This window comes from Paenibacillus sp. VCA1 (assembly GCF_031583795.1).
Classification (GTDB): domain Bacteria; phylum Bacillota; class Bacilli; order Paenibacillales; family Paenibacillaceae; genus Paenibacillus_AQ; species Paenibacillus_AQ albilobatus.
Genome location: NZ_JAVLSX010000009.1, coordinates 226,684 through 284,354 on the forward strand (window position 1 = coordinate 226,684; position 57,671 = coordinate 284,354).

General features: G+C 55.8%; 48 protein-coding genes and 1 riboswitch (2 of these 49 only partly in view). Of the genes, 38 read left to right on the forward strand and 10 right to left on the reverse strand.

Translation table 11 applies throughout. The features are described from left to right. The 5 genes from RJP21_RS21205 to RJP21_RS21225 form a co-directional block, all read left to right on the forward strand. On the forward strand, positions 1-535 hold the 3' portion of the coding sequence (locus RJP21_RS21205) for a TadE family protein (protein ID WP_310861066.1). Its footprint begins 155 nt before the window's first position; the window shows 535 of its 690 coding nt (coding positions 156-690); the start codon falls outside the window, past its left edge; its stop codon occupies positions 533-535. A 19-nt stretch (positions 536-554) separates the two neighbouring features. Beyond that, positions 555-2,786 (forward strand): hypothetical protein, encoded by a 2,232-nt coding sequence (locus RJP21_RS21210; RefSeq protein ID WP_310861067.1) that lies wholly within the window; start codon positions 555-557, stop codon positions 2,784-2,786. Beyond that, a complete protein-coding gene (locus RJP21_RS21215; RefSeq protein ID WP_310861068.1) occupies positions 2,755-3,759 on the forward strand; it encodes a TadE/TadG family type IV pilus assembly protein in 1,005 nt (334 codons plus the stop codon). Before RJP21_RS21210 ends, RJP21_RS21215 begins: the two co-directional genes overlap by 32 nt. A 66-nt stretch (positions 3,760-3,825) precedes the next feature. Next, positions 3,826-4,341 carry an A24 family peptidase gene (locus RJP21_RS21220; RefSeq protein WP_310861069.1) on the forward strand — a complete coding sequence of 172 codons (516 nt, stop codon included), beginning with the start codon at positions 3,826-3,828 and terminating at the stop codon, positions 4,339-4,341. 57 nt (positions 4,342-4,398) lie between these two features. After that, positions 4,399-6,354, forward strand: a complete 1,956-nt coding sequence (locus RJP21_RS21225; RefSeq protein WP_310861070.1) for a DUF6382 domain-containing protein — start codon at positions 4,399-4,401, stop codon at positions 6,352-6,354. Here the strand turns inward: RJP21_RS21225 and RJP21_RS21230 are convergent. Both RJP21_RS21230 and RJP21_RS21235 read right to left on the reverse strand, forming a co-directional pair. After that, a complete protein-coding gene (locus tag RJP21_RS21230) occupies positions 6,351-7,244 on the reverse strand; it encodes a TIGR01777 family oxidoreductase (protein ID WP_310861071.1) in 894 nt (297 codons plus the stop codon). The genes RJP21_RS21225 and RJP21_RS21230 overlap by 4 nt on opposite strands. Positions 7,245-7,409: 165 nt before the next feature. Continuing rightward, positions 7,410-7,880, reverse strand: a complete 471-nt coding sequence (locus RJP21_RS21235) for a DUF2621 family protein (RefSeq protein ID WP_160042743.1) — start codon at positions 7,878-7,880, stop codon at positions 7,410-7,412. Positions 7,881-8,002: 122 nt separating this feature from the next. Here RJP21_RS21235 and RJP21_RS21240 point away from each other — a divergent pair, with 122 nt between their 5' ends. From RJP21_RS21240 to ppnP, 12 genes are all read left to right on the forward strand, one after another. Continuing rightward, entirely contained in the window at positions 8,003-9,124 is a 1,122-nt protein-coding gene (locus RJP21_RS21240; RefSeq protein ID WP_160042742.1) for a deoxyribonuclease IV, read from the forward strand. Between the two features lie 40 nt (positions 9,125-9,164). Then, the gene (gene purU, locus RJP21_RS21245) at positions 9,165-10,067 is read left to right on the forward strand and encodes a formyltetrahydrofolate deformylase (protein WP_310861072.1); all 903 of its coding nucleotides are present in this window, start codon (positions 9,165-9,167) and stop codon (positions 10,065-10,067) included. A gap of 386 nt (positions 10,068-10,453) precedes the next feature. Then, complete coding sequence (locus tag RJP21_RS21250) at positions 10,454-12,865, forward strand: DUF7408 domain-containing protein (protein WP_310861073.1); 2,412 nt, start codon at positions 10,454-10,456, stop codon at positions 12,863-12,865. Then, positions 12,862-13,791, forward strand: a complete 930-nt coding sequence (locus tag RJP21_RS21255) for an ABC transporter ATP-binding protein (protein ID WP_310861074.1) — start codon at positions 12,862-12,864, stop codon at positions 13,789-13,791. Before RJP21_RS21250 ends, RJP21_RS21255 begins: the two co-directional genes overlap by 4 nt. Next, positions 13,788-14,732, forward strand: a complete 945-nt coding sequence (locus tag RJP21_RS21260) for an ABC transporter permease (RefSeq protein WP_310861075.1) — start codon at positions 13,788-13,790, stop codon at positions 14,730-14,732. Before RJP21_RS21255 ends, RJP21_RS21260 begins: the two co-directional genes overlap by 4 nt. Before the next feature lie 91 nt (positions 14,733-14,823). Next, positions 14,824-16,488: a phage tail tape measure protein gene (locus tag RJP21_RS21265; RefSeq protein ID WP_310861076.1), complete on the forward strand. Its 1,665-nt coding sequence runs from the start codon at positions 14,824-14,826 to the stop codon at positions 16,486-16,488. A gap of 173 nt (positions 16,489-16,661) precedes the next feature. After that, complete coding sequence (locus RJP21_RS21270) at positions 16,662-17,651, forward strand: AAA family ATPase (RefSeq protein ID WP_160042736.1); 990 nt, start codon at positions 16,662-16,664, stop codon at positions 17,649-17,651. Further along, positions 17,648-18,583, forward strand: a complete 936-nt coding sequence (locus RJP21_RS21275; RefSeq protein ID WP_310861077.1) for a DUF58 domain-containing protein — start codon at positions 17,648-17,650, stop codon at positions 18,581-18,583. Before RJP21_RS21270 ends, RJP21_RS21275 begins: the two co-directional genes overlap by 4 nt. A gap of 36 nt (positions 18,584-18,619) precedes the next feature. Continuing rightward, complete coding sequence (locus RJP21_RS21280) at positions 18,620-20,596, forward strand: vWA domain-containing protein (RefSeq protein WP_310861078.1); 1,977 nt, start codon at positions 18,620-18,622, stop codon at positions 20,594-20,596. Next, entirely contained in the window at positions 20,580-23,498 is a 2,919-nt protein-coding gene (locus RJP21_RS21285) for a VWA domain-containing protein (RefSeq protein ID WP_310861079.1), read from the forward strand. Before RJP21_RS21280 ends, RJP21_RS21285 begins: the two co-directional genes overlap by 17 nt. Before the next feature lie 1,272 nt (positions 23,499-24,770). Beyond that, the gene (gene tkt, locus RJP21_RS21290) at positions 24,771-26,789 is read left to right on the forward strand and encodes a transketolase (RefSeq protein ID WP_310861080.1); all 2,019 of its coding nucleotides are present in this window, start codon (positions 24,771-24,773) and stop codon (positions 26,787-26,789) included. Between the two features lie 56 nt (positions 26,790-26,845). Continuing rightward, positions 26,846-27,166: a pyrimidine/purine nucleoside phosphorylase gene (ppnP, locus tag RJP21_RS21295; RefSeq protein ID WP_310861081.1), complete on the forward strand. Its 321-nt coding sequence runs from the start codon at positions 26,846-26,848 to the stop codon at positions 27,164-27,166. 178 nt (positions 27,167-27,344) lie between these two features. Here the strand turns inward: ppnP and RJP21_RS21300 are convergent, their stop codons facing one another. Then, positions 27,345-28,244 carry an NAD(P)-dependent oxidoreductase gene (locus RJP21_RS21300; RefSeq protein WP_310861082.1) on the reverse strand — a complete coding sequence of 300 codons (900 nt, stop codon included), beginning with the start codon at positions 28,242-28,244 and terminating at the stop codon, positions 27,345-27,347. 240 nt (positions 28,245-28,484) lie between these two features. On the opposite strand from RJP21_RS21300, the gene RJP21_RS21305 reads away from it, so the two are divergent. The 3 genes from RJP21_RS21305 to RJP21_RS21315 all read left to right on the forward strand — a co-directional run bounded on the left by RJP21_RS21305 (position 28,485) and on the right by RJP21_RS21315 (position 31,167). Continuing rightward, positions 28,485-29,840 carry a glucose-6-phosphate isomerase gene (locus RJP21_RS21305; RefSeq protein WP_160042729.1) on the forward strand — a complete coding sequence of 452 codons (1,356 nt, stop codon included), beginning with the start codon at positions 28,485-28,487 and terminating at the stop codon, positions 29,838-29,840. A gap of 104 nt (positions 29,841-29,944) precedes the next feature. Then, on the forward strand, positions 29,945-30,577 hold the full coding sequence (locus tag RJP21_RS21310) for a YigZ family protein (RefSeq protein WP_160042728.1): 633 nt from the start codon (positions 29,945-29,947) through the stop codon (positions 30,575-30,577). 5 nt (positions 30,578-30,582) lie between these two features. Further along, positions 30,583-31,167: a TetR/AcrR family transcriptional regulator gene (locus tag RJP21_RS21315; protein ID WP_160042727.1), complete on the forward strand. Its 585-nt coding sequence runs from the start codon at positions 30,583-30,585 to the stop codon at positions 31,165-31,167. A 332-nt stretch (positions 31,168-31,499) separates the two neighbouring features. On the opposite strand, the gene RJP21_RS21320 is transcribed toward RJP21_RS21315, so the two are convergent. Then, positions 31,500-31,901 (reverse strand): secondary thiamine-phosphate synthase enzyme YjbQ, encoded by a 402-nt coding sequence (locus tag RJP21_RS21320; protein WP_160042726.1) that lies wholly within the window; start codon positions 31,899-31,901, stop codon positions 31,500-31,502. A gap of 300 nt (positions 31,902-32,201) precedes the next feature. Between RJP21_RS21320 and cysT the strand changes: the two genes are divergently transcribed. The 5 genes from cysT to RJP21_RS21345 all read left to right on the forward strand — a co-directional run bounded on the left by cysT (position 32,202) and on the right by RJP21_RS21345 (position 37,468). Further along, a complete protein-coding gene (cysT, locus tag RJP21_RS21325; protein ID WP_310861083.1) occupies positions 32,202-33,017 on the forward strand; it encodes a sulfate ABC transporter permease subunit CysT in 816 nt (271 codons plus the stop codon). Further along, entirely contained in the window at positions 33,014-33,811 is a 798-nt protein-coding gene (locus RJP21_RS21330; RefSeq protein WP_310861084.1) for a sulfate ABC transporter permease subunit, read from the forward strand. Before cysT ends, RJP21_RS21330 begins: the two co-directional genes overlap by 4 nt. Position 33,812: 1 nt before the next feature. Then, the gene (locus RJP21_RS21335) at positions 33,813-34,877 is read left to right on the forward strand and encodes a sulfate/molybdate ABC transporter ATP-binding protein (RefSeq protein WP_160042723.1); all 1,065 of its coding nucleotides are present in this window, start codon (positions 33,813-33,815) and stop codon (positions 34,875-34,877) included. A 512-nt stretch (positions 34,878-35,389) separates the two neighbouring features. Continuing rightward, the gene (locus RJP21_RS21340) at positions 35,390-36,457 is read left to right on the forward strand and encodes a sulfate ABC transporter substrate-binding protein (protein WP_310861085.1); all 1,068 of its coding nucleotides are present in this window, start codon (positions 35,390-35,392) and stop codon (positions 36,455-36,457) included. A 240-nt stretch (positions 36,458-36,697) separates the two neighbouring features. After that, complete coding sequence (locus RJP21_RS21345; protein ID WP_310861086.1) at positions 36,698-37,468, forward strand: MBL fold metallo-hydrolase; 771 nt, start codon at positions 36,698-36,700, stop codon at positions 37,466-37,468. Positions 37,469-37,598: 130 nt separating this feature from the next. Here RJP21_RS21345 and RJP21_RS21350 read toward each other — a convergent pair whose 3' ends face one another. Together RJP21_RS21350 and RJP21_RS21355 are read right to left on the reverse strand one after the other, a co-directional pair. Further along, positions 37,599-38,396: a Cof-type HAD-IIB family hydrolase gene (locus RJP21_RS21350; protein WP_310861087.1), complete on the reverse strand. Its 798-nt coding sequence runs from the start codon at positions 38,394-38,396 to the stop codon at positions 37,599-37,601. 39 nt (positions 38,397-38,435) lie between these two features. Next, positions 38,436-39,338 carry a DMT family transporter gene (locus RJP21_RS21355; protein WP_310861088.1) on the reverse strand — a complete coding sequence of 301 codons (903 nt, stop codon included), beginning with the start codon at positions 39,336-39,338 and terminating at the stop codon, positions 38,436-38,438. Positions 39,339-39,504: 166 nt separating this feature from the next. On the opposite strand from RJP21_RS21355, the gene RJP21_RS21360 reads away from it, so the two are divergent. Next, positions 39,505-39,765: a YqkE family protein gene (locus RJP21_RS21360; RefSeq protein WP_310861089.1), complete on the forward strand. Its 261-nt coding sequence runs from the start codon at positions 39,505-39,507 to the stop codon at positions 39,763-39,765. Between the two features lie 300 nt (positions 39,766-40,065). Here the strand turns inward: RJP21_RS21360 and RJP21_RS21365 are convergent, their stop codons facing one another. The 3 genes from RJP21_RS21365 to RJP21_RS21375 all read right to left on the reverse strand — a co-directional run bounded on the left by RJP21_RS21365 (position 40,066) and on the right by RJP21_RS21375 (position 42,976). Further along, positions 40,066-41,154, reverse strand: a complete 1,089-nt coding sequence (locus RJP21_RS21365) for a DUF1835 domain-containing protein (protein WP_310861090.1) — start codon at positions 41,152-41,154, stop codon at positions 40,066-40,068. Positions 41,155-41,184: 30 nt separating this feature from the next. Further along, positions 41,185-42,024, reverse strand: coding sequence for a transglutaminase domain-containing protein (locus tag RJP21_RS21370; protein WP_310861091.1), 840 nt, complete (start codon positions 42,022-42,024; stop codon positions 41,185-41,187). A 73-nt stretch (positions 42,025-42,097) separates the two neighbouring features. Further along, positions 42,098-42,976, reverse strand: coding sequence for an AraC family transcriptional regulator (locus RJP21_RS21375; RefSeq protein WP_310861092.1), 879 nt, complete (start codon positions 42,974-42,976; stop codon positions 42,098-42,100). Positions 42,977-43,108: 132 nt separating this feature from the next. Here RJP21_RS21375 and RJP21_RS21380 point away from each other — a divergent pair, with 132 nt between their 5' ends. After that, positions 43,109-45,850: a family 78 glycoside hydrolase catalytic domain gene (locus RJP21_RS21380; protein WP_310861093.1), complete on the forward strand. Its 2,742-nt coding sequence runs from the start codon at positions 43,109-43,111 to the stop codon at positions 45,848-45,850. 250 nt (positions 45,851-46,100) lie between these two features. Here RJP21_RS21380 and lplA read toward each other — a convergent pair whose 3' ends face one another. Further along, on the reverse strand, positions 46,101-47,105 hold the full coding sequence (lplA, locus tag RJP21_RS21385) for a lipoate--protein ligase (RefSeq protein ID WP_160042714.1): 1,005 nt from the start codon (positions 47,103-47,105) through the stop codon (positions 46,101-46,103). Positions 47,106-47,381: 276 nt separating this feature from the next. Here lplA and cobD point away from each other — a divergent pair, with 276 nt between their 5' ends. From cobD to RJP21_RS21440, 11 genes are all read left to right on the forward strand, one after another. Next, positions 47,382-48,476, forward strand: a complete 1,095-nt coding sequence (gene cobD / locus RJP21_RS21390) for a threonine-phosphate decarboxylase CobD (protein WP_310861094.1) — start codon at positions 47,382-47,384, stop codon at positions 48,474-48,476. Positions 48,477-48,750: 274 nt separating this feature from the next. Next, positions 48,751-49,473, forward strand: a complete 723-nt coding sequence (locus RJP21_RS21395; protein ID WP_160042712.1) for an adenosylcobinamide amidohydrolase — start codon at positions 48,751-48,753, stop codon at positions 49,471-49,473. Next, the gene (gene cbiB, locus RJP21_RS21400; RefSeq protein WP_397386258.1) at positions 49,470-50,435 is read left to right on the forward strand and encodes an adenosylcobinamide-phosphate synthase CbiB; all 966 of its coding nucleotides are present in this window, start codon (positions 49,470-49,472) and stop codon (positions 50,433-50,435) included. Before RJP21_RS21395 ends, cbiB begins: the two co-directional genes overlap by 4 nt. Continuing rightward, positions 50,426-51,112, forward strand: a complete 687-nt coding sequence (locus RJP21_RS21405; RefSeq protein WP_310861096.1) for a histidine phosphatase family protein — start codon at positions 50,426-50,428, stop codon at positions 51,110-51,112. The genes cbiB and RJP21_RS21405 overlap by 10 nt, the downstream gene beginning before the upstream one ends. A gap of 181 nt (positions 51,113-51,293) precedes the next feature. After that, a riboswitch (cobalamin riboswitch) is annotated at positions 51,294-51,503 on the forward strand. A gap of 310 nt (positions 51,504-51,813) precedes the next feature. Beyond that, on the forward strand, positions 51,814-52,821 hold the full coding sequence (locus RJP21_RS21410) for an ABC transporter substrate-binding protein (protein ID WP_310861097.1): 1,008 nt from the start codon (positions 51,814-51,816) through the stop codon (positions 52,819-52,821). Further along, entirely contained in the window at positions 52,821-53,867 is a 1,047-nt protein-coding gene (locus tag RJP21_RS21415; protein ID WP_310861098.1) for a FecCD family ABC transporter permease, read from the forward strand. Before RJP21_RS21410 ends, RJP21_RS21415 begins: the two co-directional genes overlap by 1 nt. Continuing rightward, a complete protein-coding gene (locus RJP21_RS21420; protein WP_310861099.1) occupies positions 53,864-54,670 on the forward strand; it encodes an ABC transporter ATP-binding protein in 807 nt (268 codons plus the stop codon). Before RJP21_RS21415 ends, RJP21_RS21420 begins: the two co-directional genes overlap by 4 nt. Continuing rightward, the gene (cobT, locus tag RJP21_RS21425) at positions 54,670-55,725 is read left to right on the forward strand and encodes a nicotinate-nucleotide--dimethylbenzimidazole phosphoribosyltransferase (protein WP_310861100.1); all 1,056 of its coding nucleotides are present in this window, start codon (positions 54,670-54,672) and stop codon (positions 55,723-55,725) included. Before RJP21_RS21420 ends, cobT begins: the two co-directional genes overlap by 1 nt. Before the next feature lie 5 nt (positions 55,726-55,730). Further along, positions 55,731-56,288: a bifunctional adenosylcobinamide kinase/adenosylcobinamide-phosphate guanylyltransferase gene (cobU, locus tag RJP21_RS21430; protein ID WP_310861101.1), complete on the forward strand. Its 558-nt coding sequence runs from the start codon at positions 55,731-55,733 to the stop codon at positions 56,286-56,288. Continuing rightward, a complete protein-coding gene (cobS, locus tag RJP21_RS21435) occupies positions 56,285-57,094 on the forward strand; it encodes an adenosylcobinamide-GDP ribazoletransferase (protein WP_310861102.1) in 810 nt (269 codons plus the stop codon). Before cobU ends, cobS begins: the two co-directional genes overlap by 4 nt. A 77-nt stretch (positions 57,095-57,171) precedes the next feature. After that, positions 57,172-57,671: the start of a cobyric acid synthase gene (locus RJP21_RS21440; protein ID WP_310861153.1), read on the forward strand. 1,045 nt of this gene lie beyond the right edge of the window; 500 of the gene's 1,545 nt are visible here — the first part of the coding sequence; the start codon lies at positions 57,172-57,174; its stop codon lies off the right edge, out of view.

The following is a 57,671-nucleotide window of genomic DNA, read 5'->3' on the forward strand; positions in this document are numbered from 1 at the left end:
TTCCGCCGTGGCGGAGCGGGCGGCATACAGCTGGGACAACAGCCATAAGCAGGCGGCCACAGGCCGGGTGGCCAAGGGAGAACATGATTCCTTGTACTGGAGACTGAGCGATGACGGGATGCTTGGGACGCTGTTTGGCTGGAGCGGGTTAACGGAGAAAACGGACATCGTCAAGCTTCCCGGAAAAACAGGCGGAAGCGGAGCCCTTCCGATCGTCAAAACGAACCGTTCCGGCAGCATGGTGCCGCCCGAGATGACGGGCGAGATCAGCTACAAGAACACGGTTCTTCAGCGGGCGGTGAGGGTGGACCTCGCCCGGATGCTGACGCTTCCGCCGCTGGACGTTTTGCTCGAAGAAGGATCGGATGCGAAGACTTATGCCAAGTCGGCGGTAGCGGAGCCTGTCGAATTCATACGGACCGTGGATCTGATGAGGTATTACGCTTCGAAATTCAAAGGTGGCGGCGACAGCGGCAAAATGGATCAAGGCAGCGCCGGATCGGTGCTGGATCAATTCCGGTCTTCGGGGAAGTAGCGGAAGGAGGTGGGAGCAGGTGTTGGGAAGACAAGGGGAAAACGGTTCGGTTTCCGTGTTTTTGATCATGATCCTTGCCTTTATATTTGCATTTGTCGCTCTTTTTATCGATTACGCCCGCATCGCGGCGATGAAGGTACAAAGCGAGCGGCTGGTGCGCGCCGCGGTTCGTTCCGTCATGTCTTCCTACGATGTGGAGCTGCAGGAGCGTTACGGCTTGTTTGCCTATGGGGAACAAAACGGGGACCGGATCATGGCGGGGGTATTGAACAGCAGTTTGGAAAAGGGGAAAAGGAGCGACCGGTTTGATCTGCTGCCGATGGAACTGGATACCTCCGGGCTGCAGATGGATCGGATGCTGGGCGATTACGAAATTTTCAACCGCGAAATCGGGGAGGAGATGAAATACAAGGCGCCGATCGATTTTACGCTGGAGCTTACAAGCAAGCTGAAGCCGTTGTCTTCTTCGATGAAAGAAGCGTCCGATACGGTCGACGTGCTGCGGAAGCTGCAAAAGCTGTACGACAAGCGGGAGGCGGCGCTCGACCGGATGCTGGCCAAGCAGAGACAGGCTTCCCAAAGCGCGGGCGGCATCCCCGGAGTTCTCATGGGACTGTATTCCACGTCCATATCAAATGAATCCCTCGGGTCCTCGCGGGTAACGACGGCGGCCGGGATCGCGGCCCAATACGACGATTACGTCAGCAAAGCGAATGAAGACGCGAATCGTAGCGAAGACGAGGAGCCGCAATACGCGGATGAGATCCGAGACTATTTGGATGACTCGGCGGACGTCATGAAACGGTTCGGCACCAAACAAAGCTCGGCGGCGGACAGCCACGACAAGTTGCTGCAGGAGGCGGACCAAGCCTGGGAGGAAGCCTTCGACTTGAATGAAAGAATGAAGGAGGTCATTGCGGCCTCCGAACACCGTAGCGAAAGCGCCGGTTACGACGAGGTGTCGCGGAGCATCATTCCCGGGCAGGCGGCCGAAACGTCCGGTGACGACTCTGCGGCCATTCGCGGATTGCGCGGGCAAACCGACCAGCTGCTGCTGAGCGAGAGTTTGTTCGGCGACTTGAAGCAAGAGATAGGCCGCCAGCGGGAAGCATACCGGCGTGTCGACCAAAGCCTTTCCTCGGCCCGCTCGGCTTTGGCAGGCGCGTCGGGGCTTTACGGCAGCTCAAGCGGCATGAAAAGCACAGTTATTGCCGCACGGGGCGACATTGACGGTTATTTGCGAACGTATGCCGAATCGGGTTCAGCCAACAAGCTGGATCAGGAAGCGGCCCTGCTCGAGCGGCACCGGGGCTCGGACAAGGAACGGAAGGAAAAGGAAAAACAAGGCAAAGCCAAGCTGAAAGAGGCCGCGAAGATTTTGGAACGGATCAACGAATTGGATCAAAAGGCGAAGGGTTATATGGAAGAATATCAAACGGTTCAAACCTACTTCAACGAAAGCATCGCTTTTAATAAGCAGGCCGCCGAAGGGGAGAGCCGGGGAGCGGATTTGGACGACGACCCCTATGACGCTGGCAAATCGGCGATGAACGGGATGGACGGGCTGTACGGCGCCTTGGGGGGAATGATGTCCGGCGTCAAGGATGAATTGCTTCAAAATGAATACGCGGCCATGTATTTCAATCATTTCGACATCAGCTGTTTGAAAGAAGCCGCTGTAAATCCGAACGCGGATTTGGGAGACGCCGCCATGAATCAATTAAGCATCCGGAACCAGGAGCTGGAATACATCGTGTACGGGTTCCACAACCCTGTAGGCAACATCTCGGCGGCTTACGCGGAAATTTTCGCGTCCAGGCTGGCCATCCGCACGATGGAAGGGCTTGTGAAAAACAGCGGTCTCGGCCATCCGCTGCTTGTGCTCGCCGCCGCTCTGCTCTACGGCGTCGAAATGGCGATCGCCGACATGATTACATTGTGTACCACGGGCTCGGTCGAGTTGTCCAGCTACATCAAAGTGAAATTGACCTATCGCGACCATCTTCGCCTTTTTCTGCTGATTCACAGCAACAATGAGAAGAAGATGTCGCGCATGTTGGCGCTGATCCGGTTCAATACGGGAATCAACCCGGCGGAAAGGGCCACGTATGCCTCGGGGGAAGTGAAGATCGGCATGCGGCTTTGGTTTCTTCCCGGCGTAATGAAAATGATCGGGAAAGCCGGGGGCGGTTCGGACGAAGTGGAAGGAAACCGATATTATGCGGTCAAACAAGCGGATTATTCTTACTAGCGGCGGATGGATAAAACGCACGTGGCGCGGAAGCGCCCGATCGGCCCGGGACGAGCAGGGGAGCATGGTCGTCGAAGCATCCCTGGTGATGCCGATGTTTATCTTTTTCGTGCTTTTCCTTATATATATCGTGCAAATGACGTTGGTATCGACCGCGCTGCAAAGCACGGTGTCCGATACGGTAAAAACGGTATCGACCCATATGTACCCGGTTGCTTTGGCCATCGAACGAAAAACGCCCGACAAAGGCGAAGACGGCAAGAAGCCGGCAGGAAGCTGGAGCATCCCGAAGCTTTCTTTATCCGAGTGGGCTTCCCAGTACACGGACACGCTGCCCCCGCCCTTGAACGAATGGATGGCGAACGCGGCCGCCAAGGCCGACGAACCGCTTCAGGATTTGAAAAACCAGGCTGCCGAGGCTGTTCTTGACCCGGTCGTGAAGCCGATTCTAAAGCCATATATGGAAAGCCGGCTGCTCGATTATGAACGAATTCATGTCTCGAATATCCAAATTCCAAACCTTCGGACCCGAACCGATCCTTATTTTGCGATCGAGGTCAGTTACGAACTGCCGATGAAGGTGCCGTTATTGAACAAAAAGATCGTGCTTCAAGCGAAAGCGCAAGAACGGCTTTGGATCGGGGAAACGGAAGAAGGATCAAGCCCAGGGGACGGTGAGGGCTCCGACGGAACCGAAATCGTCATTCTTGAAAAGCCGGACCCGGCTTACGTCGGAAAAAAAGCGAAGGTCCGTGCCAAAATCGAGCCCGGGATGTCGGCCAACCTGGCCGTGTTTTATAAAAGCGGCCAGAGCACGGCGAAATACCTCGGGGACAAACAGGCGGATGCCGAAGGGTATGTCGAATGGGAATGGTTCGTCGGAACGAATACGACGCCCGGCACGTGGCCGTTTGTGATTACTACATCGGACGGCAAAAAGATGGAAGTGATGTTTACAGTCGTCAAAGGATAAACGGAGGGCTGGTTCGTTTGTCCAAGCGGCATAAGCGGTCTAAATAAAGAGGGGGAATGCTCAAACATGGTAGATTTTTCAATCTGGGGCTGTGCGATGATCGTCATCGCGGCGTTTGTCACGGATATCCGCACGATGAAAATTCCGAATTGGCTGACCGTATCGGCAATGCTTGGCGGTATCCTGTTTCATACGGCAGCGGATGGACTGCAAGGACTGTTGTTTTCGATCAAAGGTTTGGCGGCGGGATTTATTCTACTGCTTCTCATGCATCTGATCGGAGCGGTCGGAGCGGGAGACGTCAAGTTTTTCGGCGGGGTTGGCGCGTGGCTGGGGCTGCTTCTAACCATCCAGTGCATCGTCTATTCCGTTCTTTGCGCCGGGGTCATCGGCTTCCTGATTTTATTGTGGAGACGGGAGACGATGCAAAGAATGCGGAACGTGTTACGAAATTTGGCCGGATTTTTTATATTGAAAAGTTTCCGTTCTCTAACGGCAGGCAAAGAGCAGCAGCTCCGATTTCCCTTTATGATTGCCGTCCTTCCCGGCTATGTGATCGCCTGCATGTATTCCATCGGCTAGAGGTGAACTGAAATGATGGGTTTATCGCGTGATTTTATGCAACAAGGGGGCACTTATATGGTGCTGTCCGACCGCGCCGGCATCCGTTCGGACGAACTGGGCAAGGTAGAGGCGTCGATGATCGCTGCTTCGCGGATTCCGCGTTTTTTGCCCCTTCATGTAAAAGAAGTCGACCTTCAGGTCACGCTATGGTATGACATCACCGAAAAGAAGATGCTTTCCCATATGCTGAAAAGCGAAAAGATCAACATGACGGAATATTACGGTTTGCTGCTGCAGGTGGCCGAAGCGCTGGAGGAAAGCGCGATGTACATGCTGCAGCCGCTTAAATACGTGTTGGATGAAGACTACATTTTCGTGGACGGGTCGCTGCAAGAAGGGACGTTATATCTGACCTATATTCCTTTAAAGCGGACGGAAGGCTTGAAGCCGATCAAGGAGGGCTTAAAAGAACTGGTTACCCGGTTTATGGCTTCCGTCACCGAACTGAGCGGCAGCGGCGTGCAGCAGCTGCTGCAGTTTACGGCATCCGAGGATTTTACACCGGGAGGTTTCAAAAAGCTGCTGCTTGGCCTTTTATCCGGGGAAGGCGATCAAGCTTCCGGCGGCGGAAGCGAAAGTGTCGCGATATCCGGACAGTGGGATTATCGGATTCAAGAACCTTTCCACAGGGAAGAAGCGGGCCGTTTGGGGAGGGAGGAACATTTGGCGCCGAGTATGGGGTCTCTTTCGCGGCCGCAGTCGGGTGCCGTTTCCCGTCTTCAGGAAAAGCAGGCCAGGCCGTTGCAGGCCGCTGAGCCCCGCAGGGAACGCACCGAAGCTTCGGCTGCAAGAAACATCGTTGGCAGCGGGGCTCCTCCTGCCGGAGAGTCTTTCTTGCCAAGGCCGCATGATCAAGGCCGGAACGACGATACGTACCCCGACTTCCTGAAAAGCTGGGGCCGCAAAGATCAAGAAGCGGAGGTAGAGAAAGAGGACGATGAGGAGAAAGCAAAGTCGGCATCAGCCCGCAAAACGTACATTGCGCTTGGTTGTTTGCTTGGCGCGGCGATTGCATGGCGAATGATTTACATGGCGGATCCGGGTAAAGGGACGCTGATTCTATGCGCTTCGCTCACGGTGATCTTGGGGATCGTTGCAGCCATGAGCTGGATGGGCAAGCTCTTTGCCCCAAAACAGGCGGAGGCGGATTCCGTTCCGTTCGAGGCACTGCCTGATTTCGGTTCGGTTGAGCTCTCCGTGTCGAAACCTCGTCAGGGACGTTCCCGTTTTGAAGTGGAGCAATTTACCGGATTTTTGAGAACCGGGAGAAAAAACAGGGAGAAAGGTTTGGGAAAACCGGAGGAAGATCCCGAGCCGGAATGGAAATGGAAGTTTCCTTCGCAGGATGCCGCCGATAAGAACGATAACGGCATACGCCACTTCGGAGCAAGAGACGTTTCCGAACAAACGGGAGGCCGCGGCGAGCCGGCCCTGAGCCGTGGTGAGCCGAACCTGCGCCATGAAGAGCCGGCCCTGCGCCGTGGCGAACGAAACCACTCGCAAGAACCGGATGTTCTTTCATATCCGGATACGGATGAGCGGGAGTATTACGGCCGACTTGGGCTGAAAACGGAAATCCTGCAGCCGGGAGGCGGAGCGACCGTCCTGTTAAACCCAGCCCCGGCTTCCGGCGGCGGCCATTCTGCATCCTTAGCTGCCCCTCCTTTGGGTTATTTGCTCAGAGAAGGGGAGGGGGGAACGGGCTCCGAAAGGATCGAGCTGAAGCAGCAGCATTTCGTTATCGGCCGGTCCGCGGAAGTATCGCAATACGTGGAATCCTCCGTTGGAACATCGCGTGCGCATGTGGAGCTCAGCCGGGGCGATGACGGGACATTCCGGATCAAGGATCTCGGCTCGAAAAACGGGACCCGGCTTAGAGGGGAAGCGATGGTACCTTATAAGGAATATTCGCTTCATGACGGGGACACGTTCGTCATCGTCAAGGGGCATTATACGTTCCGTTCCGCCTAGTGCTCCTTCAAATCCTGAAGGGCCTGCCTCAACGTCGGATGCTCGAAGCGGAAGCCGTGGGTCAGGAGCTTTTCCGGGATGACCCGCTGTCCCTTCAGCAGCATGAGGGAAAGTTCCCCCAGTACGGCCTTCATCATAAACGACGGTACCGGAAACCAATGGGGGCGGCGATAAACTTGGCCGACCGTTTGTCCGAACATGCTGTTGGTAACCGGCTCCGGAGCCGTGGCGTTCACCGGCCCGCTGATATCGGGTTGGGTGATGCAGTATTCGATCAAACGAACGATATCATGAAGATGAATCCAGGGCACCCACTGCTTGCCGCTGCCGATGCGGCCGCCGAATCCGAGCATATACGGCAGCTTCATCAGCGGAAACGCTCCGCCGCCGTTGCCCAACACGACGCCGGTCCGAAGTTTGATCAGCCGAACGCCCGAAATCTCATCGGCGGCATCCTCCCATTCTTTGACGACGGAGGAGGGGAAATCGACGACATGGGACGGGCTGTCCTCGTCAAAGGTTTCGGTGAGCGAGGTACCGTAAACGGCGACCGCGGATCCTTGAACGACAACCGCCGGTTTCTCGCGCAGCGCTTGAACGAGTTTGGCCACGGCAAGGACGGTGGTCAAACGGGAGTCCATGATGCTCCGTTTGGCTTTTGGCGTCCAGCGCTGATTTAGCGAAGCCCCGGCCAAATTCACGATCGCCCCGGTTCCTTCCAGAAGTTCCGGTTCGGCTTTGATTTGATCCCATGTCAGGCGACGCGCTCCGGATTGTTCTTCAGACGCATGGTTTCGGGAAATGACCGTCACGTCATGCCCCCGGCTAAGCAAATGTTCGGTCAGCGCTTGTCCGATAAAGCCCGTACCGCCGCAAATGGCAATGTTCATCGGCGTTATAACCTCCTTGTTTTAACAATCAAATCTCCTAAGTCAAAAGACTCAAAGCTGAGTATGCAAAAGCCCCCAGGCATAGGCTTCAATTGAAGAAATGATGTCGTTTCTTCAAGAATGATGCTCCTGCCGGAGGGCTTGTTTCGTTTGTATGCTCAGAAGCTACTTTTGCATCAGATGTTCGTAAGGCTTGTAGTCGATCTGGTTTTTGTTGAGAAAAGCGACGAGGAATTTGTTGTCCCTTTTTGGCGTCGCGGAGATATACCCTTTAATGCAATGGTCGCGCGTCACTTCCGAAGCGCCTTCTTCCAAAGCGATCCTGCCGATTTCGGCGGCAATGGAGTGCTTGGCGATATCGCGGAACGGCCCGGGCACGGGCTTGACCAGTTTCTCCAAAAATTCCTTGGATTCGTCCGTCCAGAGATGGCGGCTGGACTCAACCCAATGATTTTGCCAATCAAGCTTGGATTTTCCGTCGTTTTTCGGGAGCACCTTCAAAAATTTACGGATCATGAAATATCCGCCGATCATCATCAAGATCAGCAGAATGACGGCCCATAACATGATGGAATCCATAAACATATCGGAAGGCATGGATGAGGACAGCAGCCTCACGCCCCATGAACTGTGCATGTGGTTCACCTCTACACTCATCTTCGATTTTCATTTAACCTTCCTAGAATTATAACGCATTCCTAGATTTATTTCAGCATTCACGCTAAAATAAGGGTTAATTCGATTGAGGGGGATGAATTATGCTAAAAATCGGTTCTCATGTGTCCTTTTCGGACAAGGGACTGTTAAGTGCAACCAACGAAGCCAGCAGCTATGGATCGAGCTCGTTTATGATATATACCGGCGCACCGCAAAATACGCGCCGCAAACCGATTGAATCGATGTATCTGGAGGAAGGCAAGCAGTTAATGAAGGAAAGCGGCTTTGAGGAAATCGTCGTGCACGCGCCTTACATTATCAATCTCGGATCGTACAAGCCGAACACGTTCGAACTTGCGGTCAGCTTCCTTCAGGAGGAAATTCGCCGCACGCATGCCATCGGCGTGAAAAATATCGTTCTCCATCCGGGAGCCTATACCGATAAAGACCCTGAATACGGTATTCAACGGATTGCGGACGGCCTCAATGAGGTGCTGAACGGTACCGATGAAACGGAAGTTCATATCGCTTTGGAAACCATGGCCGGTAAAGGAACGGAAATGGGACGGACCTTCGAGGAAATCGCCAGCATGATCGAGAAGGTTGACAAAAATGACCGTCTCACGATCTGCATGGACACATGCCATATCCACGACGCGGGATACGACATCGTAAACGACCTGGACGGCGTTCTCGAAGAGTTCGACCGCATCATCGGATTGGACCGGATCGGCGTCGTGCATATCAATGACAGCAAAAATCCGCGCGGAGCGGGAAAAGACCGTCACGCCCCGATCGGTTCGGGATGGATCGGTTTCGATACGATCCATTCCGTCGTGCATCATGAGAAACTGGCAGGCAGACCGTTTATTCTCGAAACGCCTTGGATCGGCAAAGACGCCAAAACGCAGCGGCCGATGTATGAAATCGAAATTGCGCTTCTTCGCGGCAACGTCTCCGAACGTTTTGGCGGCGATTTTATGAAACAGGTGGAGGATCTGCACGCGTTTTTCGCGAAACAGGACATCCAGCCGAGCCAATACGTTCTGGACGTATGGTCGCTGCTTAAAAATGACGCCAAAGCGAAAAAAGCCGATTCGCGCGAACCGCTTGAGCGCCTATACGATATGATCGCCGAAGCGAACCTGTTCCCGGACCTGAGCGAGGAGCAAATCAACCAGCGGCTGATCGCCTGCCTTGCCGGCAAAGAAGCGTTGAAATAAAAAGATAACTATAGTGAGAACGAGGAGGAGCAGAAGCTTCATGGAACTACACGTCAAGAAAAATGCATCCAATACATCACAAGCACATGCCAACCGCGCGCGGATGCTGATTTCCTGTCCGGACGGACCGGGAATCGTAGCGGCCGTTTCCCATTTTCTTCATCAGCACGGGGCGAATATCGTTCAATCCGACCAATATACGATGGACCCGGAAGGCGGCATGTTTTTTATGCGGGTCGAATTCGATCTGCCGGATTTGCAGCAGCGATTGCCTGAGCTTGAAAGAGAATTTGCGGCCATTGCGACGAAGTTCAGCATGCAGTGGAACATATTCGATGTGAACCGCAAGAAAAAGCTCGCGATTTTCGTCTCCAAAGAGGACCACTGCTTGGTTGAGCTGCTGTGGCAGTGGCAGGCCGGGGATTTGGACGCCGACATTGCGATGGTTGTGAGCAATCACCCGGACATGAAAGAATACGTGGAGTCGTTTGGCATACCGTACCATCATATTCCGGTAACGCCCGATACAAAGCAGGAAGCGGAGAAACGTCAGCTGGAGGTCGTCGGCAGCGACATCGACGTTATCATTTTGGCCCGTTATATGCAGATCATTTCTCCGTTCTTTATCGAGCACTATCGTAACCGGATTATCAATATCCACCACTCCTTCCTTCCGGCCTTCGTCGGCGGCAAACCTTATGCCCAAGCCTACGAGCGCGGCGTAAAACTCATCGGAGCGACCGCCCATTACGTCACGGAGGTGCTGGACGGCGGCCCGATCATCGAGCAGGACGTGCAGCGTGTCAGCCATCGCGACGATGTCGGCGAATTGAAGCGGATCGGCCGCACCATCGAGCGCGTCGTATTGGCGAGAGCCGTCAAGTGGCATATCGAAGACCGGATTTTGGTGCATGAAAACAAAACCGTCGTATTTAACGGCTAAATTCGACTTTTCTTCATAACGTAACATCAACCCGAACAAACCTGCTTCCGCCCGAAGCAGGTTTTTTTAAAATCATCGCAGTTTGTACCCCTCCTTTTTCAAACACCCTAGAAACACGAAACGGCATCAAATAAGTCCCGCCTGAGGTTTGCTCCATACTTTACGGAGAGAGTCAGGAATGGTGACTAACCTCGTCGCTTGAACGTATGGGATCAGAGACCATCCAACATAAATCGAAGCAATTTTTCCCGTCCGGACGAAATATTTTAGGAAAATTTTAAAAATATTGAAGTGAAATGGCGAAAACAAGCGTCTTTAATATGTGGGGATTTTGCCAAAAAAAGATAAACGCATGTTAAAACCATGATGAGAGAGGAGCAGAAATGTTGTCTTCGAACAAATGTGACAAGAAAAGGCGGACAAGGCTGCCTTTATGGGCAATCGCGTTGCTGCTGCTGCTTCCGCTGGTCTCCGGCGCAGGCACGGTGCACGCCGACGACAAGCCGTCCATTGCCTTAAAAAGCGAAGCAGGATACGGGGGGACGATTAAAGAAGGAGCATGGAATCCATTAAAGCTGACGTTGACGAGCAATCGGGACTTGTCGGGGGACATCGTGTTCCAAGTGATGCAGGATCGGTACGGCAACAGCCCGGCGTCTTATGTTCAGCATGTCGAGCTGCCGAAGGATACGGCCAAAGAGATCGTTCTGGCCATTCCGGGGCAGCAGTACGACAAAAACAGCAACCAAATCCTTTTTTATGAGGGATCCGTCAAAAAAGGAAATCTTGTCGGCTTTTCGTCCGGAAAAAGCTATATCACCGGAGCTGGCATGAATCCGACGAACGTCGCCGTCCTGTCCGAGGACCCGGATGCGATGAATTTCCTTGCGCTGCTGCCAAGCGGCAATACGAAAGTGAACGTACTCCACATGAAGCAGCAGGACATGCCAACCGACCCGATGCTGATGGACGGGCTGGACGTGATCGTGTTCAATCGTTTTGCTTCTGATTCCCTGACTCCGGCGCAGGTTACCGCGATCGAACAGTGGGTCAGAACGGGGGGACGGCTGGTGCTTGGGGGCGGTGCGGCATATCCGAAAACGGCAGCTCCTTTTGCCGCCATTTCGCCGGTCGAATATAAAGGCACCTTTAGTGCGGGATCGCTGCCCGAATTGGAAAAGCTGGGGGCTTACAAGCAGGGGAACGCCAAAGGCAGCCCCGGCAAGCTGAATTTGGACGGCAACCTTACGTTGTCCGACGCCCAGCCGGTGAAGGGGGCGACGGTGCTCTATTCAACCGCAGGGAAACCGCTGTTTGCAAGTAGACAAGTCGAAAACGGCAGAGTGTTGTATGCCGCTTACGATGTGGCCCAAGAGCCGATCGCTTCGTGGCCCGGCCATCCGTACGCGTGGTCCGCGCTGCTTGGCAGCGAGCTGCAAAAAAACAACATGAAAGCGATGACCGGAAATTACAATCCGCTGTTGAACCTGAGCTATATATTGAACTTTTTCCCTTCTCTTAAAATGCCGTCGTTCAAGGTTCTGGCCTCGCTGATCGTGGTTTACGCCATCGTTGTCGCGCCTTTGCTCTATTGGCTTCTGAAAAAAGCCGACAAACGGGAATGGGCATGGTGGATCATTCCTCTCGTCGCGGTCATTGCCAGCGGTGCGGTATACATGGTCGGCGCGTCGGATAAAACGAAGGAGCTTGCGCACACGCTGAACGTCGTAGAACTGGACGGGAACGGGCTGGGCAAGGTCAAAAGCGCGACCGCGTTTTTTTCCCCGGGCAGCGGCGATTACCGGCTGGAGCTTCCCGCCAACACGTACGTGAAAATCCAGCGCGACGGAGGGACGTTCTCCGGATCGGACGGCAGCCGCAATCTGGTTGAGGTCGGGCCGAAAAGCACCGAAGTCGAGCTGCTCGACATGCCGCAGTGGTCCCTGGCCAAGCTTTGGGTGGAACAGCGCCGCCAAAACGAAGATTTGGGCCGGCTTGAAGTGAGCTTGTTCATTAACGACAACGGCAATCTCGACGGGAAAGTAACCAATACGACGTCGACAAGCTTGAAAAACGCCGCTCTCGTTGTAGGCGGCAAGCTGTACCCGCTGGGGGATATGGAGAAAGGGAAAGCCGTTTCCCTGGCGTCGGTCAAAAGCGTCCAAACGGCCCGGAACGGCATGCTCAGCTTCGCGCTGTTCCATGGTTACCCGAACGGAAATGACCGCTATACCCGGGAGAGAGGCATGGTGGACAATTACCTTCAAGGGTCGGCATGGACTTCCCGAGATGCCTATGTTTTGGCGTTCAACAACGATAAACTGCTTCAATACCGCAGCGACAGCCACGACATCGAAAGCGAACAGCTAAACCTTTGGCTGCAGCCTGTCAACATCAGCTGGATCCAAAACGGCAAAATTAACATCCCGTTCGGGTTCATTGCGCCCGTCGTCAATCAGATCGCCGCACCGGGCTGGTACGAGGACCCTACCGGAATCAGCCATATCGAGCAGGGAAGCGTCATGTTCGACTATGACGTGCCGGATTTGAAAAAGATGGCGGACGGCGCAATAAAGCTCCGGAGCAAAAATTTGGGCAAACAAACGGAGTATCATATTTTCAATTACAAAAAGCAGGATTGGGAACTCATGAAATGGGATACCTCCAAACCGTGGAGCGCGGCGAACCCGAACGACCAGTACGCTTCGCAAGGACGGATCCGCCTGAAGCTGACGGCCAAAGCAGCGACGGAACTTATGCTGCCCGAGCTTGCCGTAGAGGGGGCGGTAAAACGATGATCGATATTCAGCATTTAAGCAAACGTTACGGCAACTTCGCCGCTTTGAAAGATATCAATCTGTACATTCCCGAAGGGACCGTGTTCGGGTTCGTCGGCCCCAACGGCGCCGGGAAATCGACGACCATGTCGATTTTGGCGACCCTGATGCTGCCGACGTCCGGCGTGGCCAGGGTGGACGGCTTCGACGTTACCCGGCATCCGAAGGAAGTGCGCAAACGGATCGGGTATATGCCGGATTTCTTCGGCGTATACGATCAGCTCAAAACGACGGAATATTTGCATTTTTACGGAGCGAGCTATAACATTCCACGCGCCGAGCGCGAAAAGCTCATTCCCCAGCTGCTGGAGCTGGTGAACTTGAGCGACAAACACGATGTCTATGTCGACAGCCTTTCGCGGGGGATGAAGCAACGTCTATGCCTCGCGCGATGTCTGATCCATGATCCCAAGGTGCTGATTTTGGATGAACCGGCTTCCGGCCTCGACCCGCGGGCCAGAATCGAAATGCGCGAAATTTTGAAAGAGCTGAAGCAGATGGGCAAAACGATCATCATTTCCTCGCATATTTTGCCGGAGCTGGCGGAAATGGTGGATGAGATCGGTGTCATCGAGCATGGGGAAATGGTGGCGCAGGGCAGGGTCGCCGACATTCAAGCGCGCCTCCGCGTCAAAAAAGTGCTTCATGTCCGTGTCATGGAGCGCCAGGAGGAACTGGCCGCGCGTCTGCAGGACGAGGCTCTCGTTTCTGCGGTGCTCTCCGACAATACCGGTGTCCACGTTCATTATGGCGGCGGGGATTCTGAACAGGCGCAGCTGCTGCAGCGCATCATGTCCTGGGGATATGCCGTCATCTCCTTCCATGAAGCGCAAACCAACCTGGAGGACGTATTCCTCGAGATTACGAAAGGAGGGCCTGCCGAATGAACTGGAGCCGCAAATGGATCAATCCGGTGCTCGACAAGGAATTCCGCCTGCGCATGCGGACCCCGAGGTCGGCGATTTCCCTGCTCGCATACGTTTTGGTGCTTGGGGTGATCGCGCTTGGTTACATTTACGTTTCGCTTTACCTTGGCAATCAGGGGAACCAGCCTTTTAATTCGGGCGCCGGCCGCATGATGTTCTACGTGCTGAGCTTTACCCAACTGGTCTTGATCGCGTTTATGGCCCCGGCGCTTACGGCCGGCGTGATCAGCGGGGAACGGGAAAAGCAAACGCTGAGCATGCTGCTGACGACGCAGCAAAGCTCATCCACGATCATCCTGAGCAAGCTGTTTTCCTCCTTAAGCTTTATGACGCTTATTATCGTGGCGACCATGCCGATTTACAGCATCGTGTTTCTGTACGGCGGCATTTCGCTGAAACAGATGCTCTTCATCTTCTTGTTTTATCTGTTTATTATGCTGCTGTTGGGTTCGCTTGGGGTGCTGTTTTCAACCTTGTTCAAGCGTACGATGATTTCCGTCATCGTCACTTACGGCGTCGGTTTGTGCATTTTTCTGCTGACGGGGCTGCTTTATTTGTTCGTGATGAGCATCGTGCAGCGCAGCTATTATTCGATTCCGTCGCCGGCAACGGGGCCGACGTATTCCTTTGTCGGCTACATTCTCGGGCTGAATCCGGCGGGGGCGCTGGTCAGTTTGTTCGACCCCGGCTTTTCGAAGGGGGCATTCCTCGTTCGTAACGGCAACCTGAACGCCGACGCGCCGATCCAGCTGTGGCAGGAATTTTTGCTGGTGTACAGCGTGGTCATCATCGGTTCGTTATGGATCAGTATCCGCAAAATTCGTCCGGTGGCAAGACGGAAGCATAAAAATCAGGAATACAAGGCTCCATCCGTCGAAACGGGCGCGAGCGATCCTTCTTAAAGATTCGATAGGAACTTTCACGGCAAGGGCTGGTGGACAGGAAGGCCTCATGCCGTCCACGCCAAGCCCGGCAAGAAAGGAGGGAAACGGAATGGACGCCATTCGGAACGCCATCGGAAAAACGAAATATCGGCTGCAGCAGTTTCGGTTATTGCGCTCCGCATTGTACGGGAGCGCCGCAGGCTTCGGGTGCGCGATGCTGGTTTTATTGGCGGCGCGTTTATGGCCGGTTCCATCGTACCGTTTGCTGGCGCTGGCGGCCGCGATCGCCGGCCTGGCCGCCGGGATGGCGTGGGGGCTTGCGCATCGCGTAAAAGACCATGAAGCCGCGCAGGCCATGGACGAGGCGACGGGCGGAGCCGAGCGGACCGACATGATGGTTACGGCGCTTGCTTTTTCCGGTTCCGACGCCCCGGCAGCCGTTTGGCAGCGCAAGCAGGCGGAAGCATACGGGAAACGATTCGTCGCCGAGCTGAAGAACAGGCTGCCGCATCCGAGCTATAAAAAAATGATGATTGCCGCCAGCCTGCTGTTCATCGGGGTGATCGTGCTTGCGCTGCTGCCCAGCCCGATGGATGCCAAGCTCGCCGAAGCCGCCCGCCAAAAAGAGTGGGTTCAGGACCAGAAAAACAAAACGGAAAAGCTCGTGCAGCAGCTTGAGACGCAAAAACTCGACCCTTCCGCGAAAAAACCGCTGACAGACAGCCTTCAAGCGCTGCAAAAAAAGCTGGAACGGCAAAAGGATCCGGAACAAGCGCTGGCCGAGCTTGAAAAAACGATGAAGGAAATGGAAAAAACGGCGGCGAAGCAGGAAGCGGCCGTGCGGAACGTGAAGGAGCTCGGGAAGAGGATGCAGAACGATCCGAAGATGTCCTCCCTGGGCAAAAGCCTTGCGGAAGGACAGACGGAGGATTTAAAGAAGTCGATGGAGCAATTCAAGCGGGAGGTTACGCGGCTTTCGAAGGAGCAAAAAGAACAGCTGCGGGAGGCGCTGAGCAAATTGGCCGAAGAAGCGGATAAAAATCCGGACACCAAAGCGCTGAAAGACGCTTTGAAAAAGACCGAAAAGGCGCTTGCCGAAGGAGCGAAAGACAAGGAGGCGGAGGAGGCGCTGAACGATCTGGAGGAGGCGCTTGCCAAGGCTCTGGAGGCCCGTGCTTTAGCCGCGAGCCAATCGGCCGCAGCTTCCAGCCTGAGCTCGCAGCTGGCTTCGCAAGGGCTGGGTCTGGCTTCGCAAATGACCGCCTCCGGCATGCAGGTGTCGGATACCTGGGCAAGCGGAGGCAGCGCCGAAGAGCTGGCTTGGGCTGAGGGGGACGAAGGCGATGCGGAAGACGGCGCCCAGGCCTCCCCGGGAAGCAGCGGAGCGCAGGGCTCCGGGCAAGGAAACGGTTCCGGCAGCGGCATGGGAAGCGGCGCCGGGGCGGGAACCGGCACGGGCAGCGGCAGCGGCTCGGGTATGGGGCAAGGCCCCGGAGCGGGGCTTGGCGCCGGAGGGCAAAACTTCGTCAAAACGCCGCGCAAGTTCGCGGGCAGCGGCAACAAACAAAACGACAAAGGGCCGCTGCAAGGCCAGGGCGGAACGATCCAGAAAGGCGGCGTAGCGCCGGCCGTGGATGGAGCGAGCCGTCCGTACGAGGAAGTCTATAATGAATACGAAGCCGAAGCCAAAAAATCGCTCGGGCGGCAGGAGCTGCCGCAGCAGATGCAGAGCCTCGTCGAAAGTTATTTTACGGGGATCAACCCGAATCCATAACGCTAGTTCATATAGCTATAGGCTATTGTCCGGAATATTACGATCAAGCGATGCAGCGGTAAGGCAAGCCTTTTGCCGCGCTCAAAAATGCGGATGCCGCCTGAAAGCGTTAAAAGCGGCAATCCGCGGCATGACCATGTTGATCCGAGAAGCGAACGGGAAGGAGCATGAAGATGCAGGAAACTATCATCCAGCCTGAGGCCTGGAAAGAAACGATTGCGCGGGTGCGCGGCCAAATCGGCGAAGTCATCGTCGGACAGCAGGAGGTCGTCGAACAAATGCTTTGGTGCATTTTTGCGGGAGGTCATGCGCTGCTGGAAGGAATTCCGGGACTCGGGAAAACGATGCTTGTCCGCACCATTGCCGACACGCTGGAGCTGTCCTTCTCCCGCATTCAGTTTACGCCCGACTTGATGCCGAGCGACATTACGGGGACCCAGATTCTGTCGTTCGGCAAGCAAGGCGAGACGGGCATGACGTTTCAGCGCGGGCCGTTGTTCAGCAGCATCGTGCTGGCGGACGAAATCAACCGCGCTACGCCCAAGACGCAAAGCGCGCTGCTGGAGGCGATGCAGGAAAAAACGGTGACGGTCGGCAGCGAGACGCATCGTTTGCCCAATCCCTTTTTCGTCCTGGCGACGCAAAACCCGCTCGAAAACGAGGGAACCTACCCGCTGCCGGAAGCGCAGCTGGACCGTTTCCTCCTCAAAATCCTTGTGCCTTATCCAAGCGCCGACGAGCTGAAGGAAATCGTGAAACGGACAACCTCCAATCAAGCGCCGTCGATCGCGAAGCAGGCCGGACCGGAGGAGCTTCTGGAGATTCAGCATGGGGCACGGGAAGTCCTGGTTGCGGACGAGGTGCTGGATTATGCCGCCAGACTGCTCATGATGTCGCATCCTGAGGAGGCTTCCGCGCCGGAAGGCGTAAAAAAATACGTGCGTTTCGGCTCCGGGCCGCGCGGGATTCAGTCGATCATATCGACCGGCAAAGTGCGGGCGGTTTGTCAGGGAAGAATGCATTTGGCGCAAAGCGACATTAACGCGGTAGCCGTGCCTGCGCTGCGGCACCGGATCTTTTTGAATTTCGAGGGACAGGCGCTCGGCGTCACGACCGATCAGATCATCGGGGAAATGCTGCAGGCGCTCGGAGGGCGGCCATGACCGGCACCCATCTGTTGCCTTCGGACTGGATGGCGCGCCTTGAAAGGCTTACGCTCGGTTCCGGCAGGAGAGTGGCGGGCACGCTTCAAGGCAAAAGGCGTTCCAGCCGGCTCGGTTCTTCCCTGGAATTTGCCGATTATCGTTCCTATACGCCCGGCGACGACATCCGCCGCTTTGACTGGGGCGTCTATTCCCGGACCGGAAAACCGTTTGTACGGCAGTTTATGGACGAACAGGAACTGATGGTGAGCCTTTACGTGGATTGTTCGGCTTCGATGGACTTTGGCGGCGCATCCGGATCGGACGGAAATGTAAGCCGAAAGGCGGGAGAAAATAAGCTGCTTTTTGCGAAAAAGCTTGCAGCCAGCATCGGTTACATTGCGCTTTGTTCATACGAGCGGGTGGCGGTCAGCTGCTACAGCGACGGGCTGGACGGCCGTTTGCCCATTTTGCGGGGAAAAGGAGCGGCCTTGCGGATGTTTCAATTTTTACAGGACATGCCTTCGGGCGGGGAAGGCAGCCTTGCGGCTGCGCTCGCACAACCCGGGGCGATGCCGCGGCTGAAAGGAATGACCTGGATTTTTTCCGACTTTTGGCTTGCCGAAGGCGCCGAACAGGCCGGAAACGCGCTTTCCCGCCTGGCTAGCGCCGGTCAGGAAGTTGTTTTGGTGCACGTGCTTTCGCCGGAGGAAATCGATCCGGAGCTTAGCGGCGATTTGCGGCTTGTGGACAGCGAGCTGAACACCGGCAAGGAGGTTGCGATCACCGGCCGCGTGCTTGAACGTTACCGTGAGGAGCTGGAGCTGTACCGGAACGAGCTTCATAAAATCGCCTCGGAGCGCGGCATTTCCTATGCGGCGGTTTCCAGCGGCATGACGCTGCAGGAAGCGGTGTTCGGCGTATTTGCGGGCTCGGGTTTGGTACAGGCATAACCGGCCTTAAATCATAATGGGGGAGGAGGAATCCGAGTGGGGATCGGTTCATGGCTTGGCCTTTGGTTCGGTTTGAGTATACCGGCGATTTTGGCGATGTATTTGCTGAAACGCAAGTTTATCGACACCAAAGTGCCAAGCCATCTGTTGTGGCAGCGGGTCATGAAGAACCTGGAGGCCAACCGGCCGTGGCAAAAGCTGCAAAACAGGCTCCTTCTTTGGCTTCAGCTGCTTGTCGCAGCCGTGCTTGTTTTTGCGCTGATGAAACCTTACTGGTGGGCGCCGGACGGCGGAAAAGGGCATGTCGTGCTGGTTGCGGATACGTCGGGAAGCATGGGCGCAACTATAAGCACCGGCCGCGGAGAAACCGCCGAGGAGAGTCTCGGGCAGATGAAGCGAATGATAAAGGATTATTTGCGGCAGGAAGCAAAGGATAGCGATATTACGCTGCTTAGCATGAATGCGGAGCCGAACGTGGTTATTTCCCGGGAAAAAGATCGCAGCCGTGCCTTGGAAGCCGTCGATTCACTTCAGATCTATTACGGCAGGGCCGCCTACGACGAAACGCTGTCTCTTGCTTCGGCCTTGACCCGTGACGAGACGGACGCCGAGGTTGTCGTGTTCACCGACGGGCAGTGGAGAGGCAATCCGGATTCGATTCCGTTTCACGTTCCGGTGAAGGTCATGAAAACGGACGCACATACAGGCTCTAACCTTGCGCTGCAGCAATTCGGCGTCAAAGACGGAGCGGACGGAAAGACGGCGGTGGCCGTGGTGAACAACGGCGGCGGCGCCGCGAAAGAGGCGAACGTCAATATGTACGGCGACGGCAAGCTGCTGCAAACGGAAACCGCCCGAATGAAACCGGGAGAAACCGTTACGCTCACGTTCCGGAATGTTCCGGATGCGGAGGTATATCGGGCCGAGCTTGAGGGGCAGGACGATTACGCCGCCGACAATGAAGCGTACGCGTTTTTGCAGCGAAACGAATCGCCGCGGATTTTGCTGTTGACCCGGGGGAACCTGTTTCTGGAAAAAGCTCTGCAGTTGACGGGCGCCGAAGTGGTCAAAATGACGTTGACCGGGAACGAAGGCGGGGCATCCGTTTCCGGTGAACCCGGCACGGCCGTCGCAGCCGTTCCCGAAAACGCGCCTAACCTGATCGTCATTGACGGGCAGACGCCTTCTTTTGCGGCCCAGGGAGACTGGCAGAAACTGATCGACCGCACGCCGGTATGGACGGTTGGAGGCAGTGACGGCAAAATGGACGTAAGCGGCGGCCAGCCGAAGCTTGAAAATCATCCGGTAAACCGGTACGCGAGTTATAACGGGGTGTATATCGGCAGCCTCTTGAACCGTCCGCTCCCGGATTGGGCGACCCCGATCGTCAGCATCGACGGCCATCCCGCGGTTATCGCGGGAACCGCCAACGGGCAGTTGCGCTTATCGTTTTTATTCGATTTGGAGGACACGGATTTTCCGCTGTCGGCCGAATTCCCGATCGTGGTTCACGAGGCGGTATCCTGGCTGACGGGGAGCGGAGGCAAAAATCTGGGGCGCCACACGGCGGGGACAAGGGTGGAAATCCCGATCGCTGCCGATACGGTTTCAGCCCGGTGGATTGCCAAAGACGGCTTAGCCCAAAAACTGAAGGTTCCGGAAATCAAGGCCGAAGCCGGCGAAAAAGGGATCAACGCGCTGCAGCAAATGCCTCCGGTACCGGGGTTGTACGTATTCGAGCAGCAGAACCGGGAAGGGCAAACGACCGGGTATTTCGCCGAATCTTCGGCGGACCCTTTTGAAGTGAAGCGGGGCGAACCGAATGCGAAGCTTGCCGCCATCGGCCAAGCCGCGGACGGAAACGGCACGGCCGCAAGCAGGGCGGTTGAAGCGGCAGCCGCCAACAGCGGCGGGGAGCGGCGCCAGATGCCGCTCGTGACGCTGCTTTCGTGCCTGGCCCTGCTCATCATTCTCGTGGAATGGGGGGTGTACCAGCGTGGGCGTTCAATTTAACCATCCTTGGCTGCTGCTTCTGCTTATTCCGCTCGCGGCGTTTATGCTGTACGCCTACAAATCGGATTTCCGGCTGTCGGGGGCGCGAAAAACCGGAGCCGTGACGTTCCGCTCCGTCATTCTGTTGCTGCTGGTGCTGGCGCTCTCCGGCTTGCAGTCTTATACGGTTCTTGAACAAAAAAAGGTCGTGTACGTCGTGGACCGGTCCGCAAGCATGCCGGAAGCCGGCCAGGCGGAAGATTGGATGCAGAAATCGGCGGGAGCAAAAAAAGAAAAGGACACCGTCGGCGTCGTATCTTCGTCGCTTCAGGCATCCTATGAGCAGAAGCTGCTGAACCGGCTGCCGGATCCTTTCCGGCTCAACGCCGCCGGAAACCCGGATTTCACCAATCTGGAATCCGGCCTTATGCTGGCCGGGAACCTGCTGGACGGCCGTTCCGATTCCAGGATCGTGCTGATCAGCGACGGCAAGGAAAACGTCGGCAGCATGCTGGCTGCCGGAAGGATGTTGAAGGACCGGGGGATTCCCGTCGACGTTTTGCCTTCGCCTTCCAGGCAAATCGAGGATGTATCGGTCGAAGAAGTAACCGTGCCCCATAAGCTGTACCAAGCCGAATCTTTTTCGATCGAAGTGCTCGTGCGGAGCACCTACAAAGGCCGCGGCGAACTGAGGCTTTATGAAGACAGCCGGGAAATCGGAAGGGAAACGGTCGACATCGCCGCAGGCGAAAACCGGTTTGCCGTCAAAGCGCTCGCGAAAAAGACCGGACTGCACCGGTACCGGGCGGAAATCTTCATGAACGGCGACAGCCAGTCGGCGAACAATGCCGGTTATGCGTTTACCCGCGTGGACGGCCCGCCGAAGGTGCTCATCGTCGAAGGGAAAAAGGGGACCTCGGGGAATATTGCCGCCGCCCTGTCATCGGGGCTTGTGCAGTATGAAATCATGCCGAGTCCTGCGCTGCTCCCTAGCGAGCTGGCGAAATATGCCGCGTACGATTCGATCATTTTCAACAACGTATCCGGAGACCAGGTCGGGGAACGCCGGATGGAGATGATCGAGCAAGCGGTAAAAAGCTACGGCATTGGCTTTATGATGGTCGGCGGCGAGGAATCCTTCGGCATGGGCGGTTATTTCAAAACGCCGATCGAACGGGCTTTGCCCGTATCGATGGAGCTGGAAGGGAAAAGGCAGATCCCGTCGCTGGGGCTGATCCTCGTCATCGACCGCTCGGGCAGCATGTCCGGCGACAAAATGGAGATGACCAAGGAAGCCGCGATCCGCACCGTGGAAATGTTACGGTCCAAAGACACCGTAGGCGTGTTGGCTTTCGACACCTATAATTGGTGGGTCGTTCCCCCGATGCGGCTCGATAATAAAAAACAGGAAGTGATCGATGAAATCCAATCGATCCAAAGCGACGGGGGAACGGATATTTACCCCGCCGCAGCCTCTGCCGTGGAGGAAATGCTGAAGATCCAGGCCCAACGCAAGCATATCATCCTGATGACGGACGGGCAGTCCGCCGGAAACGGCGGATACGGGCCTCTGCTGGATCAAATGAACGACGCCAAAATTACGATGTCCACGGTAGCCGTCGGCGGCGACGCGGACGTGAATCTGCTTCAGACGCTTGCGGAAGGGGCCAAGGGACGTTTTTACATGGCGCAGGACGAAACGACGATCCCGGCGATTTTCAGCCGCGAAGCGGCCATGATCTCGAAATCGTACATCGTGGACAAGCCTTTTGTGCCGGCCATGCAGGAACCGGGCGACTGGAGAAAGCTCTTCGAGGGCGGAGTACCGCAAATTTACGGCTACGTGGCGACGACGCCCAAGCCTTCGGCGCAGACCGTGCTTGCAAGCCCCGAACCGGACCCGCTGCTTGCCCGCTGGCAATACGGCTCGGGCCGCACGGTTGCCTGGACAAGCGACATGATGGGGAAATGGTCGAAGGATTGGGTGGCGTGGCCCGCCTTTTCCAACGTGCTGACGCAAATGGTGAAATGGACCTTCCCGCAGTTTTCCGCTTCGCCATATGAAGTGAAGACCCAGGTGGAAGGCAACAAGGTCCGCTTTGAAGTCAGCGCCGTGGACGGAACCGGACCGGAGCAGCTGCAGGCGATCGTGACGGGCGACCAGCTTCAGCCGGTGAAAACCGATCTGGTTCAGGAATCGCCGGGAACCTACAGCGGGGAAATGACGGTGGATCAGCCGGGCTCCTTCCTGCTGACGCTGGAAGACGGCGGCGGAAAAAGCGTCGCCATGCCTACCGGCCTGATCGTTCCGTATTCTCCCGAATACCGGATCGAAACAGGCGACGCGGACCAGGAGCTGAAGCGTCTCGCCGAAATGACCGGCGGGCGCGTGCTGTCCTGGGATCGGCCGGAGGAGCTGTTTGCCGCTGCTCCTCGCCCGAGCCGGCAGCTGCATGACCTCGGCCATGCGCTGCTGGCGGCGGCCCTGATTTTATGGGTCGCCGACATCGCCGTGCGCCGCCTGGCCCTCCCATGGGGCCGGCTCGGCGCACGCCTAGCCGCCGCGCTGCGCAGGCGGCCGCAGCCGGCCGGCGGGGCGGAGGCCCCGGACGCCGGCCTGGGCAGGCTTGCCGCGCGTAAGCAGCGCGCGGCGGCCTTTTACGGCGGCGGCTCCGCCGCGCCGCCGCCGGAACCGGCGCAGCCGCAGGCACGCGCCGGGAAACCCGAAGCCGGAGCGGAGCGTCCGGCTTCCGAGGCCCGCCCCGCGGCGCAGAGCCATGCCGGCGTGCGCGGGCGGGAAGCGGCCCGGCCGCCTGCGGCGGGGCCGGGCAAACCGGCGGCGGCCGAACCGAAGCCGCCGCAGGATGAGCGGTCCGCAGCGATGGATCGCCTGCTGGCCGCGCGCAAACGCAATCCGCGTTAGCTAAGCGCCGCCAAAAAGGCAGAGCTAAGGGCGTAAGCGCTGCTGGCCCAACTGAAAGCCGACAGCGCTTATGCCCAATCCTAAAGAAGGCGACGTCCAATCGGACAAAAGTTGACTTGAGGTATTTTTATCCACATGTTAAGATAACAATAAACAAGGACGGTATGCCGACCGTCCTCAGTACAAACATCTTGAGCGGGATTTCCCTCCAGGATGATGTATAACCCGGAAATAGTAACCCACTTTGGCAACGACCTATGAGTGGGTTACTTTCGTTTATCGATGTAAGTCAGCAAAGCCAACAGGAATAACCCGAAGGTAAGCACTTCACCGAACGAAATGTTCATCGCATCACCTCCTTCCGGAGGGTGCGTCCACTCAAGGTGTGTATGTACAATCCATATTATACCATAGGAACTGACGTTCGATGGTGTTTTTTTCGTACCATTCATCATGTGCGCCGCGAACCGAACCTAAGAAGCGGCTTGAGGTATTTTTCTCCACATGCTAAGATAACAATAAATAAGGACGGTGTGCCAACCGTCCTTTGTACAAACATCTTGAGTGGGAATCCCCTCCAGGATTATGATCTGACGGAAGAAGTAACCCACTTTGGCGACAACCTATGAGTGGGTTACTTTCGTTTATCGATGTAAGTCAGCAAAGCCAACAGGAATAACCCGAAGGTAAGCACTTCACCGAACGAAATGTTCATCGCATCGCCTCCTTTCGGAGGGTGCGTCCACTCAAGGCGTGTATGTACATCCATGTTATACCATAAGGGCCTCGTCCGAGAGTCCTTTTTCTTTTGCAAGATGGACGATCTCGCCTGCAGGCCGAAGACCGTCCCCATGATTCGTGCCGGACGCATCCCGGAAGACGAATCACTCCAGCTTATCCCCTTAAACTTCTAGCGGAGACCCCTTCGGGCAAAAAAATTTATGACAAATGTTGTGCATTAAGATAAGGCGCGCCAAGCTGAATGTGACCGCTTTAACGCGCGGTATATTACGATTTTGCAATCTTCGGCCCGCTGTCAATTGTTGCCGCATAATGAAGTTCGCTGCAGGGAATGGTGATAAAGGATATGGAAAAGAAGACTGCCAAGTGTTACAATAAGTCAAAATGAAACATTCAAGCGGAGCTTCTTATAAATCCGTAAGCGGGAGAAGGCTTTTGCGCTTTCTTTTGTCGTGTTATCGCAGCGTTTGCCCGGGTACGCGATTTGGCGCCGCTGGCTTTATTCATCGAAAACCCTTAAGGAGGATACACATGACTGAAAAAAATCAGACAATCGATAACCTGTCGATTACGACCATCCGTACGCTCGCCATCGATGCCATCGAAAAGGCAAATTCCGGACATCCCGGCATGCCAATGGGCTCTGCGCCAATGGGATACCAATTGTTCGCCAAAACGATGAACCACAATCCGGAAAATCCGACTTGGATTAACCGCGACCGTTTCGTTTTGTCCGCAGGACATGGCTCCATGCTGCTGTACAGCTTGCTGCACCTGAGCGGATATGATCTTCCAATGGAAGAGTTGAAACGGTTCCGTCAATGGGGAAGCTTGACTCCGGGCCACCCTGAATTCGGACATACGGCCGGCGTTGACGCTACAACCGGTCCTCTTGGTCAAGGCATTGCGATGGCGGTAGGTATGGCGCTTGGCGAAACGCAGCTGGCCGCTACCTACAACAAAGACCAATACAAAGTGGTTGACCACTACACCTATGCCATTTGCGGCGACGGCGACCTGATGGAAGGCGTAGCTTCCGAAGCGGCTTCCCTTGCCGGCCACCTGAAGCTTGGCAAATTGGTCGTACTTTACGATTCCAACGACATTTCCCTCGACGGCAAACTGAACCTGTCCTTCTCCGAAAACGTGGCAAAACGTTTCGAAGCATACGGCTGGCAAGTGCTGCGCGTTGAAGACGGCAACGACTTGGCTGCAATCGAGAAGGCGATCTCCGAAGCGCAAGCCGAAACGGAAAAACCGACCCTGATCGAAGTGAAAACGGTCATCGGTTACGGAAGCCCGAACAAGCAGGGCAAAGGCGGCCATGGCGGTACGCACGGTTCTCCGCTCGGCGCTGAAGAAGCAAAATTGACCAAAGAATTCTACAAATGGGTATACGAAGAAGACTTCTATGTACCTGAAGAAGTGCGCGAGCATTTTGCAAAAGTAAAAGAACATGGCATTAAAGTGAACAAGGAATGGGACGAGCAGTTTGCGGCTTACAAAAAAGCTTATCCTGAACTGGCGGCCCAATTCGAAAAAGCCGTTGCCGGCGACCTGCCGGAAGGTTGGGATAAAGACCTGCCGAAATACGCTGTAGGCGACAAAGCCGTATCCACGCGCGTGGCATCCGGCAATGCTTTGAACGGACTCGTAGGCAACGTGCCTCAGCTGCTTGGCGGATCTGCCGACCTGGAAAGCTCCACAATGACCCACTTGAACGGTCAGGCGAACTATACGCCGGAAAGCCGCGAAGGCCGCAACATTTACTTCGGGGTACGCGAATTCGGCATGGCTGCTGCGATTAACGGCATGGCGCTGCACGGCGGACTGAAGCCATTCGGCGGTACGTTCTTCGTATTTACCGACTATCTGCGTCCTGCGGTACGTTTGTCCGCCATCATGAAACTGCCTGTGACTTACGTGCTGACGCATGACAGCATCGCGGTCGGTGAAGACGGACCTACCCACGAGCCGATCGAACAGCTCGCTTCCCTGCGCATTATCCCTGGATTGACGGTCATTCGTCCGGCCGACGGCAACGAAACGTCCGCGGCATGGGCTTATGCGGTCGAAAACAAGGAAAATCCGGTAGCGCTGGTGCTGACTCGCCAAAACCTGCCGATCCTTGAAGGAACCGCCGAAAAAGCAAGAGAAGGCATCAAGCGCGGCGCTTACGTCGTATCCGATGCGAAAAACGGCAAGCCGGTTGCTCAAATCATCGCAACAGGCTCCGAGGTTCAACTGGCCGTTAAAGCCAAGGAAGAACTCGCCAAAGAAGGCATTGAAGTACGCGTTATCAGCATGCCGAGCTGGGATCTGTTCGAAAAACAAGACCAGGCTTACAAAGATTCCGTCATCCTGCCTGACGTCAAAGCACGTCTTGCGGTCGAAATGGCGCAAACCTTCGGCTGGGAACGTTACGTCGGAGACAAAGGCGATATCCTTGGCATCACGACCTTCGGTGCATCCGCTCCTGGGGATGTCGTCATGAAAGAATACGGATTTACGGTGGAAAACGTCGTTAAACGCGTCAAAGCGCTGCTTTAATACGTTTCGCTATCGGCACAAATCTAAGTTTCATGGGATAAGGAGCAGTGGTATTCATGTCGGAATTCAACAACGCGACGGTTGTCAAAGCCGCGAATATTTATTACGACGGTCAGGTCACGAGCCGGACCGTCATCTTGGAAGACGGAAGCAAGGTTACGCTTGGCGTTATGCTTCCGGGCACGTATGAATTCGGTACGGACGGTCCCGAGATCATGGAAATCCTTTCCGGCAAGCTTAAAGTGCTTTTGCCGGGTCAGGAAGCTTGGCAGGACATTGACGGTCCTTTGACGTTCCATGTGCCGGCCCGTTCGAAATTCGCCCTGGAAGTGTTCAGCGTAACGGACTACTGCTGCTCCTATCCGGAGGAAGCTTGATGGCGCTCCCCTTTTAAAGGTTGAGCGACCGAATCCGAAAAACGAATAAAAATAAAAGGGTAAGACTGCGTCATGATGCAGCCTTACCCTTTTAGTCATCTTTTCATGAGCCTGTTGCAGGATCCAAGCTGCGGGTGCCGAAACTTCCGATGCATACCGGCGGAGGAACGGGTCAAACTTAATCCAGCGGCTTGCCGCCGATCGTTTGTCCGATCCAGGCTTCGTAGCATTTGACGACGGCCGACAGGTCCTCGTCGCCGTACCCCTGCGTTTGGCCGGCTTGGAACAGGCTTTTGGCCATGTTCAGCATCGGGGATGGGATGCCCGAAGCGTCTGTCAGGGAGGAAGCGAGCTTCAAGTCCTTCAGCATAAGCGCCAGCGAAAACTGGTTGCTGAAATCGGCTTCGATGATTTTGCGGCCTTTCAGATCCGCCGCTTTGCTTCCCGCCGAACCGAGCTGAACCAGCTCGAGGAAACTGTCCGCCGGGATGCCGGATTTGGCGGCAATGGCGAAACCTTCGGCGAGCGCGAGGTTGTTGATGCCGACCATCGTGTTATGCGCCAGCTTGGCGACGGAGCCGCTGCCGTTTGGACCCATATGGATGATCTTTTTGCCAAGGGTATTCAAAATGTCGGAGACGTTTTCCAAGACGGAAGCCTCGCCTCCGACCATAAATACGAGCGTGCCTTCGATCGCCGCAGGCTTGCTGCCGGTTACCGGCGCGTCGAGGAAATGGGCGCCCAGCTCCGAAACGGAAGCGGCGACTTCCTTGACGAGTCCGGGGGAGATGGTGCTCGAATCGATCACGGTCATGCCTGCCTGAAGCGAGCCCAAAATGCCGTCTTCGCCGTAAAACACTTCGCGAATCGAATCGTCGTTGCTGACCATCGTGATGACGACGTCGCGGCCTGCGGCGGCTTCACGCGGTGTTGCGGCCGATGAGGCGCCTTCCGCGATCAGCGGTTCGCATTTCGCGGCCGTGCGGTTATAGACGGTCACCTCGTAGCCTTTTTTCAGCAGATTGGATGCCATCGGCGCTCCCATGGTACCCAGTCCGATAAAACCTATTTTTTGCATCGTATTCACCTTTTCTTTCGTGGAGGGACGCTGCGCGCCGGCACCGAAAGGCCCGGTACGCATCCCGAAAAATTTAAAAAAGCTTTTACTATTTTACCACGAAGCCCAAGCAGGCACATCAAGGAGCCGTTTTTTCAAGAGCTTTCTTTCGTGCTTGCGAGCGGCAGGAAATTCAAGTATCCTATTCTAAAGCTATTTTTTAGAGCGCGGAGTAGAGATGAAACCAGGAGGTACAGACAAATGTCAAACCCGTTGAAATTCGATTACAGCAAAGCCCTTGCATTCGTCAACCAGCATGAAGTGGATTATTTCGCAGAGCCGATCCGACTGGCTCACGAGCAGCTGCACAACAAAAGCGGCGCAGGCTCCGATTATCTCGGATGGATCGATCTGCCGACCGCTTACGATAAAGAGGAATTTGCCCGCATCCAAAAAGCGGCGGCCAAAATCCAAAGCGATTCCGACGTTCTGATCGTCATCGGCATCGGCGGCTCCTACCTTGGCGCACGCGCGGCGATCGAAGCATTGTCGCATTCCTTCTACAACTACTTGCCGAAGGATAAACGCAAAACGCCTGAAATCTATTTTGCCGGCAACAACATCAGCTCGACGTACGTGACCCATCTGCTCGACCTGATTGAAGGCAAAGATTTCTCCGTTAACGTGATCTCCAAATCCGGTACCACGACGGAACCGGCCATCGCATTCCGCATTTTCCGCGCCGCACTGGAGAAAAAATACGGCAAAGAAGAAGCGAAGAAGCGCATTTACGCAACAACCGACCAAGCCAAAGGCGCGCTTAAAAAGCTTGCGACCGAAGAAGGTTACGAGTCCTTTGTCATTCCGGACGACGTAGGCGGACGTTATTCCGTGCTGACGGCGGTAGGCCTTCTGCCAATCGCAACGGCCGGCATCAACATCGAAGAAATGATGAAAGGCGCTGCCGACGCGGCCAAAGAATACAGCAACCCGAACGTTGCCGAAAACGAAGCTTACCAATACGCCGCCGTTCGTAACGCCCTGTACCGCAAAGGCAAAGCGATCGAAATTCTCGTAAACTATGAGCCTTCCCTGCACTATGTATCGGAATGGTGGAAACAGCTTTACGGCGAATCCGAAGGCAAGGATTACAAAGGCATTTACCCTGCTTCCGTCGATTTCTCCACCGATCTGCACTCCATGGGCCAATTCATTCAGGAAGGCAGCCGGAATATTTTCGAAACCGTCATTCAGGTGGACAAGGTGACTGAGGAAATTACGATCGAAAGCGATCCGGACGATCTGGACGGCTTGAACTTCCTCGCCGGCAAAACGATGGATTTCGTGAACAAAAAGGCGTTCCAGGGCACGATGCTGGCACACACCGACGGACAAGTTCCGAACTTGATCGTAACCGTGCCGGATCTGACTCCTTATTCTTTCGGATACCTGGTTTATTTCTTTGAAAAAGCTTGCGGCATCAGCGGATATCTCTCCGGCGTGAACCCATTCGACCAGCCGGGCGTTGAAGCTTACAAGAAAAATATGTTCGCATTGCTGGGCAAACCAGGCTATGAAAAGGAAAAGGCCGATCTGGAAGCCAGACTTTCTGAATAACAAAACCTCTTAAGAATGAACAAAAGGCAGAAGGAAGCAGTTCACCGGTTGAAAAAAAGCGGGGGACTGCTTTCTTGCCAATCTGGGAAAGGGTACCAAAGGAAATGATTGAACGTTACCGTACCGTTCGCAAGAGCGGGGAAAAAGAAATCGTTATCAAAAAATCGCGTTTCATCGGACATATCATGCCGGTTGAAAACGAGGAAGATGCAAACGCTTTTATCGAGGACATCCGGAAAAAGCATTGGAACGCCACCCATAACTGTTTTGCCTACATGATCGGGGAACGGGATGAAATCCAAAAGCAGTCCGATGACGGGGAACCGAGCGGAACCGCGGGCAAGCCGATCCTCGAGGTTATCAAAAACCAGGGGCTGAAAAACGTGGCGATCGTCGTTACCCGTTATTTCGGCGGCATTTTGCTCGGGGCCGGAGGACTGATCCGCGCGTACACGGACGGGGCCGTCGCGGCGATTGAGGCGGGGGAAGCGATTACTCGTGTACTTCATCGGCAAATTTTTGTAGAATTAGATTACACGTGGCTCGGCAAGGTAGAAAATGAGCTTCGGGGTCGAGAGGTACGTATGGGAGAGACACGTTTTACGGACAAAGTAACGCTGGAATGCCTGCCGCTCGATGCGGAGAAGGACGCGTTCGTGTCGTGGATGGTGGATCTGACGCAGGGGCAATCCCTGATTACGGAGGGTGAGCAGCTTTATTTTATTGAAGGGGAATAAGGTCTATGGCAAGAAGAGCAGTGGAACAGGAGTTGTCCAGGGAGAGGATTCTGGAGGCCGCCAGGCATTTGTTCGTCACAAAGGGCTACAGGGCCATCTCCATGCGCAGTATAGGTCAGCATTTAGGTTACAGTCATGGTTCCTTGTATTATCATTTTAAGGAAAAGGCGGAGCTGTTTTACGCGATCGTCGTGGAGGATTTCAACAATCTTGCGGTCCAGCTGAAAAAGGTCATCAAGGCTTCCCCGGTGCAGGACTTGACCAAAGTGGAGCAGCTCATGCTCGAGTTTATCCGCTTTGGCCTGGACCATCCGTACCAGTACGAGATTATGTTCATGATCCGGGACGAAGAGCTGTTGTCCTACTGCCGTACGGAGCAGGGCCGCTGCCTGGAGCTGTTTGCCTCCATCGTTCGCCGCTATATGAGCGAGGAAAAGCACGGCCAGGAATTCTGCCGGAATCTTCCGCTGACACTGTTTTTGTCCATGCACGGGTTCATCTCGTATTACATTCAGGACCGGGTCACTTTTGAGGAAGTGAAACCCGCGGCGCTGGCGCACGTGAAAATATGCTGCGAATGCTTGCGGTAAAAGGCATCGGCCGTTCGATGCCGCATGTCCGTTTCGCAAGCGGGTGGTTCGTTTTTTTGCGAACCTGCCCCGAATATATTTTGGCAAACGCCTGCCGTCTTTCTGAACGGGTACCATCAAGACAAACCACAAAGAACGGTATCCGCAGATTGGAAAATTCGTGAATCGGCCGTCTCCTGACGGATGATTGCTTTATAGCGCTGAATTGGTATTGCGTCAAAGCAGATACATGCAGATGAGATGGTGAAGGGGATAGGCGAACAAAAGCCTGAACCCCAACGCCTGTTTTGTTTTGCTTTGGCCGGGCTTGTCTCATGCACGCCCTGCTTCAACTACCCCTGCATGATTTTAACGTGGCACTGCCTGCGGCGGGGACCGTCGAATTCGCAAAAATAGATCCCCTGCCAGCGGCCGAGCAAGAGATCGCCTCCGGCAATGATGACCGTTTGGGACGGTCCGCAGGTGATCGACTTCAAATGGGAAGCCGTGTTCCCTTCCATGTGGCGGTATTTGGGATGTTCCCACGGATACACTTCGTCCAGGCGCATCAAAACGTCCCGTTTGACGTCCGGGTCCGCGTTTTCGTTGATGGCGATTCCGGCGGTCGTATGCGGACAATAAACCAGCACCGTACCTTCCTTCACTCCGCTTTTTTGGACCAGCGAGCGGATGTCCCGCGTAATATCCCTCATTTCGTCGCGGCCGGCCGTAGCCAGCTCGATCGTGTGCAGCATAGGTATTCCCCTTTCTTGTTTATCTTGTCCTTCAAGCCGCGATTTTGCGGCAACTTAACCACTTCGCCGCAGCCGTTTTCGATTCCTTTCGCATTGTACATTATTTTCTAAATTCCATACAAACTTACATATTGACGATGACAAACAGTTTTTGGTAAAGTATCTCTTAAGTAAAAGCCGAGTATACAAATAGGAATTCAATAAATTTTATCCCGAAACCATATTTATGACATATGTACAATACGCGCAATAGGCGCATTGCGTCACGCGGATTCAATCAGACGGGGAGGAAAAAGCCGTATGAACACATTGCTGCGACATAAGGGCTGGACCTGGGGGTTCCGCAGCACCCTGCTTTTATATTTTTTGCTGCTGGTGATCCTTCCTTTGCTTGGCGTCTATTATCATTCCCTTTCGGAAGGCTGGCGCCAGTTTGCGGAGAGCGTTACCGATCCCATCGCCTGGAAGGCGGTTTGGCTGACGGTCAGGCTGGCTTTGGTCGCGGCCGTCACCAATATGCTGATCGGCACGATGATCGGATGGGTGCTGGTGCGCTGCCGTTTTCCGGGAAGAACGCTGCTGAACAGCCTGGTGGATCTGCCTTTTGCGCTTCCGACCGCCGTGGGCGGGCTGATGATCCTGCTGCTGCTTGGACCCGCAAGCTGGGTCGGCAAAGCCGCAGGGGCGCTAGGCTTCGATATCGTGTTTCACCCGCCGGCAATCATTATCGCGATGGTGTTCGTGACGTTTCCGTTCGTGATCCGCGCGGTGCAGCCGCTGCTGGAAGAGATTGATCCGTCGGAGGAAGAAGCGGCAAGGACGCTTGGCGCGTCGGGAATTAGGGTGTTTTTTCAGGTGGTTCTGCCTTCGATGCTGCCCGGCATTATAAGCGGCGGGATGCTCGCTTTTTCCAGAGCGCTGGCGGAGTTCGGCGCGGTGGTGCTCGTGGCGGGGAACATCCCTGGAAGGACGCTGGTCGCTTCCGTTTATATTTACGGGGAAGTCGAAAGCGACCATACGGCTGGCGCGGCCGCGGTGTCGGTGCTGCTGCTGACGTTGTCGTTCATCATTTTATGGGTTGTGAACTGGGTACAGACACGGGGGAAAAATCAATGAATAAACTGTGGATCGTACTGACCTATGCCGTATTTACCGTACTTCTGATCATCCCGCTGGCCAAAATGACGACGGCCGCCTTTAGCGGCGGACTTGGCACGCTTGGGGACGCGCTTTCGCGGCCCGAGGCTTTGCATGCTTTTATGATGACGGCGCTTGTGGTTGTCACGGTGACGATACTGAACACGCTGCTTGGGATGATGACGGCCGTTTACTTGGTGCGCGGCAACTGGATGAGCCGGTGGCTGAGAAGGCTGCTGAACAGCATTGTCGATTTGCCATACGCGGTGTCTCCCGTCATCGGTGGCCTGATGATCGTCCTGCTGCTTGGTCCGGGCAGCGCGGCGGGGGCCTTTTTCGACCATATCGGCTTCAAAATCGTTTATGCGTTTCCAGGCATGGTCATCGCGACGCTCTTCGTGACGTTTCCGCTCATGGTGCGCGAGGTGATGCCCGTTCTACAGGAAATCGGCACGCAGCAGGAGGAGGCGGCTTCCACGCTTGGCGCCTACAGCTGGACGACGTTCTGGAAGGTGACATGGCCGTCGATCCGCTGGGCGGTCATTTACGGCGTGGTGCTGACCATCGCCCGGGCGCTCGGGGAGTTCGGCGCGGTGCTGGTCGTTTCCGGCAATATCATCAACCGGACGCAAACCGCGACGACCCTCATTTATCAGGATGTCGAAAATTTCAACGTAACTTCGGCCAACGGGGCGGCGCTGGTGCTGGCGGCATTTTCGATCGGGCTTATGCTTATGATGGAATGGGCGAAAAAAAGAAGGGGAGTGCACTGACATGCATATTGAGGTTCGCGGATTAAACAAGCATTTTGGCAGTTTCCACGCCGTCAAGGACGTGAGCTTTGACATCGCGAAAGGCCATCTGATCGGGCTGCTCGGCCCAAGCGGCGGCGGCAAAACGTCGGTGCTTAGAATGCTGGCCGGCCTGGAGCAGCCGGATGCCGGAGAGATTCTGTTCCACGGCGATCCGGTCACCAATCTGCTGCCGCAGGAGCGAGGGATCGGCTTCGTTTTTCAAAACTATGCGCTGTTCAAGCATATGACGGTGTACGACAATATCGCATTCGGGCTGAAGGTGAAAAAGGTCGCCAAGCCGGTTTTGAAGGAACGCGTCATGGAACTGGTGGAGCTGACCGGCCTGTCCGGCTTTGAAAAGCGCTATCCCCATCAGCTGTCCGGCGGGCAGCGGCAGCGCGTCGCGTTTGCGCGGGCTTTGGCTCCCGAGCCGCAGTTGCTGCTGCTGGATGAGCCTTTTGCCGCGATCGACGCCAAAATCAGGCAGGAGCTGCGCTCTTGGCTGCGCGAGCTGATCGAACGCGTGGGCATCACCTCGATTTTCGTGACCCATGACCAGGATGAGGCGATCGAGGTCGCCGATGAAATCATGATCATGAACCAGGGGCGCCTGGAGCAGAAAGGAACGCCTTGGGACATATACAAAGAGCCGAAAACGCCTTTCGTCGCGTCGTTTATCGGGGAATCCACGATCATCGACGATGCGTCGGAGCTTCGGGGCTTTGAGGAAGCGGGATCCGGCGCAGGAACGCGCGCGCTCATTCGGCCCGAATACATCGAAGTTGGGGATGCCCATGAATTCACGATGCCTTCCGCCACGGAGGAAGGGGTCGTGCACCGCCTTCATTTCCGCGGCAGCGAATGGATGGTGGAGGTGGAAGTCGGCGGACATAAGCTGATGACCTACCGCTCGCTGGAGAAGCCGTCGCTGACGCCGGGACAGCATGTAAGGGTGCTGGTGCACCGCGTATATTTGTTTAACGAGGAGCGGAGCTGGATGGAGGAGAACCGGCTGAAGGTGGATCCGATGCCGGTGATGATTTAAAAATTGGTGCTTTCACGCGGGTAGCGATGGCCCGATGAAGCCGTGCGGTTAAGGATCGCTATTGATCGCCGCCACCATGCTGAAATTCGTTCTGGACATTGTGCACGGTAGCAGCTACGGTTACGGAGCGTAATTGCTCCCTGGCTTCACCTGATTCTGGACATTGTGCAATGTGGCCGCTACGGTTACGGATCGTTCTTCCGATCGCTGTTGTCTCCAAATTTCTCTTATTTTGTTTATCGAAAGGGTAGAAATTCGGAGACAAAGGCGACCACTACCGTTTCTTCAGATCGATTCCGTCCCCTCCGCTACTTTTGCTTATTGTCCAAAACAAATATGATTTTGAACCAATTCGGGGCAGCGTGTTTTCACGGGGCTAGCGTTCTGTGAGACTCTCACCGATCACCGCAGCTTCGGAGGAGTCGGTTTTACTCACATACGCTGCCTTCGCTTTTTTATGCCAGCGATGTAAGTCACCGTTCGTAATTTTTTAAAACCAGGAGGAAGCGCATATGAAACCATCCTTAAGCCGGTTGAAAAAGAATATGTGGGGTATGCTCGGCTTCCTTCTGCTGATATCGCTCATGCTGTCCGGATGCAGCCGGGAAACGGCCACGGAAGCCAGCGCAGCTCCCGCAAACGGGAAGGAGATCACGCTGGTCATCGGCGCTTACAGCATCGCCAAGGACGCCATGGCAGACATTTTGCCCAAGTTCCAGCAGGAGTGGAAAGCGAAGACCGGGCAAACGGTCAAATTCCAGGAATCCTATGAAGCCTCGGGAACCCAGGCCCGCGCGATCATCGGCGGCTTTGAGGCGGACGTCACGCTGCTTGCGATGGAAGGGGACGTCGATAAGCTGGTCAAAGCGGGGCTCGTCGACAAAACGTGGCGGGACGTCCCGGACGGCGGCATGATCACGCGCTCCGTCGTCGCGCTCGGCACGCGTGAAGGGAATCCGCTTGGCATTCATGATTTTACGGATTTGACCAAACCGGGCGTCAAGGTGCTGTACCCGAACCCGCAAACCTCCGGCGGAGCCCAGTGGGATATCAACGCCATTTACGGAGCCGGATTGAAGCTTTCGGAGGAGCAGGGGAAAAAGGATCCGGCATACGCCAAAGCCTTTTTGCAGAAGGTTCATCAAAACATCGAATCGCTGGACAAAAGCGGCAGAGCCTCCATGGCCGCCTTCGAATACGGCGTCGGCGACGTGGTGGTAACCTATGAAAACGAGCTGCTCGCCCGGATCAAGCAAGGCCAAAAATACGACGTGATCATCCCCAAGTACACCATCAAAATCGAAAATCCGGCAGCTGTCGTGGATAAGTACGCCGATCAGCACGGGACGCGAAAGGTCGCGGAGGCTTTTGTGGAGTATCTTCGAAGCAAGGAAGCGCAGACGGTATTTGCCGATTACGGCTTCCGGCCGGTGGACGAAGAGGTGCTGAAGGCAAACGAAAAACGTTATCCGATCCCTTCAGGATTGTTTGACATCACCTACCTGGGCGGCTGGGATGAGGTACGGGACACGCTTTATTCGAAAAAAGGGATTTGGTATCAAGTGCTTGCCGGCATTTAATCTTGGCTTGGATAAAGCTTAGGTTATCGCGGGTAAAGATGGCGGTCCATGTGACGCGGCTGCAGGATAACAAGCGGGATTGCCATGCAGGCAGATCCCGTTTTTTTTGTGTGTGGATCAGCCGTATCGCCGGGTTCCGGCGGGCATCCCTCCGTTCAGCGTGGTACAATATAAGCATTCCATGAGGTTTACATGGTCCGGAACATTTCAGGCGCCCGCGGGCGTGGAGGAGGAAACGACATGGATACGCTTGTATTTTTGGGAACCGGCGATGCAATGGGGGTGCCGAGGGTTTATTGCGACTGCGACGTATGCATGGAAGCAAGAACGACCGGCACCAACCGCCGCTTGCGCTCGCTCGTCATGATCGAAGGGCCGGAAGGCGGCTTTTTGATCGATTGCGGCCCGGATTGGCGGGCCCAGATGGAGAGCCAGGGACTTCGTTTCGCCGAGAAAATATTGGTGACGCATGCCCATTTCGACCATATCGGGGGGCTTCCCGAATGGGCGGATGCCTGCCGCTGGCTGGGCCGGAAAGGGGAGCTGTACGCCCCGCAGGAAGTGATCGACACGATCCTGAAGCAGTTCCCATGGCTGGCGAGACATATGAACGTCACGGCGGTGGATCACGGCATCGAACTGGGTGGCTGGAAGATTAAAGGCTGGAAGGTGTGCCATGGCTACAACGGGTTTAGTTACGCGTACCGGCTCGAAAAAAACGGCTACCGCTGGGTGTATTGCTCCGATTCCATCGGATTGAACGAAAAGGAAAAAAAGCCGCTGCATGATTTGGACTTGCTTGTGCTGGGGACAAGCTTTGTGCATGAAACGGCCCCGTATGAGTCGCGCTCCGTTTACGACATGCGGGAAGCGGCGGAGCTTCTGGCCGAGGTCCGGCCGAAACGTGCGGTCTACACCCATATGTCCCACGACGTCGATCTGAATGGGGATATTCCGCTGCCGTCGAATGTCGAGCTTGCACGTACCGGAATGAAGATGGAATTGGCCTAATAAAGCGCTGATTTAACGGAAAAAAGACAGCCGAAGAGGTTCCGAAGCGAACCTGCTTTGAGGCTGTCTTTTTTAATCCGTGCAAGGAAAATGGCGCGGCACTCAGGCGGAGATCCTAAGGGCTTCGCCCTTAAGCATTCAAAACAAACTTCTCAATCGCGGCTTTGACGCCGTCCTCGTTGTTGCTGAGCGTCACGTCATCGGCAATATCCTTCAGCGCTTGGATCGCGTTGCCCATGGCGACGCCAAGGCCCGCCGCTTCCAGCATCTCATGGTCGTTCCAGGAGTCGCCGATGGCCATCGTTTCGTTCAAATCGACGCCAAAATGGTTGGCAAGGAAGGTCAGCGCATGCCCTTTTGTGCCTTCGTGATGCATAATTTCAAGGAAATGCGGCTTGGACTTGGTGATATGCACTTCGCTGCCCAGCAGCTCGCGGAAAACGGGGATCAGCTTGTCCAAATAATCGGGATCGTCAATGATCAGCATTTTCGGCGTCGGCTGTTCGATCAGCTTTTCAAAATCCGGTTCGATATAATACGGCGTCCGGTTCAGGCTGCAGTAGTCGATCAGCTTCTGGTTTTCCTCGCGCGCGTACAGCTTGTCATCGATGTATACCTGCAGGTGGAGATCATGCTGAATGCAGTATTCAAACAGCTTATGCGCCGCGTCCTTCGGGACGTAACGCTTGTAAAGCACCTTTTCGTCCATCAGGTTTTTGACGAGCGAACCTTGGTACGTAATGATCGGCACGTTCAGGCCGGTTTGGCGGGCGATGGCTTGGGCGGACGCGTAAGCGCGGCCGGTGGCCAGCGTCACGACGGCGCCTTTGGCGATTGCGGCCTCCAAAGCCTTTTGCGTGGCAGGGGTCACTTCCTTGTCATCGTTGATAAGCGTGTCGTCGATGTCGATGGCGATCAGTTTGTACATGATGGCTTCTCTCCCTTTTTCTATGGAATATGGCTACCTTTATTGTACCGCAGGGGGCGCGGATTTCAATTCGGCCAGAATCATGCCCGCGAAAATGAACAAGCAGCCGGCCCCGGCGGCGATGCCGAGCGTTTCTCCTCCGAACCATAAGCCGGTAAGGGCGGCAAAAACCGGTTCCATCGCAAAAATGACCGCCACCCGGGACGGGCTCGTATATTTTTGGCAGACGGTTTGAATCCAGAACGCAAACGCGCTGGTTGGGCCGATCGAAACGGCCAGCGCCCATAACACCTCCGGCTGCAGCAGCCGCTGTACCGTTTGCGAAGCAGGGCCCATATCCTCAAATAGCAGCGATCCGATCAGGCTGAGCAGGCCGACGACGGCCATTTGCAGCGCTGCCAGAGGCAGTGCGGGATACCGGGGCGCAAAAATGCCGGTGTAAGCGATATGAAGGGCGAACCCGATCGCGCACAGGAAGACGAGAACATCCCCTTTGTTCATTTCGAACGCGGAACCGGCAAAGGTCAGCAGGTATAACCCGCAGGCCGCCAGAAGCGCGCTGAGCCACGTATAACGCGAGATCGGATGCTTGAGCAGGATCAGGGCCAGAAACGGCACCAAAACGACCGATAACCCCGTGATGAAGCCGGCATTGGAGGTGGTGGTATACAGCAGGCCGACCGTTTGAAAAGCATAACCCATAAACAAAAAAAGCCCGAGCAGGCAGGCATGCAGCAGCATGCGAAGGCTTACGGCACGCCACTGGCCGCGGTAAAACGCGGTGATGATCAAAGCGAGCAAAACCGCCGCCCCGACGAAGCGGATGCCGTTAAAAGCAAGCGGAGGCAGCACCCTCACGGCATGCTGAACGATCAGGAAGGTGCATCCCCACATCGCGGCGACGATGAGCAGGCTGAGATCGGCAAAACGAGAGCGGTTCAATGAAGTCATTCCTTTCATGCATAAAACCCGGGCGTTTTAGATCAGACCCAAGGCAAGTGACCAAATTGTATCGCAAATCGGACGGACGGACAAGGAAATTCGCGGCGCGGCAACCTGACCAAAAGCGGGAAACCTGCTATAATGTGGGTGAAACGGAGTTGATGACATGGCCAAAAAAAGAAAACAAGACGCGGCCGTGAAGCCGCAGACGGCGGATAAGCCGGCGACCCTGAAGGACCTTTTGAGCAGCGATGTGCTGAATAAGCTGAAGCAGCAGTCGGAGGAATTAAAAGCCGAGCAGCAGAAGCAAAAAGAGGCCGAGTTGAAAAAAGCGGAGGAAGCGCGCAAAGCCGAGCAAAAACGCCGCGACAACGATTTTGAATATTTGCTTGAAAACAGCAGTATGGACTGGAAGAAATATAAATGACCGACGGAAAAGCTGCCCACCCGGGCAGCTTTTCATATGTCTGCGGTAGGATCGTTATTGGGGGACGGAATCCAAGATCCCGCATGACTGATGCATTTTCGTGGAACGGGATCCGTAATCTTGGCACAATGCGTTTTAATAGGCGGGGGCCGTGAGCCTGCATGATGCATTTTCGTTGAATGAGATTCGGAATCCTGCATGATGCGTTTTCGGAGGACGAGATTCTTGATTCATGGGCATGATCCCGTTTTCCGTCAAAAGAAGCAAAATGGCGTTTCGTTTAGGGCGCTTTATGCGGATTTACCGGGGAGAACCCGCGTCGTTCCTCCCGGGCAGCTTTTTAAGTCTGACGCTGTAATATCGCATCGCCCGCGGCACGCCTTTGATTTCCAAATGCCCCTCATAGATGAGGTGTCTGAGACGGTACTCGAAAAAGCTATCCCCGATATAGTCATCCCACATGCCGAGGGCTTGGCCGATCACCCGGGCCGCTTTGATGAATTCATGCTCCGGCATGCTGTGTTGAAGTGCCTCTACCGTTCGAAGCAAGTAGGCATCGAGGTAGTCCTCGCCGACGCTCCGGAGATCGCCGTCTTCCCACAGGCGCAGCGCCTCGTGCCGCCGGGCGAGCTCCAGCCATTTTTCCTCCAGCTGCCGCCTGATTTCGTCAGGAAGCGGGTCTTCTTGTTCGGCTTCCAAGTATACTTCTTGCAGTTTCTCGGGGGTAATCTCACCCGTATGCTTGTATTTGCACCAATAATCCGGCGTGTTGTATTTTTTGCCGCATTCCTCGTCCGCATCGATAATGGTTATCGGATTCGGATGGTGCCGCAGTAAATAAACAGCCCAAAGCAAACCCGTCCGTTCATGGGCATTTTTGCAGCTCCAAATGACGATGCTCGCTTCAGGGGGGATTTTCGACAGCTGCTTTACGAGCTCCCCATGGTATTCTTCATAGCGAAGCCCGTCATCCTTTCCGGATTCGTTGATGTGATCCCTGAACCATTCCTCCCTGTGCCTTCTTCCTTCCTCCGTGTGAAGCATGTACAACGGCCCGAAAGCAAAATGATCATAATCGAAAGAAATGACCTTGTCCGTATCGGAGCGCCCCATTTCCTTGAGTGCCCATTTGAGACTGCCCGCAGGTGAAGGACCAAACAGGATGTGTACTTTTTTCGTGCCGGCATCGGGCTGCCAGCGGCGGACCTGGTTTTGGCGGTCGTCAAGAAGATGGTGGTATACCTCCTTTAGAAAAGGGTACAGCTCTTCTTTTGCAGAGTGGTCACGTGCAGCAGCCTCCACCTGATGGAACGTCAATAACAGAAGCCGCTTCAGTTCTTGGGCGGAAAGCCCGTTCAGTGCTTCTTTCATTTTCATGATTTTGTCCATCTTCCGAACCCTTCCTTTCCGGGATTATTTCTATTTGGCGGGAGCTGTTTCCTTGTCCGCAACATGCACTGCCGGAGGGCTCCAAAAATGCAGGGGACTCCGCGATACGATGACGGATACGTTTTCAGGGGGCGCCTGCTTCATTTCGACCGGCTCAAAATGCTCCGGCAGAAGGACACAGTATGTTTTGCTCGGGCGCACGGCTTCGGCATTATATTCGCTGTGCAGCGGCGTCATGAACCAAAAAAGGTTTTTAGCCATGTAGCTTAAGTAAAATTCGTTCCAATCCGACGATTCGGGATTCCCGTTCAACCGCACGGGGAGACGCTGTCCGAGCCGATACCTGAATTCCTCCGGGCTTAGCAGGATGCCTTGGTCATCCGTAACGAAATGGCTCCACGAGGCGTCCATATACACCCACTTGCGTAACGACTCGGAGAAGACGGCGGTGACGACGTGACTGTCCGGATCATAAGGGTCATAGGAGCGGCAGAAAACCCGGCGGGAGCGAAAGCCGAGACTCAGATACGCTTCGTTTAATACGGTTGCGATTGCATAACAGTTCATGCGGGCTCCGGTTTGCTGGACATGTTCCAAGACGTGCAGGGCGTGGCAAGGATCGGGAGCGGGTACATCTCCATGCTTGAGCTTTTGGCCGACCCACTTCATCAGGTTGATGATTCGGGAAAGCTCATCGCCGCTGCCTGCGGCTTTCTCCAAATCGTACGTTTGCCTCAGCTTCCGCAGCTCCGCGGCTTCCGATTCGGATTGATATTGAAAGGGGATATTCTCCGCAGAGGCAGTACTGTAGCCCGTTAATTCCAGCAGCTTCAAGTAATGATCGGTAAACGTCTGCATGTGTCCGAACACGGAATCACCTCGGTTTAATCATATGTAAAAAAAATCTGTCACTCAGGAAAAAGAAAAGAACGCTGTTTCCCGTTTACGACCGGCGATGCTTGAGACGATATTGATGCGGCGTCGATCCGGTTTTGCGTTTAAAAATGCGGTAAAAAAATTTGAGGTCCTGGTACCCGCACAGCTCGGCGATGTAGGCGACTTTAAACGACGTTTCGCGCAGCAGCCGGCAGCTTCGCTCGATGCGGGCATTCTGCAAATACGTGAGGAACGTTACGCCGAAGTACCTCCGGAACATACGCTGCACATACCCGCTCGTGACGTTTAATGACTCGGTCAGCTCTCCGATCGTAAACTGGGATTCACCGCACCGCATATGGATGATGTTCAGAATTTCTTCGAACAGCGGGTCCTGCCATCGCGTTTCCTCCGTCCCGAAGAGCCGGCGGTCGAGAATCCCGAGCAGCTCCAGCAGCTTTCCGCACAGCATCGTCCGATAGCCATCGGCCTTGCGGATATATTCGGCATACATTCCGGTAAAAAGCAAATGGAAATCGCCGCTGCGGTCGGTCGTTTTCATCCAGGCCGCCTTGGCGCCGCCTTTTGCAGGGGACAAGTATTCAAAAATGCGCATCGGCATCGGGATCGCCTCGGCCCAATCCGCAAGCGTGTGCGGCTGAAAAACGCAGTTATAGATGACGATCGGTTCCTTCGGGGAAACCGCGGTCGGCCGGAATACATGCGCCGTTCCGACGGGCAGGACGAACACATCGCCCTTTTCGGCGGCGATCAGCTCCTCATCGATGTAATGGAACCCCCGTCCCTCCGCGACATAATTGATTTCGATAAAATCATGGGAGTGCTGCGGCGTTTCGAACGACTCCGCGATCCGATTGACGAATATATCTTCATCCCGGTTCAGGAGCGAATGGAACTGCATGACCATATGCTTACCCTTTTCCAAACGAAATCCCCCTCCCAAAAAAACAAAACGGAATCCCCTATAAAAATACATGGAATAACCCATATTTTGCAATATTTAGTTCGATATACTGAGGATAAGATTTTCCATGTCGAAGCGAGGAGGGGAATAAACTTGAACTTACGCGTTACCGATTTGCGGAGCGAATATGTCCGAAATCCGCTCGGGATCGGGCCGATCCGGCCGAGACTGAGCTGGAAGCTGGAGGCGGGCACAGGGGAGCGGCATGTCCTGCAAACGGCTTACCAGATACAGGTTGCGAAGGAAGATCCCGATTTTAACCGCCCGATTCGGGACAGCGGAAAAATCGAATCCGACCGTTCCGTTCACGTCGAGTATGGAGGAGAACCGCTGGAGGAACGCACCCGTTATTACGCCCGCGTACGGGCATGGGATCGGCGCTCCGCGGCGGCCGACTGGAGCGGGACGGTTTTTTGGGAGACCGGGATCTTCCGGGAGGATTCCTGGCAGGCTTCGTGGATCACCTGCGATGCCAAGAGCCAGGGGTGGAATGAGGATGCAGCATATTTGCTGCGGCGCGGCTTCCGGTTGGATGGAGAGATCGTCCGTGCCAGAGTGTACGCCACTTCGCTTGGCGCCTACCGGCTTGAACTGAACGGCCGCAAGGCGGGCGACGGCGTGCTGGCCCCGGGCTGGACGAGTTATAACAAACGGCTTCAAGTACAGACCTACGACGTGACGGAGTTTGTGGCCGAAGGCGACAACACCGTTGGCGTCGTGCTGGCGAAAGGCTGGCATCAAAGCGCGCTCGGCTGGGAAAACAACAACGGATATTACGGTTCTGCCCGGGCCGCGCTTGTTCAGCTCCATGTCTTGTACAAGGATGGCCGCGAGGCGGTAATCTGCTCGGACGAAAGCTGGCAGGCGGCGACCGGGCCTGTGCTGATGTCGGAGATCTACGACGGGGAGATTTATGATGCCCGGCTCGAAATTGCGGACTGGGCAAAGCCTGGGACCTGGAACGGTGAAGGATACGATGCCGAGATCAGCGCGGATACCGAAATCGGCTTAAATGAAGCAGGAAAGGTTATGCCGAGAACCGCCGGTTGGAAACGGGCATCTGTCGTTGAGTACCCGAAATCGATGCTTGTCTGCCAGGAGAACGAGCTGCCGAAGGTGATGCATGAGTTGAAGCCGGCCGCTTTCATCGTGACGCCTGCCGGGGAAACGGTCATCGACTTCGGCCAAAACATGGTGGGCGCCGTCCGTTTCACCGTCCGCGGCGCAACGGAGGGAGCGGTGGCGGAACTGCGCCATTTTGAGGTGCTCGACCGCAACGGCAACGTGTACACCGCTAATCTGCGCAAAGCGAAGCAGACGGCAAAGTACATTTGCCGGGGAGGGGTGGAGGAGACCTATCAACCTGAATTCACGTTTATGGGCTTCCGTTATGTGCACGTCGTCCAATATCCCGGCGAAATCAACCTCGATGACTTTACGGGCTGCGTCATTTACAGCGGCATGGAGGCCACGGGGACGTTTGCCTGCTCCGACGAACAAGTGTCGAAGCTGCAGCAAAATATCGTTTGGGGGCAGAGAGGGAATTTCCTTGACGTGCCGACCGATTGTCCGCAGCGGGATGAACGGCTCGGATGGACCGGGGATGCCCAGGTGTTTATCCGAACCGCCGCTTTCAACATGGGAGTCGGGCCGTTTTTTACGAAATGGCTGCGGGACTTGAAGGCGGATCAATTGCCGGACGGGGGCGTTCCCGCGGTCATTCCGAACATATTCCCGGAAAGCGCGGAAATGCATTCTTCGTCAGCCTGGGGCGACGCGGCGGTCATTTGTCCCTGGACGCTGTATCTTTGTTACGGGGATACGCGCATCCTGGAAGAACAGTTTGACAGCATGAAGGCATGGATCGATTACATTCGCGGACAAGGCGAACAGGAAACGCTGTGGAATACGGGGTTTCATTTTGGCGATTGGCTGCATCTTAACGCCGACTCCCGGGCAACGCCGACGGATTTGATCGCCACCGCCTATTTTGCGTATTCGACGGATTTATTCGCGCGGTCCGCAGCTTTGATCGGCCGACGGGAGATTGCCGGCGAATACCGCGACCTGCATAGACGGATCGTCGATGCGTTCCGGCAGGAGTTCGTTACGCCTAGCGGCCGACTCTGCGCGCATACGCAGACGGCCCATGTGCTTGCGCTGGCGTTCGGGCTTGTCGAAGGCGAGACGAAAACGAGGGTGGCACGGACGCTGGCCGCGATGATTGAGGATAACGGTACGGCGCTGACCACCGGTTTCGTCGGAACGCCGTATTTATGCCGGGTGCTGACGGAGAACGGATACAACGAATTGGCATACAGGCTTGTGCTGCGCAAGGAATACCCGTCATGGCTTTATTCGGTCGGCAAAGGCGCAACGACCATCTGGGAGCATTGGGACAGCATCAAAGAGGACGGATCGTTCTGGAGCGAAGAGATGAATTCGTTCAACCATTATGCCTACGGTTCGGTCGGGGAATGGCTGTACGGTGTTGTCGCCGGCATCGATACCAGCCAAGCCGAACCCGGTTACAAAGGGATTGTCATTCATCCGCGTCCAGGCAAAGGTATCACCTCCGCCGAAGCGGCCTATGACTCCATGTACGGAACGATCCGTTCATCGTGGAGCATCCAAAGCGGAAGAATGCGGATGGATGTCACGATTCCGCCGAACACCACGGCGACGATCGTATTGCCCGCGGCTGATCCGGAAACGGTTAAGGAGTCCGACATCGACGCAGCTTCCGCCGAAGGCATCTTGTTCGTGGAGAAGGCCGCTGAAGGAGTTAAGGTACGGGCAGGTTCGGGGCAATATCGTTTCGAATTTGCCGTTTAGGCAGGAATGAAAGAGGCTGCTAAGGCGCGTTAAAGAAGGCGGGAGACGTGGGCTTGGTTTTTGCCGTTCGATGATATGAGGCGAGCCGGCGGCCGAAACGTGTACACCGCAGCGCCGTTGAATAAATGGAGTCCGGTTCCCATCAAGTTTCGACGATCCGCCCCTTTCCAAACAAAAAAACAGCATCCTTGCCGGAAGCAAGAATGCTGTTTTTTGCATTTATTTTTAAAATTTCGCGAATCGCCAAAGCTTAATCTTCCAAAAAGACAAGCCCGATAAAATCGTCCATTTCGATATTGCCGAAGTAATGCTTGATATCGACGCCTTGAAGCGCCTCGCGAACCTCGGACTCCTCGTAGCGTTTGCCCCGAAGCTTGTCCTCGATATCCGCCACGTCGCCCACGCCGAAAAAGTCGCCGTAGATTTTGATGTTTTGAATGCGCGCGTCCTTGATATCCATCCGGATGTCGATGATGCCGACAGGGAAACGTTTCGTATGTTTGACGTTCGATTCCGGCGATTGGCCGTAGTTCCATTCCCAGTTTTGGTACCGCTCTTTGGAGATTTGGTTGATTTTCTCCCAATCGGCTTCGGTCAGATGATACTGGGGAACGTCTTTCGGATCCATGTTGAAAATGGCGCGCAGCAGCTCGGAGCGGAACTCCTCGATCGTCATCTTGCGATCCATCAGGTCGCTGATGTTGGCGACGCGGCTGCGGACCGACTTGGTGCTTTTGGATTTGAATTTTTCCGGGTTGGCGTTCAAGGAAGCTTGCACGTCATCCAGGTTCAGGTTGAACATGAGCGTGCCGTGGCTGAACATCCGGCCCCGGGTGGCGAACTGGGCGTTGCCGGAAATTTTTTGCTCTCCGACCTGCAGGTCGTTGCGTCCGCTGAGTTCGGCGTTCACGCCCATGCTGCGCAGCGCATCGATGACCGGCTGGGTAAACTTCAGGAAGTTGTGGAAGGACTGGCCGTCATCTTTCGTGATGAAGCTGAAGTTCAGGTTGCCGAGGTCGTGATAGACCGCGCCGCCGCCGGAAAGACGCCGCACCACCTGGATATTGTGGTCCCTGACGTATTCCTGGTTGATTTCTTCGATCGTATTTTGATGCTTGCCGATAATGATGGAAGGACGGTTGATGTAGAACAGCAGGTAACTGTCTTCCTCCATCGGCAAATGCTTGAGCGTAAATTCCTCGATGGCCAGGTTGATGGCCGGATCGGTAATGCCTTGGTTATCGATAAACAGCATAGCTTGACTCCTCCGTTTAAAGACCTGTATTCTTTGATATTTGCGAAATGAAAGCGGCTTGATCGGATCTCCGTGCATGCGAAAAACATGAGTGTAACGTCCCTAAAATGAGGGCCCGAATGCAGCTTATACCCGTTTTCTGCAAAAACCAAAGCAGCTTTCGAATCTATTGTAAACCAATCGTTTGCAAGAAACAAAAAAGAATTTGCATTGACGCCGCAAAAACATTAACGCCATAATGGATTCAATTATGGTGAACAGACAGGAGTGCGGCATATGCTGGAAAGATACGGGCACGGCGGGGATTTGGAGAGCGCTGCGGAGATCTACGGCCGGAGCGTTTTTTTGGATTTCAGCGCCAACATCAACCCGCTGGGACCGCCTCCCGGCGTGATGGAGAAGCTGCGGGACGCGCTGCCTGCGATCATTCGTTACCCCGATCCCGGGCACCGCGGGCTGAAAGAGTTGTTAAGCGCCCGCTTGGGCGTTCAGCCGGAGCAGCTGTGCATCGGCAACGGGGCGGCGGAGTGCATGGCGCTCGTGTTGCTGGCGCTGCGCCCCCGGAAGGTGGGTATCGTCGAACCTTGCTTTTCGGAATACAGGCAGTTGTCGGAGCAGTTCGGCGCCGAAGTGCAGTCGGTGTACGGTTCGCGGGCCAGCGGATGGAGGGCCGAAGCCGAAGAGATCGAAAAGCGCTTGCAGGCCGTCGATCTGCTTTTTATCGGCCAGCCCAACAATCCGAACGGGATTCAATACGACGCGGAGGATTTACGCCGTCTGGCCGACGCTGCGGAACGCTGCGGCACCTATTTGGTGGTGGACGAGGCGTTTATCGATTTTATTCCGGAAAAGAACCGGCAGTCGCTGCTGCCGGAGCTGGCCCGGTATCCGCATACGATTTTGGTCCGGTCGATGACGAAGTTTTACGCGATTCCGGGCCTGCGGCTCGGATTTGCGGCGGCGCATCCGAATGTGGCGCAGGCGATGAAGGGCAAGCAGGTTACGTGGAGCGTGAACGGCTTGGCGCTGCTTGCCGGGGAAGCCTGTTTGCAAAGCGGCGAGGGTTACGAGCGGGACACGATCAACCTTATTACGGAACAAAGAGGATTGATGGCCGCAGGTTTACGAAAGTTGGGCTGCGACGTGACCGAAGGCGAAGCGAATTTTCTGCTCGCGGGTCTTCCGGCGCCATGGACGGCGGAGAACATGCAGGGCGAAATGGGCCGACGCGGCGTGCTGATCCGCAGCTGCGCCATGTACCCCGGTTTGGGAAAAGAACATATCCGGGTTGCCGTCAAAACGCATGCGGACAATGCGCGGCTGCTAGACGTCATGGGGGAGGTCATCGCCGGAACATCGTCTTCTTCATGAATAGATGGGAGATGGGAAGGCAAGGAAACACGTCGGGATCTGCAAAACAATAGGGCGTTGAACCGAAGGGAAAGTAACGTTTGAAAAATCATGTTTCAAGATATTTAGGTTCGGCGGGCTGAAATTGCGATCCGTGAGCGGATCGCGGGTGGCGTTTTCGTAGACGTGGTACGTTATCGAAACTGATATAGATGTGATCCGTCATCAAAGGACGTTATTTTTTGTAGAAAATTCAATAGGAATTGGAATGATTCGTACTTAAGGGGGGAGCGGGGTGGCAACACCATTTTTGATCGAAAAAGAAACCGAATATGCATCTACAGCTTGGCCTGGCCTTGTGCTTAAGAAAGGGGATCGGCATCTGCTGCTTCAGGCACCGGGACCGTTCGAGGCCATGGGAAGCGCGGTGTACGGCGGAGGCGTGACGAGACTGCGCAGAATGGCCAACATTTACGTGGACAAAAATTACGACTGTTCCGATCCGGTGCGCGACGTAGCCGAATGGCTGCGGGAATGGCGGTATCCGGTTGACACGACCGCCGGGCTTTTGACCGCGGTTCAGCTGAAGCATGCTTCGGTGATGGAGGAAAAAAACGGGGAGGCCGCCGTTTTCTGCTGCGTGACCGCCGGGACTTCGAATGCCGCCAAAGCCGGCTCCGAACGAACCACCTATCCCGCGTATCGCCCCGGCACGGTGAACATCATACTGATGATCGATGCAAAGCTGACCCAGGCGGCGATGGTCAATGTCATCATGACGGCGGTGGAAGCGAAAGCGGCCGCGCTTGCAGACCTTGATGTGCGCGACGCGGAAAACGGGCTGGTGGCCACGGGAACGACCTCGGACGCGATCATGCTCGGGGTGAGTCAAAGCGCGGCTTACCCGGTGGAACATATGTATGCGGGAACGGCCACCGATCTCGGCGCCATGGTCGGACGCGCGGTGTACGGCGCGGTGAAGGAGGGTCTGTTGACGGCATGGGCGGAGCGGCATTGACGGCGATGGCCGTTTTGGCCGGAGCTTTTATACTGGATCTGCTGATCGGCGACCCGCGCTGGATTCCGCATCCCGTCATTCAGATGGGAAAGGCGATCAAAGGGATGGAGAACTGGATACGCCGGCAATTTCAGCCGGAACAATTCAAAATGGCGGGGCTGCTGCTGCCCCTAGTCGTTGCGGGAGGATCGCTGATCATCACCTGGGTGCTGCTCAAAGTGTTAAACGGGATCCATCCCTGGCTTGGCTGGGCGGCAGAGGTGGCGCTGATCGCCACGACGATTGCCGTTAAAGGATTGAAGGATGCGGGAAAGGAAGTATACCGTCATCTCGCGATCGGCGATCTGCCAGCGGCGCGCCGCAGCCTCAGCATGATCGTCGGGCGTGAAACCTCCCATCTCGACGGGCCGGAGATCGTCCGTGGGACGGTGGAGACCGTCGCCGAAAATATCGTGGATGCGGTCATTTCCCCGCTGTTTTGTGCGCTGATCGGCGGAGCCCCGCTGGCCATGGCTTACCGCGCGGTGAACACCCTCGATTCGATGGTCGGCTACAAAAACGAAAAATACCTCCATCTCGGCTGGGCTTCGGCCCGGCTGGACGACATCGCCAATTGGATTCCGGCAAGGCTGACGGCGTTATTGCTTACCGTGTCGGCTTTTCTTCTCCGGATGAATTGGCGCAGAGCTTGGCGCACGATGCGGCAGGATGCCCGCAAGCACCCGAGCCCGAACAGCGGCTTTCCCGAATCGACCGTCGCGGGGGCGCTCGGGATTCGGCTGGGCGGCGTCAACGTCTACCACGGCGTCGAATCGTTCAGAGCCTATATGGGAGAGGCGTTCAGACCGATGAAGTCCCGCGACATTTTGCTGGCTAATCGGCTGCTGCTGACGGTTTCGGTTCTGTTCGTCCTGATGGCTTTGCTGGTTATATGGGCGGCGGGAGGCACGTTATGGACTTGAAGCGGCTGGAGATTATATTGATGAGACATGGTACAACGCCGTGGAATGAGGAGAAACGTTATCTGGGGCATACCGACATCGGACTTAGCGACCAGGGCAGGGAGGAGCTGGCTCCCGTCCGGGAAAAGCTTTGCGATCGAAGCTTTGGCAGGGTCTACTGCAGCGATCTGGCGCGTTGTCGGGAGAGCTTGCAAGAGGTGCGTCCGGATCTGGCCGGAGAAGCCGTATACGACGATCGTTTGCGGGAAATGGACTTTGGCGTGTGGGAAGGGCATACCTACGATCAGCTCAAGGACAACGCTTTGTACCGGCAGTGGTTGGACGAACCGAAACGCGTGACTTCGCCGCAGGGCGAATCTTGGGAGGCGTTTGAAAGCCGAATTGCCGCGTTTGCGGCATTCATGCTGCAGGAAGCGGAAAGCAGGGCTGCCGGATGCACGGAGAACACTGAAAATACTGAAAACATTGAAAACACTGAAAACACTGGCAGTTCGGGTAACAAAGCCTGCGCTTCGGTACTGCTTGTGGCGCATGGCGGAGTGATCCGGCAAATCGTGCATGCTTTTATGAAAACAATCGCATTCTGGGATATCCGCATCGAACCCGGGAACCTGCTTGTTCTGACGCTGGAACGGACGGAGGAAGGCTGGAGCGGCGCAAATCTCGGAGATATTTAAGGACCCGATAAAAATCGAAAGAAGCGGAGGGGACGAAACCGATTCTTTCGAAGCCGAAGGCATTTTTTAAAGATTGATTTGAAAGCATATGCCGGCGCGGGTTATTCTCGTAAAATCCATTGTCACCTCTTCCATCTTCCCCTATAATCAAAAGCTAGAGATGCATTGCCTGGAATAAATGAATAATGAACGCTGATGAGGTCCCGGAAAGCGGCGCGACGCCGTTTCTTCGGGTGAAAAGGGAAGCCGGTGCAAATCCGGCACGGTCCCGCCACTGTAAAACAGGTATGTCCCGATATGCCACTGTTCCGCCATGAAGGAGGGATGGGAAGGCCGGGATGATTTCGCCCAACCTGTAAGTCAGGAGACCTGCCTCATGAGCTTATTGACGGTCCTTCGAGGAAAAGGATTACGTTGCGTGCGCTTTCCGCCAGACGGTCGCTGCGGCCATCTGCGTGTTTAAGCGCGCTTGCCTGCGCATGCGGCTGACGCCGCAGTCTTTTTCAGGCGACGTGATCCCTGGTTCTTGGCAAAAAGAATCAGGGTTTTTTTGAAGATATAGCGCGGTCTGGCTTCTATTCATTCAAGGCCGCCCGGTCCGTATTCCGAAAGGTGTCCGTCAAAGCCGCATTCATGAACGTTCTATTGCCAGGCTTCTTTCGCGTCAAGAGAAAAAGAACCATAGAGGAGAGAAAACGTACATGAATTTGCAATCGTCAATCAAAAGATGGTCCACCGGCTTTGCGGCTTTGCTGCTCGCGTTATCGCTTGCGGCTTGCGGCAATGAAAACAAGGAGCAGCAGTCCGCGCCCCAGGAGCCGGCCAAGCAGGAGGCGTCCCAACAGCAAGCGCAGACGGACAGCCTGAAAACAGCTTATCCGCTCACGCTTCAGGATGCGACGGGCGAATCCTTCACGTTTAACGAAGCGCCGAAAAAAATCGTGTCGGTGTCTCCGGCGGAAACCGAAGCGCTGTTCGCGATCGGTCTCGGGAATGAAATCGTCGGCGTATCCGATTATGACGATTACCCCGAAGACGCCAAGTCCAAGCCGAAAATGGGCGGCATCATGAAGCCGAACGAGGAAGCGATCATCGCGGCCCAGCCGGATATCGTGTTTACGGGCATTTCCATGAGCGAGGAGGCGGTCAAGAAGCTGCGCGGTCTCGGCATCAAAATTTTCAAGACCGATCCGAAGACGGTGGACGACGTCATTAAAAATATCGAAACGTACGGCAAAATTACCGATCATCAGGCCGAAGCCCAAAAGGTAGTCGACCGGATGAAAGAAGAAGAAGGCAAAGTCGTCGAAGCGGTGAAATCCTTGGCCGACGACAAGAAGAAAAAAGTATACATCGAGTTTTCCCCGGGCTGGACCGTCGGAAAAGGCGAGTTTATGGATGAGTTGATCAACTTGGCCGGGGGCGTCAACGTGGCTGCAGATACGCAGGGCTGGAACGAGATCAGTGAAGAGAAGATCATTAAGGATAACCCGGACGTCATTTTGTACGCCAAGAGCGTAGTCGATGATAAAACGAAAAAAGGTTTGGGCGACATCATCAAAGGGCGCAGCGGCTGGGATCAAATTACGGCCGTCAAAAATGGGGCGGTCATCGGACTGGACGACAACCTGCTTAGCCGTCCGGGTCCACGCGTGACGCAAGGCCTGCAAGAGGTTGCCAAAGCCATTTATCCGGAGTTGTTTAAATAATGAGCAAAAAGCTGGCAGGTTACGGAGGGATCGGCCTGGTGCTGCTGGTGCTGACCCTGCTGATCTGTCTGGGGATCGGCTCGGTCGCGCTCCCGGTGAAGGATATCGCGTTGATCGTGCTTCATCGGCTGCCATGGGTTAAGGAGCTCATTCATCCGACGTGGAATCCGTCGTTTGAGCAAATCATCATCATGGTGCGGCTGCCGCGCGTGCTGCTTGGCATGCTGGTCGGCGCCGCGCTGGCGGTGGCGGGCGCGGGTTTTCAGGGCGTGCTGCGCAATCCGCTTGCCGATCCGTTTACGCTTGGCGTCTCTTCGGGCTCGGCGGTCGGCGCGTCGATCCTGATCTTTTGCGGCATGCAGTATTCGCTGATCGGAGCATGGACGCTGCCTGCGGTGGCGTTTGTCACCGGCTCGGCGACGCTGTGGGGCGTGATGGCGCTGGCCCGCGAACGTGGAAAAATCCCGACGAACAGCCTGATTTTGTCGGGCGTCGTGATGCAGTCCTTTCTCGGGGCGGTGGTCTCGTTCCTGACCGCGATGTCCAAAGAGACGGTAAACGAAATTTTATACTGGACAATGGGCGGTTTAAGCCTGCGCGGATGGTCGTATACGGCCATCCTTTTGCCTTATTTTCTGGTTGGGCTGCTGCTCGTCTGGAGCCGGGCGCGGTCGCTGAATCTGCTGTCGCTCGGAGAGCGGCAGGCGGCGCATTTAGGGGTTAACGTGGAAGGACTCAAAATGATGGTGCTTCTCGTCAGCACGCTGTTGACCGCAGCCGCAGTTTCGATGGCCGGTGTGATCGGATTCGTGGGACTTGTCATCCCGCACGTGATCCGGCTGATCGTCGGGTCCGACTATAGGCTGCTCGTTCCGCTTTCCGCGATCGGCGGCGGCATTTTTATGGTATGGGCGGATACGCTTGCACGCACCCTGCTTGCACCGACGGAAATTCCGCTCGGCGTGGTGACGGCGTTTGTCGGGGCCCCGTTTTTTGGTTATTTGTTATACCGCAGCAAGAAACAGCGAAAGGGGTTAGGCGCATGATCGAAACCAAGGGCTTGGGAAAAGCATTTGACGGCGTATCGGCTTTGCGCGGGCTCGACTGGACCGTCGGGGAAGGCGAATGGTGGGGAATCATCGGCCCGAACGGGAGCGGCAAATCGACGCTGATGCGCCTGCTGTCGGGCGTGGAACGCCCAAGCTCGGGGACGATCCGCATTCGGGGCCGGCATGTGGAGGATTACGGCCGCAAGGAGCTGTCGCGGATGATGGCCGTGCTTCAACAGGAAGGGATTATGCCTGTCCACTACCCGGTGCGCGAAGTGCTTGAAATGGGCCGCCATCCTTACCTGAACTGGCTCGGACAGGATATGCGCGAAGACGTCGGCGCGTTGATCGACGGCATTATGGAAAAGCTGGAGCTGCAAGGGCTGACGGACCGCCATTTGGATGAACTGAGCGGCGGACAGCGGCAGCGGGTTGCCTTGGGTCAGGTCATGGCGCAAGAGCCGCAAATATTACTGCTTGACGAACCGACGACTTTTTTGGATATTCATTACCAGCAGCAGTTTATGGAGCTTGTGGCCGAGTGGAGGAAAGAGGCGGGGATTACCGTGGTCGCCGTGCTGCATGATCTCAATTTGGCCGCGCTTTATTGCGACAAGCTGCTCGTGCTGCGTGACGGAAGGGCCGTCAGCATGGGGACGCCGGAGGAAATGCTGACATCCGAGCGGATCCGGTCCGTATACGACGTGGAGCCCGTCATCGTGGCACATCCCGTCTATGGCGCGCCCCAGGTTCTTTTGTCCAAGGCAGCGTTAAAGCGAAATAAGGAGGAGGGAAATTAATGGGTTTTCTAGAGCAGTATGTGGAAGGAATCCCCGAGTTGGATATGGAGGCATCGCGCGCGGCTGCGGCCCATATCGGCAACTTGACGGTTCCTCCCGGCGCCTTGGGGAAGTTGGAATCGCTTGCCGTTCAGCTTGCGGGCATTACGGGACGTATCAAACCTTCGTTCGAAAAAAAGGCGGTCATTGTCATGGCGGCGGACCACGGCGTATGCGAAGAGGGGGTCAGCGCCTTTCCGCAGGAAGTGACGACGCAAATGATCCACAACTTTTTGTCCGGCGGCGCCGCGGTTAACGTGCTTGCCCGCCAAGCCGGAGCGAAGGTGGTTTGCGTCGACATCGGCGTCAACAACGACATTTCCCATCCGGAGCTTGTCTCCCGGAAGATCCGATTCGGTACGGCCAATATGGCCAAAGGACCGGCCATGACGCGGGCAGAGGCGATCCGCGCCATCGAGACCGGCATAAGCATCGTCGAAGAAGAGGTTCGGCGCGGCGTCAGCATTTTCGTGACCGGCGAAATGGGGATCGGCAACACGACCGCAAGCGCGGCCGTCATGTGCGCCATGACCAACACGGAGCCGGCCAAAGCGGCCGGGCGCGGCACGGGCCTCGATGATGAACGGCTGAAGCATAAAATCGGGATCATTGAAAAAGCTTTGCAGCTGAACGCTCCGGATGCGGCGGACCCGATCGACGTCCTTGCCAAAGTCGGGGGGCTTGAGATCGGCGGCTTGATCGGAGTGATTTTGGGAGCGGCGGCGAACCGCTGTCCGGTGGTGATCGACGGCTTCATTTCGAGCGCGGCGGCGCTTTTGGCACGGGTGATTTCGCCGGAAGCCGCCGGTTACATGATTGCCTCCCACATCTCCCAAGAGCAGGGACACCGCCAGCTGCTTAAAGCGTTGGATCTGCGTCCCGGGCTGGATCTGGACATGCGGATCGGCGAAGGGACGGGCGGCGTGCTCGGACTGACGCTCGTCGATGCGGCATGCCGGATCGTCAGCGAGATGGCGACGTTCGAAAGCGCCGGCATTGCCGGAAGCGGGGTGTGAGGGCAATGAGCATTTTGGTTACCGGCGGAGCAAGGAGCGGGAAAAGCTCGTTTGCCGAGCGCTGGATGATGGCGAACGCGCAGCAGGCGATTTATGTGGCGACGTCCCAGGCTTTTGACGCGGAGATGAAACAGCGGATCGCCCGGCATAAGCGGCAGCGGGATCAAGCCGAATTCGGCTGGAACACGATGGAAGAGCCGCTGAAGCTGCCGGAGCTGCTTGCATCGCTGCATGCCGGCTCCGAGACGCCGGCGGTGCTTGTGGACTGCTTGACATTGTGGCTGACCAACGTGATTTTGGCGGCGGAGGAACAGGAAAATATGGAGCAGGCGATTCGGGAAGCCATCGACCGGCTGGTGGAAGCCGTCCAAGCCTATCCCGGACCGCTCGTGCTCGTCACAAACGAAGTCGGGGACGGCATCGTGCCGGAATACCCGCTAGGAAGACTGTTCCGCGACTATGCCGGAATCCTGAACCAGTCGGTGGCCCGCGTCTGCGAACAGGTATTTCTGGTAACGGTCGGCATCCCGATCGAACTGAAAAGCAGGGAGTACCGGCTATGAACCCAGGATGGCAGGCCGTAGCGGCGGCTTTTCAATTTCTGACCCGGTTTCCGGTCAAAGCGGAGCTGGATTATACGCCCGAGCTGTTCCGGCGGAGCACATGCCATTATCCGCTTGCGGGAGCGGCCATCGGCGCGGTGGTATGGTGTGTCGCGGCCGCGGCTCTGTACTTGCTGCCGCCGCTGCCTGCCGCAGTGCTGACGCTCGTGTTGTGGGTCGCCCTGACCGGCGGGCTGCATTTGGACGGATGGATGGATACCGCGGACGGGCTCTTAAGCTACAGGCCGCGCGAGCAAATGCTGGAGATCATGAAGGACAGCCGGGTCGGCGCGATGGGCGTCATGGCCTGCGTGCTGCTGTTGCTGCTGAAAGCGGCGCTGGTCTATTCGCTGCTGACTGAAGGCTGGCCGCCGCTCATGCTCCTTCTTCCGCCGGTCTGGAGCCGGTGGTTTATGGTGCATGCGATGGCGTCGTGGCCGATGGCCCGCGGCAACAAGGGGCTTGCCGGCAGCAATTTTAAGGGCATGGAGAAACGCCATAGTGCGGCGGCACTGCCGGGAGCAATACTTCTCACCGCAGCCGCTGCCGGGCTGTTTCCGCTTCTTGGCGTCGGGGAGTGGACGTATGGGCAGGCAGGTCTGGCCTGGGTTGCGTTACCGCTTGCAGCCTGGGCCGGGGGAACGTGGGCGGCACGGCGCATGGCCCGCAAGCTCGGCGGCCTGACCGGCGACACGTACGGCGCGCTGAACGAGGGGATCGAAGCGCTGCTGCTGCTCGTGCTTGTGATCATTCAGTATCGGTTTTAAATGGATATAGATAGAGGAGGAAACCGCGGGTGACGGAAAACAAGGGAACAGGGAGCGTTAAACAAGCGGCGGTGCTCATGCTGCAAGGGACCGCTTCGGATGTGGGCAAAAGCGTCATTACGGCCGCGCTCTGCCGAATATTCGTGCAGGACGGCTTCCGCACGTCTCCGTTCAAATCGCAAAACATGGCGCTGAATTCCTACGTCACGGCGGACGGCAAAGAAATCGGAAGGGCCCAGGGCATGCAGGCCGAAGCCTGCGGCATCGAAGCGACGACGGACATGAACCCGATCCTGATCAAGCCGACGCATGACATGCATTCCCAGATCGTCGTCCATGGGCGTCCCCTGGCGAATATGAGCGCCGCGGATTACCGCAGCAAATATTTGCCGACGGCCAAAGCGACCGTGATGGAAGCGCTCGGGCGCTTGCGTTCCGCGTACGACATCGTCGTCATGGAAGGCGCCGGGAGCCCCGCCGAAATCAATCTGAAGGAACGGGATATCGTCAACATGAACTTGGCCGGCTGGGCGGATTCGCCCGTCGTGCTAGTGGCGGACATCGACCGCGGCGGCGT

Coding starts and splice junctions, on each gene's coding strand:
- RJP21_RS21215 (WP_310861068.1), top strand. CDS start 2,755: ATGCGGTCAAACAAGCGGATTATTCTTACTAGCGGCGGATGGATAAAA.
- RJP21_RS21220 (WP_310861069.1), top strand. CDS start 3,826: ATGGTAGATTTTTCAATCTGGGGCTGTGCGATGATCGTCATCGCGGCG.
- RJP21_RS21225 (WP_310861070.1), top strand. CDS start 4,399: ATGGTGCTGTCCGACCGCGCCGGCATCCGTTCGGACGAACTGGGCAAG.
- RJP21_RS21230 (WP_310861071.1), bottom strand. CDS start 7,244: ATGAACATTGCCATTTGCGGCGGTACGGGCTTTATCGGACAAGCGCTG.
- RJP21_RS21235 (WP_160042743.1), bottom strand. CDS start 7,880: ATGCACAGTTCATGGGGCGTGAGGCTGCTGTCCTCATCCATGCCTTCC.
- RJP21_RS21240 (WP_160042742.1), top strand. CDS start 8,003: ATGCTAAAAATCGGTTCTCATGTGTCCTTTTCGGACAAGGGACTGTTA.
- purU (WP_310861072.1), top strand. CDS start 9,165: ATGGAACTACACGTCAAGAAAAATGCATCCAATACATCACAAGCACAT.
- RJP21_RS21255 (WP_310861074.1), top strand. CDS start 12,862: ATGATCGATATTCAGCATTTAAGCAAACGTTACGGCAACTTCGCCGCT.
- RJP21_RS21260 (WP_310861075.1), top strand. CDS start 13,788: ATGAACTGGAGCCGCAAATGGATCAATCCGGTGCTCGACAAGGAATTC.
- RJP21_RS21265 (WP_310861076.1), top strand. CDS start 14,824: ATGGACGCCATTCGGAACGCCATCGGAAAAACGAAATATCGGCTGCAG.
- RJP21_RS21270 (WP_160042736.1), top strand. CDS start 16,662: ATGCAGGAAACTATCATCCAGCCTGAGGCCTGGAAAGAAACGATTGCG.
- RJP21_RS21275 (WP_310861077.1), top strand. CDS start 17,648: ATGACCGGCACCCATCTGTTGCCTTCGGACTGGATGGCGCGCCTTGAA.
- tkt (WP_310861080.1), top strand. CDS start 24,771: ATGACTGAAAAAAATCAGACAATCGATAACCTGTCGATTACGACCATC.
- ppnP (WP_310861081.1), top strand. CDS start 26,846: ATGTCGGAATTCAACAACGCGACGGTTGTCAAAGCCGCGAATATTTAT.
- RJP21_RS21300 (WP_310861082.1), bottom strand. CDS start 28,244: ATGCAAAAAATAGGTTTTATCGGACTGGGTACCATGGGAGCGCCGATG.
- RJP21_RS21305 (WP_160042729.1), top strand. CDS start 28,485: ATGTCAAACCCGTTGAAATTCGATTACAGCAAAGCCCTTGCATTCGTC.
- RJP21_RS21310 (WP_160042728.1), top strand. CDS start 29,945: ATGATTGAACGTTACCGTACCGTTCGCAAGAGCGGGGAAAAAGAAATC.
- RJP21_RS21315 (WP_160042727.1), top strand. CDS start 30,583: ATGGCAAGAAGAGCAGTGGAACAGGAGTTGTCCAGGGAGAGGATTCTG.
- RJP21_RS21320 (WP_160042726.1), bottom strand. CDS start 31,901: ATGCTGCACACGATCGAGCTGGCTACGGCCGGCCGCGACGAAATGAGG.
- cysT (WP_310861083.1), top strand. CDS start 32,202: ATGAACACATTGCTGCGACATAAGGGCTGGACCTGGGGGTTCCGCAGC.
- RJP21_RS21330 (WP_310861084.1), top strand. CDS start 33,014: ATGAATAAACTGTGGATCGTACTGACCTATGCCGTATTTACCGTACTT.
- RJP21_RS21335 (WP_160042723.1), top strand. CDS start 33,813: ATGCATATTGAGGTTCGCGGATTAAACAAGCATTTTGGCAGTTTCCAC.
- RJP21_RS21340 (WP_310861085.1), top strand. CDS start 35,390: ATGAAACCATCCTTAAGCCGGTTGAAAAAGAATATGTGGGGTATGCTC.
- RJP21_RS21345 (WP_310861086.1), top strand. CDS start 36,698: ATGGATACGCTTGTATTTTTGGGAACCGGCGATGCAATGGGGGTGCCG.
- RJP21_RS21350 (WP_310861087.1), bottom strand. CDS start 38,396: ATGTACAAACTGATCGCCATCGACATCGACGACACGCTTATCAACGAT.
- RJP21_RS21360 (WP_310861089.1), top strand. CDS start 39,505: ATGGCCAAAAAAAGAAAACAAGACGCGGCCGTGAAGCCGCAGACGGCG.
- RJP21_RS21365 (WP_310861090.1), bottom strand. CDS start 41,154: ATGGACAAAATCATGAAAATGAAAGAAGCACTGAACGGGCTTTCCGCC.
- lplA (WP_160042714.1), bottom strand. CDS start 47,105: ATGCTGTTTATCGATAACCAAGGCATTACCGATCCGGCCATCAACCTG.
- cobD (WP_310861094.1), top strand. CDS start 47,382: ATGCTGGAAAGATACGGGCACGGCGGGGATTTGGAGAGCGCTGCGGAG.
- RJP21_RS21405 (WP_310861096.1), top strand. CDS start 50,426: ATGGACTTGAAGCGGCTGGAGATTATATTGATGAGACATGGTACAACG.
- RJP21_RS21410 (WP_310861097.1), top strand. CDS start 51,814: ATGAATTTGCAATCGTCAATCAAAAGATGGTCCACCGGCTTTGCGGCT.
- RJP21_RS21415 (WP_310861098.1), top strand. CDS start 52,821: ATGAGCAAAAAGCTGGCAGGTTACGGAGGGATCGGCCTGGTGCTGCTG.
- RJP21_RS21420 (WP_310861099.1), top strand. CDS start 53,864: ATGATCGAAACCAAGGGCTTGGGAAAAGCATTTGACGGCGTATCGGCT.
- cobT (WP_310861100.1), top strand. CDS start 54,670: ATGGGTTTTCTAGAGCAGTATGTGGAAGGAATCCCCGAGTTGGATATG.
- cobU (WP_310861101.1), top strand. CDS start 55,731: ATGAGCATTTTGGTTACCGGCGGAGCAAGGAGCGGGAAAAGCTCGTTT.
- cobS (WP_310861102.1), top strand. CDS start 56,285: ATGAACCCAGGATGGCAGGCCGTAGCGGCGGCTTTTCAATTTCTGACC.